This is a genomic window from Chryseobacterium sp. GTID13 (assembly GCF_056172655.1).
Genome location: NZ_JAOCMB010000005.1, coordinates 980415 through 1038085, shown reverse-complemented (window position 1 = coordinate 1038085; position 57671 = coordinate 980415). Strand labels below are relative to the sequence as shown.

At 38.5% G+C, this 57671-nt stretch carries 57 protein-coding genes, 7 pseudogenes and 1 riboswitch (2 of these 65 cut by a window edge); of the genes and pseudogenes, 31 read left to right on the top strand and 33 right to left on the bottom strand.

Features of this window, described 5'->3' with window-relative positions:
* The 11 genes and pseudogenes from recQ to N4G44_RS11090 all read left to right on the top strand — a co-directional run.
* Window positions 1-402, top strand: partial view of a DNA helicase RecQ gene (gene recQ / locus N4G44_RS11140; protein WP_474926803.1) — the final stretch only. It extends 1803 nt beyond the left edge of the window; 402 of the gene's 2205 nt are visible here — the last part of the coding sequence; its start codon lies beyond the left edge, outside the window; its stop codon occupies window positions 400-402.
* Between the two features lie 624 nt (window positions 403-1026).
* Window positions 1027-2106, top strand: a complete 1080-nt coding sequence (locus N4G44_RS11135; protein WP_474926801.1) for a glycosyltransferase — start codon at window positions 1027-1029, stop codon at window positions 2104-2106.
* Window positions 2107-2166: 60 nt separating this feature from the next.
* A complete protein-coding gene (locus N4G44_RS11130; protein WP_073059577.1) occupies window positions 2167-2511 on the top strand; it encodes a hypothetical protein in 345 nt (114 codons plus the stop codon).
* Window positions 2512-2564: 53 nt separating this feature from the next.
* Window positions 2565-2951, top strand: a complete 387-nt coding sequence (locus N4G44_RS11125; protein WP_073059576.1) for a cupin domain-containing protein — start codon at window positions 2565-2567, stop codon at window positions 2949-2951.
* 128 nt (window positions 2952-3079) lie between these two features.
* The gene (lpdA, locus tag N4G44_RS11120) at window positions 3080-4483 is read left to right on the top strand and encodes a dihydrolipoyl dehydrogenase (RefSeq protein ID WP_343608721.1); all 1404 of its coding nucleotides are present in this window, start codon (window positions 3080-3082) and stop codon (window positions 4481-4483) included.
* Between the two features lie 221 nt (window positions 4484-4704).
* Window positions 4705-5528: pseudogene (locus tag N4G44_RS11115) on the top strand (CvfB family protein).
* A 227-nt stretch (window positions 5529-5755) separates the two neighbouring features.
* Window positions 5756-6349: a TetR/AcrR family transcriptional regulator gene (locus tag N4G44_RS11110; protein WP_040994696.1), complete on the top strand. Its 594-nt coding sequence runs from the start codon at window positions 5756-5758 to the stop codon at window positions 6347-6349.
* Window positions 6350-6444: 95 nt separating this feature from the next.
* The gene (locus N4G44_RS11105; RefSeq protein WP_073059570.1) at window positions 6445-7797 is read left to right on the top strand and encodes a TolC family protein; all 1353 of its coding nucleotides are present in this window, start codon (window positions 6445-6447) and stop codon (window positions 7795-7797) included.
* 9 nt (window positions 7798-7806) lie between these two features.
* Window positions 7807-8286: an efflux RND transporter periplasmic adaptor subunit gene (locus tag N4G44_RS11100; RefSeq protein WP_474926797.1), complete on the top strand. Its 480-nt coding sequence runs from the start codon at window positions 7807-7809 to the stop codon at window positions 8284-8286.
* A complete protein-coding gene (locus N4G44_RS11095) occupies window positions 8241-8867 on the top strand; it encodes an efflux RND transporter periplasmic adaptor subunit (RefSeq protein WP_474928328.1) in 627 nt (208 codons plus the stop codon). The genes N4G44_RS11100 and N4G44_RS11095 overlap by 46 nt, the downstream gene beginning before the upstream one ends.
* A 7-nt stretch (window positions 8868-8874) precedes the next feature.
* Window positions 8875-12058: pseudogene (locus N4G44_RS11090) on the top strand (efflux RND transporter permease subunit).
* Window positions 12059-12140: 82 nt separating this feature from the next.
* Here the strand turns inward: N4G44_RS11090 and N4G44_RS11085 are convergent.
* Window positions 12141-12488, bottom strand: a complete 348-nt coding sequence (locus N4G44_RS11085; protein ID WP_040994701.1) for a winged helix-turn-helix transcriptional regulator — start codon at window positions 12486-12488, stop codon at window positions 12141-12143.
* Between the two features lie 131 nt (window positions 12489-12619).
* On the opposite strand from N4G44_RS11085, the gene N4G44_RS11080 reads away from it, so the two are divergent.
* On the top strand, window positions 12620-13567 hold the full coding sequence (locus tag N4G44_RS11080) for an NADP-dependent oxidoreductase (RefSeq protein ID WP_474926795.1): 948 nt from the start codon (window positions 12620-12622) through the stop codon (window positions 13565-13567).
* Between the two features lie 132 nt (window positions 13568-13699).
* Here N4G44_RS11080 and N4G44_RS11075 read toward each other — a convergent pair whose 3' ends face one another.
* Together N4G44_RS11075 and metE are read right to left on the bottom strand one after the other, a co-directional pair.
* Complete coding sequence (locus N4G44_RS11075; protein ID WP_474926792.1) at window positions 13700-14146, bottom strand: KTSC domain-containing protein; 447 nt, start codon at window positions 14144-14146, stop codon at window positions 13700-13702.
* A gap of 168 nt (window positions 14147-14314) precedes the next feature.
* Window positions 14315-16635, bottom strand: a pseudogene (gene metE / locus N4G44_RS11070) (5-methyltetrahydropteroyltriglutamate--homocysteine S-methyltransferase).
* Between metE and N4G44_RS11065 the strand changes: the two are divergent.
* Together N4G44_RS11065 and N4G44_RS11060 are read left to right on the top strand one after the other, a co-directional pair.
* Window positions 16634-16765, top strand: a complete 132-nt coding sequence (locus N4G44_RS11065) for a hypothetical protein (protein ID WP_474926790.1) — start codon at window positions 16634-16636, stop codon at window positions 16763-16765. The pseudogene metE and the gene N4G44_RS11065 sit on opposite strands and share 2 nt — an antisense overlap.
* Before the next feature lie 54 nt (window positions 16766-16819).
* Window positions 16820-17001: riboswitch (cobalamin riboswitch) on the bottom strand.
* A gap of 153 nt (window positions 17002-17154) precedes the next feature.
* On the top strand, window positions 17155-17616 hold the full coding sequence (locus N4G44_RS11060) for an Lrp/AsnC family transcriptional regulator (RefSeq protein WP_474926787.1): 462 nt from the start codon (window positions 17155-17157) through the stop codon (window positions 17614-17616).
* 62 nt (window positions 17617-17678) lie between these two features.
* On the opposite strand, the gene N4G44_RS11055 is transcribed toward N4G44_RS11060, so the two are convergent.
* On the bottom strand, window positions 17679-18131 hold the full coding sequence (locus tag N4G44_RS11055) for a carboxymuconolactone decarboxylase family protein (protein ID WP_474926784.1): 453 nt from the start codon (window positions 18129-18131) through the stop codon (window positions 17679-17681).
* A 105-nt stretch (window positions 18132-18236) separates the two neighbouring features.
* On the opposite strand from N4G44_RS11055, the gene N4G44_RS11050 reads away from it, so the two are divergent.
* Both N4G44_RS11050 and N4G44_RS11045 read left to right on the top strand, forming a co-directional pair.
* Window positions 18237-18683: an Lrp/AsnC family transcriptional regulator gene (locus N4G44_RS11050; RefSeq protein ID WP_474926781.1), complete on the top strand. Its 447-nt coding sequence runs from the start codon at window positions 18237-18239 to the stop codon at window positions 18681-18683.
* Between the two features lie 87 nt (window positions 18684-18770).
* Window positions 18771-18968 carry a hypothetical protein gene (locus N4G44_RS11045; protein WP_474926779.1) on the top strand — a complete coding sequence of 66 codons (198 nt, stop codon included), beginning with the start codon at window positions 18771-18773 and terminating at the stop codon, window positions 18966-18968.
* On the opposite strand, the gene N4G44_RS11040 is transcribed toward N4G44_RS11045, so the two are convergent.
* The 6 genes from N4G44_RS11040 to N4G44_RS11015 all read right to left on the bottom strand — a co-directional run bounded on the left by N4G44_RS11040 (window position 18952) and on the right by N4G44_RS11015 (window position 22837).
* Window positions 18952-19587, bottom strand: coding sequence for a DUF2306 domain-containing protein (locus N4G44_RS11040; protein WP_474926777.1), 636 nt, complete (start codon window positions 19585-19587; stop codon window positions 18952-18954). The two genes, N4G44_RS11045 and N4G44_RS11040, sit on opposite strands and share 17 nt — an antisense overlap.
* Before the next feature lies 1 nt (window position 19588).
* Window positions 19589-20260 carry a hypothetical protein gene (locus N4G44_RS11035; protein WP_474926776.1) on the bottom strand — a complete coding sequence of 224 codons (672 nt, stop codon included), beginning with the start codon at window positions 20258-20260 and terminating at the stop codon, window positions 19589-19591.
* Window positions 20261-20266: 6 nt separating this feature from the next.
* Window positions 20267-20848 carry a GDP-mannose pyrophosphatase NudK gene (nudK, locus tag N4G44_RS11030; RefSeq protein ID WP_474926775.1) on the bottom strand — a complete coding sequence of 194 codons (582 nt, stop codon included), beginning with the start codon at window positions 20846-20848 and terminating at the stop codon, window positions 20267-20269.
* A 134-nt stretch (window positions 20849-20982) separates the two neighbouring features.
* Window positions 20983-21984, bottom strand: a complete 1002-nt coding sequence (locus N4G44_RS11025) for an ATP-binding cassette domain-containing protein (protein ID WP_474926770.1) — start codon at window positions 21982-21984, stop codon at window positions 20983-20985.
* On the bottom strand, window positions 21957-22208 hold the full coding sequence (locus tag N4G44_RS11020; RefSeq protein WP_474926767.1) for a hypothetical protein: 252 nt from the start codon (window positions 22206-22208) through the stop codon (window positions 21957-21959). The genes N4G44_RS11025 and N4G44_RS11020 overlap by 28 nt, the downstream gene beginning before the upstream one ends.
* Window positions 22209-22276: 68 nt before the next feature.
* A complete protein-coding gene (locus N4G44_RS11015) occupies window positions 22277-22837 on the bottom strand; it encodes a hypothetical protein (protein ID WP_474926765.1) in 561 nt (186 codons plus the stop codon).
* A gap of 94 nt (window positions 22838-22931) precedes the next feature.
* Between N4G44_RS11015 and N4G44_RS11010 the strand changes: the two genes are divergently transcribed.
* Both N4G44_RS11010 and N4G44_RS11005 read left to right on the top strand, forming a co-directional pair.
* Window positions 22932-23219: a hypothetical protein gene (locus N4G44_RS11010; protein WP_474926763.1), complete on the top strand. Its 288-nt coding sequence runs from the start codon at window positions 22932-22934 to the stop codon at window positions 23217-23219.
* Between the two features lie 65 nt (window positions 23220-23284).
* Window positions 23285-23707: a MarR family winged helix-turn-helix transcriptional regulator gene (locus N4G44_RS11005; protein WP_474926760.1), complete on the top strand. Its 423-nt coding sequence runs from the start codon at window positions 23285-23287 to the stop codon at window positions 23705-23707.
* Between the two features lie 21 nt (window positions 23708-23728).
* Here the strand turns inward: N4G44_RS11005 and N4G44_RS11000 are convergent, their stop codons facing one another.
* The 7 genes from N4G44_RS11000 to N4G44_RS10970 are packed head-to-tail and all read right to left on the bottom strand — an operon-like array spanning window position 23729 to window position 26858.
* Window positions 23729-24304, bottom strand: coding sequence for an epimerase (locus N4G44_RS11000; RefSeq protein ID WP_474928327.1), 576 nt, complete (start codon window positions 24302-24304; stop codon window positions 23729-23731).
* A 29-nt stretch (window positions 24305-24333) separates the two neighbouring features.
* Window positions 24334-24639: an NAD-dependent epimerase/dehydratase family protein gene (locus N4G44_RS10995; protein ID WP_474926757.1), complete on the bottom strand. Its 306-nt coding sequence runs from the start codon at window positions 24637-24639 to the stop codon at window positions 24334-24336.
* A 28-nt stretch (window positions 24640-24667) separates the two neighbouring features.
* A complete protein-coding gene (locus tag N4G44_RS10990; RefSeq protein WP_048504359.1) occupies window positions 24668-25012 on the bottom strand; it encodes a hypothetical protein in 345 nt (114 codons plus the stop codon).
* 5 nt (window positions 25013-25017) lie between these two features.
* Window positions 25018-25620: an HPP family protein gene (locus N4G44_RS10985; protein WP_474926755.1), complete on the bottom strand. Its 603-nt coding sequence runs from the start codon at window positions 25618-25620 to the stop codon at window positions 25018-25020.
* Between the two features lie 16 nt (window positions 25621-25636).
* A complete protein-coding gene (locus N4G44_RS10980) occupies window positions 25637-25783 on the bottom strand; it encodes a hypothetical protein (protein ID WP_474926753.1) in 147 nt (48 codons plus the stop codon).
* A complete protein-coding gene (locus N4G44_RS10975) occupies window positions 25780-25944 on the bottom strand; it encodes a hypothetical protein (protein WP_474926751.1) in 165 nt (54 codons plus the stop codon). Before N4G44_RS10975 ends, N4G44_RS10980 begins: the two co-directional genes overlap by 4 nt.
* A 2-nt stretch (window positions 25945-25946) precedes the next feature.
* Entirely contained in the window at window positions 25947-26858 is a 912-nt protein-coding gene (locus tag N4G44_RS10970) for an arginase family protein (RefSeq protein WP_474926748.1), read from the bottom strand.
* Between the two features lie 171 nt (window positions 26859-27029).
* On the opposite strand from N4G44_RS10970, the gene N4G44_RS10965 reads away from it, so the two are divergent.
* The 6 genes from N4G44_RS10965 to N4G44_RS10940 all read left to right on the top strand — a co-directional run bounded on the left by N4G44_RS10965 (window position 27030) and on the right by N4G44_RS10940 (window position 31466).
* Window positions 27030-27362, top strand: a complete 333-nt coding sequence (locus tag N4G44_RS10965) for a single-stranded DNA-binding protein (protein WP_306843019.1) — start codon at window positions 27030-27032, stop codon at window positions 27360-27362.
* Between the two features lie 14 nt (window positions 27363-27376).
* Window positions 27377-27832 (top strand): HRDC domain-containing protein, encoded by a 456-nt coding sequence (locus N4G44_RS10960; protein WP_474926745.1) that lies wholly within the window; start codon window positions 27377-27379, stop codon window positions 27830-27832.
* A gap of 124 nt (window positions 27833-27956) precedes the next feature.
* Window positions 27957-29306 (top strand): histidine--tRNA ligase, encoded by a 1350-nt coding sequence (gene hisS, locus N4G44_RS10955; RefSeq protein ID WP_474926743.1) that lies wholly within the window; start codon window positions 27957-27959, stop codon window positions 29304-29306.
* A 99-nt stretch (window positions 29307-29405) separates the two neighbouring features.
* Entirely contained in the window at window positions 29406-29936 is a 531-nt protein-coding gene (locus N4G44_RS10950; protein ID WP_474926741.1) for a PH domain-containing protein, read from the top strand.
* Window positions 29937-29958: 22 nt separating this feature from the next.
* Complete coding sequence (locus tag N4G44_RS10945) at window positions 29959-30603, top strand: GNAT family N-acetyltransferase (protein WP_474926738.1); 645 nt, start codon at window positions 29959-29961, stop codon at window positions 30601-30603.
* A gap of 71 nt (window positions 30604-30674) precedes the next feature.
* Window positions 30675-31466: a class I SAM-dependent methyltransferase gene (locus tag N4G44_RS10940; RefSeq protein ID WP_474926737.1), complete on the top strand. Its 792-nt coding sequence runs from the start codon at window positions 30675-30677 to the stop codon at window positions 31464-31466.
* A 91-nt stretch (window positions 31467-31557) separates the two neighbouring features.
* Here the strand turns inward: N4G44_RS10940 and N4G44_RS10935 are convergent, their stop codons facing one another.
* The 3 genes from N4G44_RS10935 to N4G44_RS10925 all read right to left on the bottom strand — a co-directional run bounded on the left by N4G44_RS10935 (window position 31558) and on the right by N4G44_RS10925 (window position 33726).
* Complete coding sequence (locus N4G44_RS10935; protein ID WP_260544482.1) at window positions 31558-31794, bottom strand: YtxH domain-containing protein; 237 nt, start codon at window positions 31792-31794, stop codon at window positions 31558-31560.
* 99 nt (window positions 31795-31893) lie between these two features.
* Window positions 31894-32733: an isoaspartyl peptidase/L-asparaginase gene (locus N4G44_RS10930; protein WP_474926731.1), complete on the bottom strand. Its 840-nt coding sequence runs from the start codon at window positions 32731-32733 to the stop codon at window positions 31894-31896.
* 105 nt (window positions 32734-32838) lie between these two features.
* Window positions 32839-33726, bottom strand: coding sequence for a cyanophycinase (locus N4G44_RS10925; RefSeq protein WP_474928326.1), 888 nt, complete (start codon window positions 33724-33726; stop codon window positions 32839-32841).
* A gap of 200 nt (window positions 33727-33926) precedes the next feature.
* Between N4G44_RS10925 and cphA the strand changes: the two are divergent.
* Window positions 33927-36556 (top strand): annotated as a pseudogene (gene cphA / locus N4G44_RS10920) (cyanophycin synthetase).
* Window positions 36557-36889: 333 nt separating this feature from the next.
* On the opposite strand, the gene N4G44_RS10915 reads toward cphA, so the two are convergent.
* From N4G44_RS10915 to N4G44_RS10865, 11 genes and pseudogenes are all read right to left on the bottom strand, one after another.
* Complete coding sequence (locus tag N4G44_RS10915) at window positions 36890-37384, bottom strand: MepB family protein (protein WP_474926727.1); 495 nt, start codon at window positions 37382-37384, stop codon at window positions 36890-36892.
* 119 nt (window positions 37385-37503) lie between these two features.
* On the bottom strand, window positions 37504-38688 hold the full coding sequence (locus tag N4G44_RS10910) for a hypothetical protein (protein ID WP_474926724.1): 1185 nt from the start codon (window positions 38686-38688) through the stop codon (window positions 37504-37506).
* Window positions 38689-38911: 223 nt separating this feature from the next.
* Entirely contained in the window at window positions 38912-39730 is an 819-nt protein-coding gene (locus tag N4G44_RS10905; RefSeq protein WP_474926722.1) for a type 1 glutamine amidotransferase, read from the bottom strand.
* Between the two features lie 35 nt (window positions 39731-39765).
* A complete protein-coding gene (locus tag N4G44_RS10900; protein WP_040994761.1) occupies window positions 39766-40884 on the bottom strand; it encodes a carboxylate-amine ligase in 1119 nt (372 codons plus the stop codon).
* Between the two features lie 29 nt (window positions 40885-40913).
* Window positions 40914-41867, bottom strand: a complete 954-nt coding sequence (locus tag N4G44_RS10895; protein WP_474926719.1) for an ATP-grasp domain-containing protein — start codon at window positions 41865-41867, stop codon at window positions 40914-40916.
* Window positions 41868-41927: 60 nt separating this feature from the next.
* A complete protein-coding gene (locus N4G44_RS10890; protein WP_474926718.1) occupies window positions 41928-42641 on the bottom strand; it encodes an alpha/beta hydrolase-fold protein in 714 nt (237 codons plus the stop codon).
* 30 nt (window positions 42642-42671) lie between these two features.
* Entirely contained in the window at window positions 42672-43883 is a 1212-nt protein-coding gene (locus tag N4G44_RS10885; RefSeq protein ID WP_474926717.1) for an ATP-grasp domain-containing protein, read from the bottom strand.
* 140 nt (window positions 43884-44023) lie between these two features.
* Window positions 44024-45439, bottom strand: coding sequence for a M17 family metallopeptidase (locus N4G44_RS10880; protein WP_474926716.1), 1416 nt, complete (start codon window positions 45437-45439; stop codon window positions 44024-44026).
* A gap of 4 nt (window positions 45440-45443) precedes the next feature.
* Entirely contained in the window at window positions 45444-45827 is a 384-nt protein-coding gene (locus N4G44_RS10875; RefSeq protein WP_474926714.1) for an alpha/beta hydrolase, read from the bottom strand.
* Window positions 45828-45832: 5 nt separating this feature from the next.
* Window positions 45833-46084: pseudogene (locus tag N4G44_RS10870) on the bottom strand (alpha/beta hydrolase-fold protein); the annotation flags it as partial.
* Window positions 46069-46563 (bottom strand): CBM20 domain-containing protein, encoded by a 495-nt coding sequence (locus N4G44_RS10865; protein WP_474926713.1) that lies wholly within the window; start codon window positions 46561-46563, stop codon window positions 46069-46071. The gene N4G44_RS10865 and the pseudogene N4G44_RS10870, both read right to left, overlap by 16 nt.
* Window positions 46564-46766: 203 nt before the next feature.
* On the opposite strand from N4G44_RS10865, the pseudogene glgB reads away from it, so the two are divergent.
* The 4 genes and pseudogenes from glgB (at window position 46767) to N4G44_RS10845 (ending at window position 51999) form a co-directional block, all read left to right on the top strand.
* A pseudogene (gene glgB / locus N4G44_RS10860) lies at window positions 46767-48715 on the top strand (1,4-alpha-glucan branching protein GlgB).
* Between the two features lie 55 nt (window positions 48716-48770).
* Window positions 48771-50177, top strand: a complete 1407-nt coding sequence (locus N4G44_RS10855; RefSeq protein WP_474926710.1) for a glycogen synthase — start codon at window positions 48771-48773, stop codon at window positions 50175-50177.
* A 3-nt stretch (window positions 50178-50180) separates the two neighbouring features.
* Window positions 50181-50717: an FEKKY domain-containing protein gene (locus N4G44_RS10850; protein ID WP_474926709.1), complete on the top strand. Its 537-nt coding sequence runs from the start codon at window positions 50181-50183 to the stop codon at window positions 50715-50717.
* 13 nt (window positions 50718-50730) lie between these two features.
* Entirely contained in the window at window positions 50731-51999 is a 1269-nt protein-coding gene (locus N4G44_RS10845) for a glucose-1-phosphate adenylyltransferase (protein WP_073059512.1), read from the top strand.
* Window positions 52000-52089: 90 nt separating this feature from the next.
* Here the strand turns inward: N4G44_RS10845 and N4G44_RS10840 are convergent, their stop codons facing one another.
* Window positions 52090-53316 carry a S41 family peptidase gene (locus N4G44_RS10840; RefSeq protein ID WP_474926706.1) on the bottom strand — a complete coding sequence of 409 codons (1227 nt, stop codon included), beginning with the start codon at window positions 53314-53316 and terminating at the stop codon, window positions 52090-52092.
* Window positions 53316-53549 (bottom strand): hypothetical protein, encoded by a 234-nt coding sequence (locus N4G44_RS10835; protein WP_474926704.1) that lies wholly within the window; start codon window positions 53547-53549, stop codon window positions 53316-53318. The genes N4G44_RS10840 and N4G44_RS10835 overlap by 1 nt, the downstream gene beginning before the upstream one ends.
* A gap of 242 nt (window positions 53550-53791) precedes the next feature.
* Here N4G44_RS10835 and N4G44_RS10830 point away from each other — a divergent pair, with 242 nt between their 5' ends.
* Window positions 53792-54832, top strand: a complete 1041-nt coding sequence (locus tag N4G44_RS10830) for an SRPBCC domain-containing protein (RefSeq protein WP_474926702.1) — start codon at window positions 53792-53794, stop codon at window positions 54830-54832.
* Between the two features lie 124 nt (window positions 54833-54956).
* Window positions 54957-57671, top strand: a pseudogene (locus tag N4G44_RS10825) (2-oxoglutarate dehydrogenase E1 component); it runs 98 nt beyond the window's last position.

Below are 57671 nucleotides of genomic sequence, written 5' to 3'. Positions count from 1 at the left end.
GAATTCGCGGACTTTATTAAAACCTATGTGGAAGACAACAATATCGAGCGTATGCAGGATATGGTGCTTAAACAGGTGGCCAATAAATCCAGCCATAAGGTTTTTATTATCCAGAGTACCGATAAAAAGATTGATCTTGAAGATATTGCAAGAGCCAAGAATCTTTCCATGAACGAACTTCTGAAAGAAATGGAAAGTATTGTTTATCAGGGAACAAAACTCAATATCGATTATTATATTGAAGACAATTTTGATGAAGATATTGTAGACGGCTTCATGGAATTCATGACCGAATCTGAAAGCGACAGCATGAAAGTGCTCCTTGACGAATTTGGAGATGAGCTTTCTGATGAGGAAGTAAGAATGCTAAGGATAAAATTCATCAGCGATGTAGCTAACTAAAGAACAAATTAGAATACAATAAAAGCCCTTATAAATAGGGCTTTTATCGTATTTAAAAGTTTATGATAGAGATAAGTTAATTTATATGGATTTTTTAAAAGACATTATACCATAATTTTATTTTTTTTAATAATAGCAATAATTTGTTATGATATTTCAGTAAGACAGGACTTAAAAAAAGTTACAAGAATGAAGGAGAATATGCAATTGGCAAAATAAATAGCATTAAAGGATACGGAAGAGGTACAGGTTTCTTTTTTTATACACATTTAAAGTAGGGGATAAGGATTATAAAGGACGATCTATGGTAGATTTGTCGTATTCCGAAGCTAAGAAGAATATAGATAAAAGATTTTTAGTACTATACTTAAAACATAATATTTATAACAATGTACTATATGCTTCTATTCCTGTTAATGATAATATAAAAAATAATTTTGAGTTGCGTAGATGGGTTTCTCGTTATCCTGCTATTCAATCTAAGCTAGACTCTATCCCAGGGTCAGGTTTTTTCTTTGAAAATTATTTCTAAGGTAGCAGAGACTTTTATATTTTGCTGACTTTATTCTTTAGTGTAAGGAGGAATATTTGAAAGATAACTAAACTTTTTACTAACTTTAACTGATGAAAAAAATATCTGTCATATTTATTCTGCCGGATCTGGAAACCGGTGGTGCAGAAAGAATTGTTACCACCATAGCCAATCATCTTTCCAGGGACCGGTTTGAACCAAAAATCCTGCTGCTTCGCAAACAGGGCGGATATCTTAATTTTCTTAAAAAAGATGTTGAAATCATAGACATCAACACAGAAAGGATTAGACATTCCTTAAAACCTATTTTGGGGGAAATCTACCGCAGGAAACCGGATATTGTGTTTTCAGGCTTTGGTGAGGTGAATGCTTACCTTTCCCTTTTTATCAAATTATTTCCGAGAACAAAATTCATAGCCCGCGAAACCAATGTGGTAACGCAGCATGTAACCCGGAAAGAAATTAAATTTTTCTACAATTTTTACAATAACTATCAGAAAATCATTGCGCAGAGTGATGATATGATGCACGATCTGGTGGATAATTTTAATATAAAGAAGAAAAAAATTGTCAAAATAAACAATCCCGTAGATTTTGATTTTATCAATGAAAAACTGGCCGTTTCCTTAAAACCGGAAAGCTTTAAATACAACTATAAAAATGTAGTGGCTATAGGAAATCTCTCTGCCAGAAAAGGTTTTGACAACCTGTTGAAAGTATTTTCAAGGCTTAAAAATGAAAATATTATGCTTCATATTTTAGGTGACGGTAAAGACAAAGAAGTATTGCATCAAATGAAGGATTTTCTGGGGCTTAAAAATGTTATCTTCCATGGCAGACAGGATAACCCTTACCAGTTTTTAAAGTATGCAGACCTTTTCGTCCTTTCTTCCAGGTATGAAGGCTTTCCGAACGTTCTTTTGGAAGCAGGCGCCTGCGGGACCTATTCTCTGGCGAACAACTGCCCGGGCGGTATCAATGAAATCATCCAGCATCAGGTGAATGGTGAGATTGCTGACATTGAGAATTATGATCATTTCTCCCAGAAAATAATGAAAGTCTTACAGGGAAATTATAACCGTGACGGGATAAAAAACTCTATCAGATCAAGGTTTTCAAAGGATATTATCCTGGATAAATATGAGAAGGTCCTGCTGGATTTAATGAAGTAGTATTTGTCTTATGGAGCTTTATTTTCTTAGATTTGAACCTGGTAAAATCAATAACAATCAATGAAGAAAATCCCTAAAATAGGATGCGCTTGCGAAAAGCCTGATTTCAATTATACAGAATACAGAAGCTCGGAATTAGGTACGGATCATACGAACGGCAGATATGGAGAAGTAACGATTCAGCAGTGTAAGCTGTGCCAGAGAATATGGATTCATTATTTTGTTGAATTTGAGCATTTTCCTAAATCAGGAAGATGGTACAAAGGAATTGTTTCGAAAAAAGACCGTTCGCAGATCACCCCGGAAAATGCAGTAGAATATCTGGAAAGCCTTGAATGGTATGTTTATGGAGGCTCTTTTTTTGAAAGTACAGGAACTTTCGGACAGGGAAAATTGAATGTGTAATATTTTTCATGCTGACCTAAAAAAGATAAGCATTAACATTAAATACTAAATCAATGAAGCCATTTATAATTGTTATTCTGATGCTGAATTCTGTCACAGTGATCGCTCAGCAAAATCAGATCTCCAGAAAGGAGTTGTTGAAAGCTGCCATTAATCAGAAAGTGAAGACTACCGAAATTCAGGAAGTAACGCTGGCACCGGGATTGGAAGTTCCAAAGCATCTGCACCCGTGTCCGGTAGTGGGTGTCATAAAATCCGGGGAAGCTGTTTTTCAGATAGAGGGGCAGCAAAAAACAATTCTTCATGAAGGAGACGCTTTCTATGAACCCAAAAATGCAAAGATCCTTCACTTTGATAATGCATCAGCGGAAAAGCCGCTTGTTTTTACAGCGATCTACCTGAAAGAAGGAAAGGAAGAAAACATAAAATTATTAAAATAGCAGTTTCACAGATCAGCCATCTGAATTTCCAATCTTAAAATTGATAAAACTCACTTTGGTGCTTGGTAATTTATATGTAAATTTGTGAGAATTAAGAAAGATAATAATAAACAAATTCATACAATAACATGAGTCAATTCGATGTTACCGTAATAGGTTCCGGTCCTGGAGGTTATGTAGCTGCTATCCGTGCGGCACAATTAGGTTTCAAAACAGCAATTATTGAAAAATATCCAACTTTAGGCGGAACTTGTCTTAACGTTGGATGTATTCCGTCAAAAGCGCTTTTAGACAGCTCTGAGCATTTCGAGAACGCGAAGCACAACTTTGCAGGCCACGGAATCATTATCAATGAGCCGCAGGCTGATATTGCAAGAATGATCGAGCGTAAGAACGAAGTGGTAAAACAGAATACAGACGGGATTAACTACCTGATGAGCAAAAACAAGATCACTGTTTTTGAAGGATTGGGAAGCTTCGAATCTGCCACTCAGATCAAAGTGACAAAAAATGATGGTTCTTCAGAAACTATCGAATCCAAATATACCATTATCGCAACCGGTTCCAAGCCGTCTTCTTTACCTTTCATTACCCTGGATAAAGAAAGAGTGATTACTTCTACAGAAGCATTAAACCTTAAAGAAATTCCTAAGCACCTGGTAGTAATCGGTGGAGGAGTAATCGGTCTTGAATTAGGTTCTGTATACTTAAGATTGGGAGCTCAGGTAACTGTTGTTGAATTCATGGATAAGATTATTCCGGGAATGGATGGAGCTTTAAGCAAGGAATTGACTAAAGTTCTTAAGAAGCAGGGAATGAAGTTTATGCTTTCTACAGCTGTTTCAGCAGTGGAAAGAAACGGAGATACTGTAAAAATCACCGCTAAAGATAAAAAAGGAGAAGAAGTAGTTGTAGAAGGAGATTACTGTTTGGTTTCAGTAGGAAGAAGACCTTATACAGAAGGTCTTGCTCTTGAAAAAGCAGGAGTGGAACTTGACGAAAGAGGAAGAGTGAAAGTAAACGACCACCTGCAAACTAACGTAGCTAATATCTATGCAATCGGTGACGTTATCAAAGGGGCAATGCTTGCTCACAAAGCTGAAGAAGAAGGAGTTCTGGTTGCTGAAATACTGGCAGGGCAGAAACCTCACATCAACTATAACCTTATTCCTGGCGTTGTGTACACATGGCCTGAAGTTGCCGGAGTTGGTAAAACGGAAGAGCAGCTAAAAGAAGAAGGAGTAGCTTACAAAGTAGGTTCTTTCCCGATGAGAGCATTAGGCAGAAGCCGTGCGAGTGGTGATATTGACGGTCTTGTGAAGATTATTGCTGACGAAAAAACGGATGAGGTTTTAGGAATGCACATCATTGGAGCAAGAGCAGCAGACCTTATTGCAGAAGGAGTAATCGCTATGGAATTCCGTGCAAGTGCTGAAGACATCGCAAGAAGCTCTCACGCTCACCCAACCTATGCTGAAGCTATTAAAGAAGCAGCATTGGATGCTACAGCAAAAAGACCGATTCATATGTAATTTTTTATTGAAAGATTTAAAAATTCAAATATTTAAAAATGAAAGAGAAGCAAAATGCTTCTCTTTTTTATTTGAGCAAAAAAATAGTTTATCCTTGTATTCTCTTTTGGAGCTATTTTTAAACATTAACAATGCTGATAGGACAGCTGTCGAAACAGTAAAACAGGATATATAGTTTAAAATCTTCAATTTTCCGTACCTTTGTGGCTAATTTATATTCAATGCAACTCGGAAAAACCCAGACTTTAAAAATTTCAGATAAAAACAATTCAGGATGGATCTTGACGGATGAATCAGGCGAAAAAGCTTTTTGCCTAAAGTTTTCACCAATGATGAAAAAGAAATTGATGAAGAAATTGAAGTCTTTGTCTATCAGGATGACGGTAAATTAAAAGCAACCACTGAAATTCCATTGGCAGAAGTAGGCGAATATGCTGTAATGAGCTGTGTACAGAGTCTTCCAAGCGGAGCCTTTATGGACTGGGGAATTATTAAAGACCTTTTTATTCCTTACAAACAACAGAAATCCAAAATTATTGAAGGGAAAAGATACCTGGTTTATCTTTATGTGGATGAAGATCTTGATCTGATTACCGGAACCACAAAATTCAAAAGAAATCCACAATATCAGGACCTTCCTTTCCAAAAAGGAGATAAAGTAGACCTGCTTATGATGAATGAAAGTGAGCTGGGCTGGAATGTAGTGATCAATAAAAAGTATATCGGACTTGTGTATGCATCGGATGTATTCAAGAAACTCTATCCTTTATCAGAAGAAAGCGGTTACATCAAAGCGATCCGTGAAGATGGTAAAATTGATGTTTCTTTACAGCCGGAAGGATTTGAAAATATAGATGAATTCAAACAGAAGATTCTGAACAAGCTGGAAGAGAATTATGGACTGCTTTATCTTTCGGACAAATCTTCTCCTGAGGAAATCAAAGATGAGCTTCAGATGAGTAAAAAGAATTTCAAAAAAGCACTCGGCGGACTTTATAAAGACAAGATCGTCGATATTTCAGAAGATAAAATAAGATTATTGTAAGAAAATACAGGCTGTCGTTAAGATAGCCTTTTTTATGATTTTAGCGTAGTAATAAAGACTTCGGCGGCCCTTTTGGGCCGCCGAAGTTCTTTATAAATTAATTTCTGTTCAAAATTATCATTCAAAAAACATGATGCATATCATAACAATTTCGTTTAATTATTTTGTTTAACAATTTTGTCAAAAATAAAATTTGATTTACATTTGCACAAAATTGTTTAACAATAATGTCAAATCAAGCAAAAAAAGACCAAACACAGGAATTGATCAAAGAGACAGCGAAGAATTTATTCTTTGTGAAAGGGAAGTTTGATGCTACTACCCAGGAGATTGCGGATGAAGCGGGAGTAAACAGAACACTGATTAATTATTATTTCCGCTCAAGAGATAACCTGATTCAGATCATTTTTGATGAAGCTCAGCGGGTGGAACAGGAAAAATCCAAGATTATCCAAAATGCAGATCTGCCTTTCAAAGTGAAGATCAGCAAGTTTATAGAGGGCAGTCTTTCCACCAGTCTTCAGTATCCGTATCTCGAAACTTACATTGTTTCACAGATCAATAAAGGAAATTGTCATCAGAAAGACATAGAAGAAGATGTGCTGGAAACCCTTTATAAAGACATCGAAAAAGAAATGGAATTAGGGAATATAGAAAAAATGGCTCCCGTTCAGTTTATCATGAATATGGTTTCTTTACTGGTTTTTCCGAGTGCTGTAAGACCTTTATTTATGGAAAATCTGATGATCAGTGATGAGGAATATGATAAAATTATTTCCGAAAGAAAAGACATCATTATCAATATGCTTTTCAAAAATTAAAAAAATGTTAAAGTATTTTGGAAAACGATACGTCAATTAGAAGTAAAAGCATTGAAAAGAAAAACTACATTAAAAAATAAACGAAGTATACAATTATGAAAAGAAAACGTATAACTGCTAAAAAGCTAAAAATTGGGATAGCTGCAGCATTTATGATTTTCGGCTTTTCATCGGTCTCTGCCCAGCAGCAGGTTTCTTTACAGGAAGCCATCAAGCAGGCACTGCAGAATAAAGCAGAAGCTAAAAAGGCCGCATTGCAGATCAAAAAAGCTGAATACAAGATTGATGAGGCCAGAGCCGGTGCCTTACCACAGATAAGCGCCACTGCAGGATTAACTTATAACCCTGTTATCCAGGAATCCTTGCTTGAATTTGGAGGTGAAAGAATCAGAGCCCAGCTGGGACAGCCATGGAGCTCAAGTGCTGTAGTTCAGCTTCAGCAGGCTATATTTGACCAAAGAGTTTTCACAGGTCTTAAAGCTGCAAAATCTACAAGAGAATTTTACGTTCTGAATGCCCAGCTGACCAATGAACAGATCATTGAAAATGTAGCAACAGCATATTATCAGGTTTTTGTACAGGAAGAAAACCTTAAAACAGTAGAGGCAAGCTATGCCAATACCGAAAAAGTAAGAAACGTGATCAAAAGCTTGGTAGATAACGGTTTGGCGAAAGCTATTGACTTAGACCGTACCAATGTACAGCTTACCAATATCGGTTCAAACAAACAGCAGCTGATCAATTCCGTTGAGCTTTCAAAAAATGCTTTAAAGTTTTATATGGGAGTTCCTATCAGTACAGATATCGAGCTTGAAGAAAAAACAATAGAACCGAGACCGGAACTTATTGCCAGTAACGTAAACCTTGAAGACCGTACAGAGCTTAAAGTATTAAATAAAAACAGAGAACTTCTGCAGTTTAACAAAAAAGCTACGGAAGCTTATCTTTATCCGACAGTGAATCTTACCGCAAATTATGGCTGGTCCGGTATGGGTAAAAAATTCCCTTTAACCAATGGCCTTAATAATGGTGTTCTTTGGAGTGATTATTCAGCCATCGGTTTAAATATCAACATCCCGATTTTCACGGGAGGGGCTACAAAAGCTAAGATCAACCAGGCTGAGATTGATATCCAGGATTTAGATGTGGATATTCAGAATACACAGTTAAGCTTAAGCTTGGATTATAAAAATGCCATTACCAATATGGAAAATGCATTAATTAATATCCAGAGTATGAAAGATAATGTGGATCTGGCAGAAAGAGTACAGAAAAATACTCAGGCCAACTATCAGTATGGTTTGGCAACCCTTACGGAAGTATTGGATTCTGAAAATGCTTTAACGCAGGCAAAACAGAACTATTCCAACGCATTACTGGATTACAAGCAGGCTGAGATCAAATTAATTAAAGCTAAAGGAGAACTGAACACACTACAAAACTTATAATAAACTAAAATGAAAAAAACTTTAATATATATCATCGTAGCAGCTGTGCTGATAGGTCTGGCAGCCTACAAGATTGCAGGAAATAAAGAAAAACAGACCCAGGAAGTAAAAGAAGTTGCCAAGCAGGTAGATAAGATCAATGTGAACGTTGTAACGGTTACAAGAGAAAATATCGATACCGATTACTCGGCGAACGGAACTTTCATTCCAAAGCAGGAAATGAACCAATCTTCTGAAATTTCAGGACGTATCGTAAATGTTCTTGTAAAAGAAGGATCAAGAGTTTCTGCGGGTCAAACTTTGGCAACGATTAAAAGAGATGCTATCGAGGTTGATATTACACAGGCTCAGAATAATCTGCAAAATGCAATTGTTGATAACCAGCGTTACGAAAATGCCTTTAAAACCGGAGGGGTTACAAAACAGCAGGTAGACAACTCAAGATTGCAGTTGAAAAATGCACAGGCAGCTGTAAGAGCTCAGGGGTAAGAGTAAACGATACCAGCATCCGTGCAGGGATTAGCGGAACCATTAACAAAAAAATGGTAGAACCGGGAACAGTTGTTTCAGTAGGAAGTTCAATGTTTGAAATCGTGAATATCAACAGTTTGAAACTTTCCGTTTTAGTAGACGAAAGCCAGATTGGAAAAATCCAGTTAGGGCAGGAAGTTCCGATTAAAGTAAACGTTTTACCGGAGGATTCTTTCGTAGGTAGAATTACATTCATTGCACCTAAAAGTGATGCTTCTTTAAATTTCCCGGTTGAAATTGAAGTTCAGAACAGAGGAAACCTGAAAGCAGGGATGTATGCTACCGCTACCTTTAAAACAAACAACGGAGCCGAAACCCAGAATATGTTGACTGTTCCTGCAGAAGCGTTCGTAAATGGAGTAAGTTCAGGTCAGTTATTTGTTGTTCAGAACGGTGTTGCCAAACTGATCAAAGTAACGGTTGGAAAAGTTTACGGAGATAAAGTTCAGGTATTAAGCGGTCTGAATGGAGGTGAGCAGGTGGTAACGAGCGGACAGATCAACTTAGACAACGGGTCTAAAGTGAATATTATAAAGTAGAAAGGGTATGAAGTTAGCAGAAATATCGATTAAAAGACCCTCGCTGGTTATCGTATTATTTACGATACTTACTTTGGGCGGGATCTTGAGTTACACCATGATGGGGTACGAATTGATTCCGAAGTTTGAAACCAACATGGTAACCATTTCCACGGTTTATCCCGGAGCTTCACCTGCAGAGGTGGAAACCTCCGTTACCCGGAAAATTGAAGATGCCGTTGGTTCCCTGGAAAACGTAAAAAAGTAGAATCTTCTTCATACGAAAGTTTATCCGTAATCATGGTTCAGCTGAACGACGGTGCGGATGTAGATTATGCTCTGAACGATGCCCAGAGAAAGGTAAATGCAATCCTGGCAGACCTTCCGGATGATGTGGATGCACCATCCCTGAATAAATTCTCGTTGGACGATTTACCGATTATCACGATGAGTATTTCATCTGATAAGCTGAACAGTAAAGACCTTTATGACCTTTTAGATAAAAAGATCGAACCTATTTTCTCCCGTGTAAACGGTGTGGCACAGGTAGATCTTGTAGGGGGCAGGAAAGAGAAATCCAGGTAAATCTTGATGAGAAAAAGCTTCAGGGTTACGGGCTTTCCATTGCAGACGTACAGCAGGCCATTCTTTCCTCAAACCTTGATTTCCCTACAGGTAGTCTGAAAACAAGAACGACAAAATCTACCATCAGATTATCAGGAAAATATAAGTCTATTCAGGAAATGAACAACCTTGTAGTTTCCAATAAAAATGGAGCTCAGGTACGTTTGTCAGATATTGCAACGGTTTTCGACTCTCAGAAAGATGCTGAAAAAGTAGCAAGATTCAACCAGTTTCCTACGATTTTGATGCAGGTTAAGAAGCAGTCGGATGCCAACGCGGTTGCTGTATCCGAAAGTGTTCAGAAGACCATTGCAACAGTAGAAGCAGCCTATAAAGTTCAGGGAGTAAAAGTAAAAGTGGTGAACGATACTACAGACTTTACCCTTGAATCTGCCAACCACGTTATTTTCGACTTATTCTTAGCGATTATCCTGGTGGCAATTGTGATGTTATTATTCCTTCACAGTATCAGAAATGCATTCATCGTAATGGTTTCTATCCCGGCTTCATTGGTGGCAACGTTCATCGGAATGAATTTAATGGGGTATACCTTAAACCTGATGAGTTTACTTGGTCTGTCACTCGTGGTGGGTATCCTTGTGGATGACGCGATTGTAGTACTGGAAAACATCTACCGTCACATGGAGATGGGTAAAAGTAAGATCAGAGCGGCCTATGACGGAGCTTCAGAGATCGGGTTTACCGTTGCAGCGATTACATTGGTAATTGTGGTGGTATTCTTACCGATTGCGATGAGTTCAGGTCTTGTGGCCAATATCCTTGCCCAGTTCTGCGTCACGGTGGTTATTGCAACGATGTTATCATTGTTGGCCTCATTTACCATTATTCCGTGGTTATCATCAAGATTTGGTAAGCTTGAGCATTTGACAGGTAAAAACTGGTTCCAGAAATTTATCCTTTGGTTTGAAGGTTTAATTGATAAATTCACACACTGGATTACAGGAATCCTTGAATGGTGTCTGAAAACCACTTTAAGAAGAATATCAACGGTGGTGATTACATTCATTGTTTTGATCGCTTCATTTATGCTGGTGGCATTCGGTTTCATCGGTGGTGAATTCTTCCCTCCGATTGACCGTGGACAGTTCCTGGTTCAGATGGAATTATCAAAAGATGCGACTGTTGAAAAAACTAACCAGCTGACATTAGATGTTGAGAAGTTTTTAAGAAACGATAAAGATGTGGTGGATCTGATCACAACGGTTGGTCAGCAGTCTACCGGTTTTGGTGGAGCTCAGGCTACAACTTACCAATCTGAGGTTCAGGTAAATTTAACGGATAAATCTGAACGTTCTGAAAGTACCAACATTAAAGCGGCAAAAGTAAAAAGAGCATTAGAAGAGAAATTCACAGGAGTTGAATTCAAAACAGCTCCGATCGGTATCATGGGTGCGGAAAATGCTCCGATCGAAATGGTAGTGACAGCTCCGGATAACGCGACAGCAGTAAAAGAAGCAACAAGAATCTTAGAATTGCTGAAAAAAGTTCCAGGTGCAGTAGATGCTGAATTATCAACAGATACCGGTAATCCTGAAGTTCAGGTAAATATCGACAGAGATAAAATGGCTTCTTTAGGATTGAATCTTTCAAGTGTAGGACAAACGATGCAGACTGCATTTAACGGAAATACAGACGGAAAATTCAGAGCAGGAGAGTATGAATATGATATTAACATCCGTTTTGGTGATGCAAACAGACAGTCTATTGATGACGTTAAAAACCTGATGTTTACCAATCCTCAGGGGCAGCAGGTTCGTTTGAGTCAGTTTGCTGAAGTGAAAATGGGTTCAGGACCGAGTTTGCTTGAACGTAGAGATAAATCTCCTTCTGTAAAAGTAAGAGCTAAAGCAGTAGGTAGACCTGTGGGTGATGTTGCCAATGAGTGGGCTAACCAGTTCATGGACAGCAAAAACAAACCTGTGGGAGTAGATTATATCTGGAGTGGTGATATGGAAAACCAGCAGGAAGGTTTCGGTACTTTAGGTATTGCTTTATTAGCGGCTATTGTATTGGTTTACCTGGTAATGGTTTCACTGTATGACAGTTTTGTATATCCGTTCGTGGTATTGTTCTCAATTCCTCTGGCAATGATCGGGGTAATGGTAATCCTTGCCTTAACAGCCAACTCACTGAACATCTTTACGATGCTGGGGATGATCATGTTGATTGGTCTTGTGGCGAAGAACGCGATTTTGATCGTAGACTTTACGAATGCCAGAAAAGCGGCAGGTGCCAATACGCATGATGCATTGGTTCAGGCCAACCACGCACGTCTTCGTCCGATCCTGATGACCACTATTGCGATGATCTTTGGTATGTTACCGATCGCGTTGGCAACCGGAGCAGGAGCAGAGATGAACAAAGGTCTTGCATGGGTAGTTATCGGTGGTTTGACATCGTCTCTATTCCTTACCTTGATCATCGTGCCGGTAGTGTATTCATTATTTGATTCAATTCTGAGAAGAATGGGTAAACATGAGAAAGTAGACTACGAAGCTGAAATGAAGGCAGATTATGTACATAAAGAACTAAGTGACGACGGATATACTCCTAAGCACGTAGATTAATATAACAACCTTAATTAACCTAAAAGCGCCTCAGATTTCTGAGGCGCTTTTTAATTTTTAGAATAATTACCTTTTAATACTTTTAAACTGTTTGTTTAGCTTTCTGTTTTTCTATTTGCTCATTACCCCATATCCGTAAATAGTCAATGAAGGGAATAAGCTGCTGGCCTACTTCTGTTAAAGAATATTCTACTTTTGGCGGAACTTCATGATACACTTTTCTGATGACAAGATTATCGTCTTCCAGTTCGCGTAAGGTCTGGGTAAGCATTTTCGGGGTAATATCGGAGAGTGTTTTCCGTAACTCACCGTAACGCATGATTGTCTTTACGTGCAGATACCATAAGATTCTTCCTTTATATTTACCTCCAATTCTCCGGAATGCATAGTCAACCGGGCAGGATGGTTCGTCAGTTAAATATTTTTTCATAATTACCTTAAAATTAATGGTTTGATAATCAGTAATAGTATACTTTTAGTCTGTAGAGTACAAAAAAGTGCATACTTGACTGTAATATACCATTAATTTTACTTTTGTTTCAACCTTAAAGTAAAAATATAATGAAAACGATTATTTTAAATGAATCCGGAGGTGTTGACAAGCTTCAGTTGACTGATACAGAAAAGCCCCAAATAAAAAGTAATGAAGTATTAGTGAAAGTAAACGCAATAGGGATCAACCCGGTTGATGTAAATGCCAGAGCGTATGACGGTGTCCTCAGTTGGATATATGGTGATGTAAGGCCTGTGATCTTAGGATGGGATATTGCAGGAGAGGTAAGTGAAACCGGAGACGGAGTAAGTGATTTTAAAACCGGGGACAGGGTTTTCGGAATGATCAACTTTTTCGGAAATGGAAAAGCCTATTCAGAATATGTGGCAGCTCCTGAAAGTCATCTGGCTCTGATTCCTGAAAATCAGACATTCCAGCAGGCTGCAGCGGCTACTCTGGCAGCGGTGACAGCGTATCAGGCCTTGGTGGATGTTGCTAAAATCAAAAAAAATGACAGGGTTCTGATTCATGCTGCGTCAGGAGGAGTTGGTCATTTTGCTGTACAAATCGCTAAATATTTCGGAGCTTATGTCATAGGGACTTCTTCTCTCACTAATAAGGATTTTGTCCTTTCAATAGGTGCGGATGAACATATTGATTATACCCAAAAAGACAGCTTGGATAACGTTAGAGACATCGATATTGTATTAGATACCATCCAGGGAGAAACATTGCTGAAATCAATTGATGCAGTGCGGCCTGGCGGAATCATTGTAACATTGCCTTCGCCTGAAATTCCTCAGGATGTACAGGATAAAGCAGCCAAACAGAATATACATCTTGAGTTCATGATGGTAGCTTCCAAAAAGGAAACGATCAGGGCAATTGCAGACTTATTGGAGAATAAATCTTTAATTCCCCATATCCATAAGGTTTTCTCGTTTGAGGAAATGGGCAAAGCTCATCTGGAAATGGAAACAAAAAGAGTAGTGGGTAAAATAGTGGTCACCTTATAAAAAAATATCTTTTCAGGTTTCGGATAAGTACGTCAGATTTCTGATGTACTTTTTAGTTTGTTTGGAGGCTTGTTTCAAATCAAAAAAGGCTTTCAGATATTCTGAAAGCCTTTACTTATTTTAATTGGAAAATTAATCTGCCATAGCTTCACCAGCCTTCCTGTAGACAAAACTTCCATAGATATGTCTTCTTGCAAAACGGCTTGGAGAATCGGAATTGACCATTTTAATATATGTATTTCTTGGAACTCCAAGGTATTCATACATGTTTCCGTTCAGATGCTGAACTTTTAAAACTGCCTTCTCAAGGTAAAAATCCTGGATGTTGGATTTTGTAATTGTTTCCGTATATTCTTCCTTATATTTTTCCTGTGTTTCAGGATTGATGCTCACCAGAAAATGATAGGCTTCAATAATAGACTTGCTTTTTTCCTCTGCATCCAGCTTTCCGGCTTCGTCATTGGCAAATTTATCAGGATGCGTATCTTTCATTGCATTCCTGTAAATGGTCTTTAATTCCTTTAAAGTAACGGTTTTATCAACTTCAAGAAGCTTTCTGTATTCGCCTAATTTTTTCATAACTGTAGAATCCTTATTTCGGGGTGCAAAATTAAGGTTTTTAATTGAGAAAATCGTAAGTTATTCAGTATTAATTTATTTAGTAATTATAACAGAGAAGATAAACCTTTGAAATTTATTATGTATTAAGTAAAGAAAAAAACAGGAGCTCTAAAGCTCCCGTAAAATTTATAATGTTTGCAAATCAAATTCTTTACTAGCCTCCCTCGAAGCCTCCACCATTGCAATCAGCGCCTTCTCCATTTCATCCCAATGCCTGGTTTTCAATCCGCAGTCAGGATTCACCCAAAGCTGCTGTGCAGGAATTACAGCTTGTGCTTTCTTCAGCAGTTCAAGCATTTCTTCTTTTGAAGGAACTCGCGGAGAGTGAATATCGTAAACTCCCGGCCCGATATCGTTCGGATATTTGAAGTCGGCAAAGGCCTGCAGCAGTTCCATCTGGCTTCTGGAGCATTCTATGGTGATGACATCGGCATCCATGTCTGCTATATTCTGGATAATATCATTGAATTCGGAATAGCACATATGCGTATGAATCTGTGTGGCATCTTCCACGCCGCTTGCCGAAATTCTGAAAGCTTCCACTGCCCATTTCAGGTATTCCTGCCATCCGGATCTTCTGAGCGGAAGTCCTTCCCTGATGGCCGGCTCATCTATCTGGATAATTCTGATTCCTGCCTTTTCCAGATCATTTACCTCATCGCGAATCGCCAGTGCAATCTGTTTACAGGTTAAAGAACGTGGCTGGTCGTCACGGACAAAAGACCATTGCAGAATGGTGACCGGTCCTGTAAGCATTCCTTTAACCCATTTTTGAGTCAGAGACTGGGCATACTGCGACCAGTAAACCGTCATTGGATGCGGACGGTGAACGTCACCATAGATTACCGGAGGTTTTACGCAGCGGCTACCGTAACTCTGGACCCATCCGTTTTGCGTGAAGGCAAAGCCTGAAAGCTGTTCTCCAAAATATTCCACCATATCGTTGCGCTCAAATTCTCCGTGAACCAGGACATCAATTCCGGTTTCTTCCTGCCAGCGGATGGTTCTTTCGGTTTCTTTTTTCAACAAGATGTCATATTGTTCTGCCGTCAGGTCTCCTTTTTTGAATTTTGATCTCCAGGTTCTTACTTCTTTGGTCTGGGGAAAAGAACCAATTGTTGTGGTGGGAAACAAGGGAAGCTGTAAAACTTTCTGCTGCTCTGCTTTTCTGACACTGAACGGGCTGTTCCTCCGTGTATCATCTTCAGTAGTAACCTCCACACGATCCTTTACTTCCTGATGATGGATCAGTGCTGAAGTTTTTCGGGTATCAACCGCTTTTTTATTTTCTGCATATTGCTGTAATGCCTGGTAATCTGCATTTCCTGATGCCAGCTTTTTTAAGGCAACAATCTCGTATACTTTCTGTTTGGCAAAAGCCAACCATTGCTTGATTCCAGGGGACAGCGTTTTTTCGTCAGTTTCAAGATCAAGATCGAAAGGAGCGTGAAGAAGAGAACATGAAGGGGCAATAAAAACCCTGTCTGAACCGATGGCACTGACAGCTGTTTGAATAAACGCCAAAGATTTTTCAAAATCATTTTTCCAGATGTTTCTTCCGTCCACAATACCTAAAGAAAGGCTCAATGTTTGAGGAATGATTTCCAATACTTCTTCCAGCTGTTCAGGGCAGCGTACCAGATCAATATGAAGGACGTCTGCAGGAAGTGACACTGCCAGCGAAAGGTTGTCTTTCAAACCTTCAAAATAAGTTGCGAGAATAAATTTAAGATCCGGAAACTGTTTTCTGATTTCAGCATAAACGGACTGGTAAATTTCTTTTGCTTTTTCAGTAAGGTCAAGGCCCAAGAAAGGTTCATCAAACTGAATCCAACTTGCTCCATGGTTTTGCAGTTCTTTTAAAATCTCAATATATACGGGAAGAAGATTTTCTATAAGGTCAAGTTTATCAAAGCCGTCTTCTTTCTCTTTTCCCAGGAGAAGATAGGTGAGAGGTCCTATGATTACGGGTTTGGCATTTATTCCGGCCTTTTTTGCATGGATGAATTCACTGATGATCTTTTTGAAAACAATCCGAACTGCTGGTTCTTTTGAAATTCAGGGACAATATAATGGTAATTGGTATCGAACCATTTCGTCATTTCCATCGCGGTAATATCCAGGCCTTCCTGCTGGTAACCTCTGGCCATTGCAAAATAAAGGTCAAGTTCAGAATTGGAGTTTCTTGTTGTGATTTCTCTGTAGCGTTCCGGAATGGCTCCAACGGTTAAGGTCATATCCAAAACCTGGTCGTAATAAGAAAAATCGTTGCAGGGAATGAGGTCAATTCCGGCTTCCTGCTGCATTTTCCAGTTCTGCCTGCAGATGGTTTTCCCGGTTTGCAGGAGTTCATTTAATGATGCTTTGCCTGACCAATATTGCTCGCAGGCTTTTTTGAGTTCTCTGTGGCGGCCAATACGCGGGCTTCCAAGAATGTGCGTTTGCATGTTCTATACTTTTAGATTAAACAATAATGATTTTAAAAGCTCTTTTAAAATGCTTCGCAATGCTGCCGGGAAAGAATTTTTCAGGGAATGGAACGGATACAAAAAGGACGTAATCTTCCTGTTAACGTGAAGAACATTCAAAAAAGTATCATCTGTATGACCTGAAGCTTCAGACCGCGAAAGCATTGTCCATTCAGAATAGGCAGGTCTCCTGGCTTGTAACGGTTTTATCATCCTTCCCGCTTTGGCAGTGGATATTTTCAGGATAAAACTTTGGGTATTACTTACAGTTGCGCGACAGCTCGTGATTCTCACACGATTCCCTATTAATCTACGTTAGGTAAAACCTATTCTGTTTGATGAAGGATGTTAAAGAACAAATCTGAGGTAAATTTAGCTATTAAAGTGAATTCATTGGCTAGATGTAAGGAATTAAGAAAATAATTCTTTCCAATATATATTATTAAGTGAATTATTCTGTATTTTTGAAAATATAATCCTAAAAAAGAATATTATCCTGTGGAAAGACTTGATGAAAAGGATCTCCAATTGCTCAGAATCCTTCAAAAAAATGCCAAATTAACGGTAAAAGAGCTTGCAAAAGAGGTCAACCTTTCGCCTTCACCTGTTTTTGAACGGATGAAAAGACTCGAGCAGGATGGATTTATCAAACATTATGCAGCAGTTCTGGAAGCCGAAAAGCTGAACCGGGGCTTTACTGTTTTTTGCCAGATCAAGCTTAAAATGCATGACCGTGCAGTAGGAAATCAGTTTGTTGAAGATATTTTACAGATTGATGAAGTAGCGGAATGCTACAATATTTCCGGGGATTTCGATTTTCTCCTTAAAGTTCAGGTAAGGGATATGAAGCACTATCAGGATTTTGTATTCAATAAGCTGGGATCATTGGATTCCATTGGAGGTGCACACAGTACCTTCGTGATGGCTGAGGTAAAGAATATTCATGGGGTGAGTATATAGAAGTAAAATAGCACCTGTTTTTTCAGATGCTGGTTCAGATTAAAAATCAGGTTTTTGAGTTTTTAAGGAAGCTGTTCCATTTTTATAACTGCATTGGGCTGATAGTCCTCCGTCAGGTTAAATATCTTTCCTAATTTCTGGGAAGCACTGATAAAGCTGACAAACGTACAGAGCTCTGAAATTTCTTTGTCAGAAAAGAATTCCCTCAGCATGCTGAAATGAGCCCTGAGTATGGAACGGTGGTCTTTACAGAAAAGCTCGGCAAAGCTCACAGCTACGGATATTTTAAGCTCTGACTGGCTGAAATCGGCTTTCCCGCCTTTTACCATACAGTATTCACAGCCGTTTCCAAAGGCGAGGATTCTTCGTACCTGTTCCAGCAGATTAGGATCTAACGTTGTATTTTTAAAGAAGACTTCTTCAAGGTTGTTCCATTTCGCCAGGATCTCAGGGTTGTGCCCGATCAGTTTTTCAAATGGGGTGTTTCCATGGTTTGAAAATTCAATTGTTGTCATATTTTTTTATGTCAAATTTCTGTTTAATTCATAATATTTTAAAATGGATTTAATGGTTAAATTTTATAATTTTGGAGAATTCCACTGATTTAATTTAAAAATGCAATGAAAATAGTTTTAGATGAATTTGATCGTAAAATATTAAGCTTACTGATCGAAAATTCCAGGTTAAGTTATGCCGAAATAGGGCGGAAAATCTCCCTGTCTCAGTCTGCCACAAAAGAAAGAGTACAGAATCTTACCGATACCGGTGTGATTAAAAGCTTTACAGCAGATGTTGATTACAGCCTTCTGGGATACAGCCTGAAAGTTATTATTCATCTGAAATTTAAAAATGATGAGTTCAGAGTATTTATCGATCATCTGAAACAGTTTCCTGAGATCATCAGCTGTAAAAGGGTCACAGGCGAATATTGCCTCATTGCTGAATGTGTGCTGAAGGACAGTGCACATCTTGAAGAAGTCATCGACAGGCTGATCAAGTTCGGAATTCCTTCTACATCCGTTCAGCTGTCTGAAATAAAAACCAATCGTTTTTTTCAAACTCAATAAGCGAAATTTTCATAGAAAGAAAAACAGTATTCCAGCGGGTATTGTTTTTTAATTTTAAAATATTAGTTTTGATGTAAATTAATTTCTATGGAATTCATGTTTATGATCTTTATTCTGGCCATATTCGGCGGTTTAGCTTACCTTATCATGCGCTTTTTTAACCGATGGACGGCTAAATCCCAATATAAAACAGTATGGAACGGGTTGATCTTCATTGCCTCTTTTGCCCTGTTACTATTTATTGCATTTTTTATTTTCATTACCAATGTCAGCTTTGAGCGCTAATCCTTTTTGATTTCCTGATGATCAGGTATGCGGCAGACAGATTGATAATGAGGGAAGCCCATACATTTAATCCGTAGAACAGTTCATAATCGTGCCGGTTTTCCTGATAGATCAGGTTCTTAATCATTCTGAAGGTAATGGCTGTAGTAGTCACTGCATAGCTTAAGGCCATGTATTTTTTATGGGTGGAAATATTCTCTTTTTTAATGAAAGAAACAGCGGCAACCGTAAAATAAGCCCAGAGAACATCCTGTAGCAGGAATCCCGTAATCCCGATTATCCCGCCGTTTGAAAATAATCCGAGTACAAAACATGCCGGAACATTAATAATTAAAATATTGTAAACATATATTTTTCCTATCATGCGGTGAAGAGCTCTGTTTTCTGCCAAAAAACGGTTTGAGAACTGGGTGAGTCCTGCTAAGAGACAAAGCGTAACTGAAAAGATATGGATATAAAAAAATGCCATCCAGTAAGGGTTGCCGACTACTTTTTGCTTAAACTGCAGGAAGCCGACGTTTTTATCAAAACCGGTATATTGGGATATGGTTTTCAGCATCAGCATGCTGAAGATTAAAATAGCTGCAACAGCCCCAATTCTGAAGATTTTAACGGCCATTCTATTGATGGAGTGTTAGGGAATGCTGATTATAGATATATTTTGCATTATTGTTTCTGATCACAATATCTTCACTTCCGGGTTTTAAGACCAATGAATCTGCATCAAAAGTAAAGGTAATCTCTTCGTTTGATTCCTTGATTCTTAAGATATCAGTTAACTTTTTTCTCTCATCATTCGGTTCAATATCTAAATTTCCAAGATATTTTATTTTCCCTTTTTCCAATAAGAAAGCCTCACCACCAAAGAAATATTCAAATGCCAGCTGACAGACGATGATAATATTGCCGTTCTGACTGTTCTTATAAAAGTGCGGTTCATAAAGATAGGTTTCCCCGGATCCTTTGGAGGTGTAAATGATTTCGTTTTTGTTATTGAGCATTAAAAGCCTGTTTCCCCAATCTTTTTCGGTATCCGGTAAAGCAGCTTTCCCATCAATAAATGGATAGCTGCCTGTTACAATCGTATTTCCTCCGACAGAAAAAGCTTTTTCAACATCAAACCCTTTAATTTTTAAGCCGGTAATGCTTTCGGGCTTAAGTTCAGAATATACGGCATCTCTTACGATCTCAGGTTTGGGAGCTTCAGCAATTTTATGACTGACAGGTGTATGCTTCTCTTCTTTACAGCTGGCCAGAGTAAGAATAACCAAAGCCGGGACTAATTTTCTCATTTTTTTCTACATCATGTTTTTAATACGTAGGTACTGCAGCAGCATAATGGTCTTGGCATCCATGATCTCTCCGCTGTCTATCATAGCAAGAGCATCTTCAAAAGGCAGCTCTAAGACTTCAATATTTTCACCTTCTTCTTCCAGTCCGCCTCCATCTGTGATCTTCATTTCATGAGAGTATTCAGCTGTGAAAAAATGCAGAATTTCCGTTACTGAGCCGGGTGACATATAGGCTTCAAACACTTTTTCCACTTTTGAGATTTTATAGCCGGTTTCTTCTTCTGTTTCTCTTTTGATACATTCTTCCGGGTTATCATTATCCAGAAGGCCTGCACAGGCTTCAATAAGCATACCGGTAGTGTTTCCGTTGATGAAGGTTGGGAGCCTGAACTGCCGGGTTAAAATGACGGTGCCGGAAATTTTATTATAAAGAAGGATAACCGCACCGTTTCCTCTGTCGTAGGCTTCCCTGCTTTGGGTTTCTTTATTTCCGTCCTTTTTTTCAATGGTGTAGGTCACTTTTTTTAAAGTATACCAGTTATCGGATAAAATTTCTGTCTTAAGAATGTTGATGGTAGGATTCTGCATTGGATATTTCTTTGTTATATAGGGTGTCTTTGATGGAAATGCTAAATTAATATTTCTTTTTCAACGGGCCTTTATAATCCTTTAAAATAAGGAGATCTTAACACCATAAACAGGCAGTTTTTAAAGAAAATAATTTATTTGCCTTTCAGGTGTTTCTTTAAATAGACGGACGTTGCAGAATCGTTAGCAGAAAGCAGTTTTTCTACGGTTCCTTCAAATATAATCTTGCCGCCAAGTTTGCCTGCTCCGGGGCCAATATCAATAATCCAATCGGCCTGGGCAATGATATCCAGGTTATGTTCAATAACAATCAGGGTATTGCCTTTATTAACCAATTCCTGGAAGAAAGAAAGAAGCTTCTCATTATCGATGGGGTGGAGCCCTGTACTGGGTTCGTCCAGGATGATAATTTTATTGGTATGATTCAATTCTCGGGTCAGTTTTAAGCGCTGTCTTTCACCACCTGAGAAGCTGTCCAGTCTTTGTCCGAGTGTCAGATAATCCAGCCCCAATTTGATCAGCAGGCTGAATTCGTGTTCAAAACCGGTTTTCGGGAAAAAGTGAAGAGCTTCCAGAACGGTCATATTCATAATATCAGCAATGTTTTTTTCCTGATATTCATATTTTAGAACCTGCGGCTTGAATCCTGATCCATTGCATACTTCGCAAGGCTGTTCAATATCATCCATAAACGCAAGATCTATCTTTTCAATGCCTAATCCTTTGCAATTGGGGCACGCACCTTGTCCGTTTCTGCTAAAAAGTTTTTCAGAGACATTATTGGTCGTAGAAAAAAGCTTTCTAACCGTGTTTGACAGGTTAAGGTAAGTTAATAAATTTGAACGGCTGCTCGCTGTGAAAACGGACTGATCCACTACGGTGACCTGAGGGTAAAATACAGGTAAAACTTTATTGATCAGCGTGCTTTTTCCAGAGCCGGCTACACCGGTTACCACAGTCATGATTCCTGTGGGTATTCTGACATTGACGTTCTTTAAATTGTGAAGATTAGCGTTTGTTATTTCAAGAAAGCCTTTGGCAGGTCTCGGATTTGCATTATAACTTCTTTCTTTTTTGAAGTAGGTGCCTGTTTTGCTTTTAGCATCTTTTAAATTCTTAAAGCTTCCCTGATACATGATTTCGCCTCCGTTTTTCCCGAACCCGGGCCCATATCGATGATGAGGTCTGCTATTTTGATCAGGTCCGGATCATGTTCCACAATCAGAACTGTATTTCCTTTATCTCTTATTTTTCTGATGATGTCCACGATATGGTCAATATCCTTAGGATGGAGGCCGATACTAGGCTCGTCAAAGATATACAACAGGTCTACAAGGCTGTTCCCTAACTGCTTTACCATTTTTATCCTTTGGGATTCCCCTCCTGAAAGCGTGTCTGTTTGTCTGTCCAGGCTCAGATACTGTAAGCCTACATCAAGAAGGTTCTGAAGTTTTTTTCAAGTTCCAGTATAACGGAAGCATAGGTTTCAGAGGGTATTTCCCGGATGAAATTTAACAGGTCATCGATGGATAAAGCGGTGCAGTCTGCAATGTTTTTGCCGTTTATTTTACACGACAGTACTTTTGAATTGAGACGCTGCCCTTTGCAGACAGGGCATTCTTTGGTAATAATGACTTTCTTTAAAGTATCTTTTCTGGTTATATTCTCTTTCGAATCTTTTTTCAGAAATGAGTTTTCAATTCTTGGGATAACGCCTTTATATTTTACTGTTTTCCCCCATTGTTTATCGGGATTTTTCGGAGTATGTTCTTCTGCATGCAGTAATAGTTCCCATTCTTGCTGAGTAAAATCTTTAAGCTTTTTGTCATTATCGAAATAACCCGAATGAATGTACCGGGTGAGCCGCCAGCCGCCGGGCTGAAATGTCGGGAACTGTATAGCGCCTTCATTCAGCGATTTATTTTTATCAAAAAGAGTTTCTATGTTTACGGTTTGCACGTAGCCAAGCCCTTCACATTCACGACACATGCCCTGTGGATTGTTAAATGAAAATACATTGGAGTAACCGACAAACGGTTTTCCAATCCTTGAAAAGAGCAATCGGAGGGAAGCATAAATGTCTGTGGCTGTTCCTACTGTGGAGCGCGCATTTCCTCCTAATCTTTTCTGGTTGATGATGAAAGGGACGTTCAGATTCTCTATTTTATCAACATTGGGAACTCCGAAGTGCTGCAGGCGGTTTCTTATAAAACTATTCTGGGTCTCGTTGATCTGTCGCTGGGCTTCGGCTCCAATGGTTTCAAAGACCAGAGATGATTTTCCGGATCCGGAAACTCCTGTGAATACCGTTACTTTATTCTTTGGAATGCGTAATGAAATATTTTTAAATTATTCTGCCGGGCGTGGGTGATGATAATCTCTTTCATAATAATTTTCATTAACTTTGTTAATAGTTAACTAAGTTAAGTATTTTTCATGAAACAACAGAATGATGATTTTTTTAATGTCTTTACAGATTTGCAGTGTTTTATACTGGCCCATATGAATAAAGGCAATATCAGCGGGGTTACTGCGACCCATTACAATATCATAGAATATATATACAGGAAAGAGGAAGTTACCGGAAAGCAGATTTCCAGGGCATTTAATGTCAGTCAGGCAGCGGTGTCGAGGCAGATTAGTTTTTTAATTAAGAATGATCTTATAGTGCAGAAGCAAAGTACTTCCGACAGGAGAATTTTTAATCTTTCTGCCACAGAAAAAGGACAGTTTTTGATTAACAACTCAGAGAACTTCCGGAAAACGGTTGCAGATCAGGTTTCAGAAACTTTAGATCCTGCTGAATTACAAACGCTCACATTTCTCCTTAATAAAGCTTTGGAAAGCATCAAAATATAAACTGAAAGGAATTTCCCGGTATTAATTCTTTTCTTTCAAGAGATCTTCCAAAGCTGTTTTCAAATCCGGAAACTTAAACTGAAACCCTGTTTCCTGAATTTTTTGTGAAGATGCCCTTGAACCTTCCAGTAATGCATCTGCCAGCTCACCGAATATCAGCTTCAGAACAAAAGCGGGAACATGAGGCATGAAAAGAGGTTTATGAAGAACTTCAGCGATCTTTTTGGTTAAATTTTCATTTGTTGTATGCTGAGGAGAAACGGCATTATAAGCTCCGTCAATTGCAGTGTTTTTCAAAGAAGCTTCATAAATTGAACAAATATCTTCAATATGGATCCACGGCATATATTGTTTTCCGCTTCCCAAAGCAGATCCTATACCGTATTGTATGGTAAGAACCATCTTTTTTAATGCACCGTCTTCCCTGGAAAGAACAACGGCGGTCCGTACTTTAACCACCCTTTCAGCTAGGTTCTGTTCCTTGAAATCATCTGCTGCTCTTTCCCATAAAACTACCACTTCGCTCAGGAAATCATTGCCTGGAGGATCATTTTCAGAATAAATTTTTTCTGTAGTTACCGTTCCGTAATAATTGATTCCTGAAGCGGAAATAAAAGATTTAAGCTTTATTTTTTCTTTTTTACAGTTTTTAAAAGAAGTCCTGCAGAGTCTACACGGCTGGATATCAGTTCCTGCTTTCTTTCTTTAGTCCAGCGTTTTTCCGAAATATTGGCTCCTGCAAGGTGTATGATGTGGGAAACATTGTCCAGGGCAGATTCATCCATTGTTCCGTTTTTAATATCCCATTCAAAATCCCTGTCATTCTTTTTCTGACGGGTCAGAAATCTTAGGGTGTAATCTTTCTCCAGCTTTTTCGAGAGTTTCTTTGCGATCATTCCGCCGGCACCGGTGATAAGGACAATTTCTTTCATAATGCAATATTTGGGAGTTGTGTATAGATTATGTCTGGTTCTTTACAATCAGTACAAAATCATCTTCTAAAAATTTATAACCATAGTCATAAATAAAACGGTATTCAGAGCCATTTTTATAAACTTTCAGATTGGTAAAATAATCGAAATCAAAACCTAAGCCATCCATCCTTGATTTGGGAATTTTTGCTTTACCATCCGTATTAAGTTCTAAAAGGATACGGTAATTTTTACGGAGTTTATTGTTGACATTCCGCATTAAATTGGTAGAATCCTTATTCTGCTTATTATTATATGCATTCCGGCAGGCATCATTGCAGAATTTTTTGTCTGCCCTCCCGATAATTTTTTCGCCGCATTCAAGACAGTTCATATTTTTTATTTTTTCAGTTTGTGTAGGTGCTGATGTTTTTTCTTCAATAATCTTTTAAACCTTGTGTGGGAAGGATAGCTTCTGTTCGGGGTGATATTGTTGAATAAAAGAGCAGCCAGTAAAAGAATAATACATCCGGACAAAACGGGAGAGAGAACATACCAGTATCCCAATTCCGGAATTTTTCCCGTTGAACTCACGGCAATCAATGCTGTTGCACCGCCGGGAGGGTGAAGGGTCTTGGTATACTGCATCAGCACAATGGAAAAAGCCACGGCCAACGGTGCAGAAAGCCAAATGATATCAGGAACAATCTTATAAACAGTAACGCCAACCAATGCTGAGAGAACATGACCACCTATCAGGTTTCTGGGCTGGGCGAGGGGACTTTGAATGGCGCCGTAAATCAGAACACTTGAGGCTCCAAAAGAACCGATCAGGAATATATTTTCAGTGGCAGCTAAAGTATGGGACTGAATGAATGCAATGATCCCGATTCCGACAAATGCTCCCAGAAAAGACCAGAAATGTTCTTTATAATCCACCAGGGTTTCTCTGTAAATTACATATTTCGAAACTCTAAGTGTTCTTTTAATTGTTTTCTTCAAAATTTATTTTATTTAATCAATATTCAAAAGTTTCATAATGGCTGACATTTTCCTCAAATTCCAGTAAAAAGTTTTTGTCTTCAGGATAATATTTTGCCTTTTCGTAATCATCTCCTGCAAATTTCTTAATACTTTCATAGGAGTCCCACTCGGTAACAGTCAAGAAATGACAGATTTCCTTATCTTTTTTCTCAGTATTTTTGTCGAAAGATTTCCCGGGATATTTTTATATTGTAAGATACCTGTTTCTTCAACATATCTGAGATATTCATCGGCTTTTTCAGCAGGGACAATCCCGTGCCATATTCTGGTAATTTTTTTCATATTTAGATTTTTTTGGTTGGTTGATTTATAATCTGAATTAAATTTTCAATGAAAGGTCGGGTATAAAGTCCTTCTGTATCATAATCAGGATCAAGGATAGTGATTTCTAATCCGAAGCATCTTTTATCTGCTATCAATGGTTTCAGGATCTCTTTTAAATTTTCATAATCTATTCCGTCTTCCATTCTGCTGTCTACGGCGGGCATAATTTCATCTTTCAGCACATCTACATCAAAATGGACGAAAAATCCGTCAAGATTCTTTTCATCAACCATTCTTAGAAAATCTTCTGCAGTTTTTCTGAAGCCATTCTTCCTTAGATTCTCCAGGTCAAAATAATGAATTTTGGAATTTAGGATTTCTCCTACATATTCATCATCATCCGTTTCCGCATTTCCCACACAGAAAATATGTTCTTCCCGGAAATAGGGTTTGAGATCATCAATATTAGTCAGCTTTTGATGGCCCAATCCTGAAACAATTGCCAAATCCATTCCTGCAGCTGCAGCGGTGGAAGAAAGATTGGCGGGAATAAAATCAGTATGACCATCCAGATAAAAAAGGCCGAAATTTCCAAGCTTCTTTAAGGCCAGGGCAGTTCCGATCAGAATACTGCAATCACCTCCAAGCATGATGTTGAAGCTATTTTCGTGATAATTCCTCAGGATAAAATCAGCTTGTTTCCGAGCATAATCAATAATTGCTTCTGCATTTAAAACACCTGATTCCTGATCTGGTTTCATGGAATATTCGGGAGCTTCAAGTCTGAAAATATTTTTGGGATCTGTTTCTTTATGAAAACCAAATTTTCTGAACCAATCCGGGAGTTTCCTGACACCAGGTTCGGCTTCATGATCTTTTTTCTTCAATCCCAGATTGAGAGGAAACTCGAAAATGCTGATATCCTTTTTCATAGGTTGATTTTATCAAAGATAAGGAAATATTCGTTTGCAAACGACTACAAACGAATTTAAATAGTTTATAACCGACTAAGGTGATTTGGGGTAAGCATCTTTGCAACAGAGATTTGAGAAAAACAGTGAACGTCTCTTATCTGAATTATTAATCTTAAAAAAATAAAAGTTATGTCACTAAGAAACAAAGTAACATTAATTGGTTACACAGGTAAAGAAGTTGAAACAGTAAACTTCGAAAGCGGAAATATTAAAGCAAGTGTATCTTTAGCTACCAGCGATCATTACACCAATGCAAAAGGTGAAAAGGTAGAAGAAACACAATGGCATAATCTGATTGCTTTTGGAAAAACAGCCGAAATCCTGCAGAAGTATGTACCCAAAGGAAAAGAAATTGCTATTGAAGGCAAACTTACCTACAGATCGTATGACGATAAGGATGGTGTTAAACGGTATATTACAGAAATCAGAATCGATGAGATCCTGCTTTTAGGAGGTAAATAATTCTAAAAACACAAATGATGAAAGTAAAAGTCCTTAAAATCAGACTTTCGAAAGAATTCCTCCATAGAGATCAAAAAATGCTTGATGATTTCCTTGAAGTGAACGAAATTATAAAAGTGGAAACCGCTTTTGTAAATGATGAATGTTATTGGTCCGTAATCCTGTATTTTGAAGAGCTGAAAGCAGCTAAAAGTATAGTGAAAGAACCAAAGGCAGTAAAGTACTCTGCAGATAATGATGTTTTAAACTCCGATGAAGAGAAAATTTTAAATGCCCTGAAATACTGGAGATCTGAGAAGGCTAAAGAACAGAATCTTCCTACCTATTTTATCGCGAGCAATAAAGAACTGATGTCTGTAGCCAAGTATAAACCTGCTAAAAAAGAAGAGCTCCTGGAGATCAAAGGTTTCGGAAAACATAAGATTGAAAATTATGGTGAAGAAATTCTTGAGATCCTCGAAAGCGTCTGAGTTTTTCCGGATTTAATAATGATGATGCATCAAGGCTGGAGAATATCATTTCTCCGGCTTTTTTATATTTCGGAAAAGTCCTTTCAATTCCTTATTTTTGCATCATCAAAATGACATACAGTACATGAAGCCAAGCTTAGCAAAAGGAACGAGAGATTTTACCGCACAGGAAGTTTCAAGAAGAAAATATATCATTAATGTTTTACAGAATAATTTTGAATTGTTCGGTTTTCAGCCATTAGAAACACCGAGTTTCGAAAATCTTTCAACACTAACGGGAAAATACGGTGAGGAAGGTGACCGGTTGATCTTTAAGATTTTAAACTCAGGAGAGTATGCCTCTAAAGTAAATCAGGAAGACTGGGATCATAAGAATCATCAGAAACTGATCCCTCAAATTTCAGATAAAGCACTCCGTTATGACCTTACTGTGCCTTTTGCCAGATTTGTAGCTATGAATCATGGGAAGCTTACATTTCCTTACAAACGTTACCAGATTCAGCCTGTATGGAGGGCAGATCGTCCGCAGAAAGGAAGATTCAGAGAATTTTATCAGTGTGATGCAGATGTGGTGGGAAGCGAAAGCTTATTGCAGGAGGTTGATCTGGTTCAGCTGTATCTGAAATCATTTTCAGATCTTAAAATTCCTGTTACGATTCATATGAACAACAGAAAGATTCTTTCCGGCCTGGCAGAATATGCAGGGATCACGGATAAGTTGATTGATTTTACTGTGGCTCTGGATAAGCTTGATAAAATAGGAAAAGAAGGAGTTGTAAAGGAATTACTGGAAAGAGAAATCTCCCAGGAATCTATTGATAAACTGGAATTTTTATTTAATCAGTCGGATGATGCTCTGGAAAACCTTCTTCAATTGAAAGAGAAATTTGCAGGAAGTGAGATTGGTCTGAAAGGAGTAGAGGAACTTGAATTTGTTCTTACCCAATCTATGAATCTGGGAGTAGATATGCAGAATCTTGTGTTCAATATTACCCTGGCCAGAGGTCTGGATTATTATACAGGAGCTATTTTTGAAGTAAAAGCGGATGAGGTGGCCATGGGCTCTATTGGCGGTGGCGGAAGGTACGACAACCTTACAGAGGTTTTCGGAGTGAAAAATATCCCGGGAATTGGAGTTTCATTTGGTTTGGACCGGGTTTATCTGGTTATGGAAGAGCTTAATCTTTTCCCTGAAGAAGCTACAACCCAGGTAGAATATCTGTTTGCCAATTTCGGAGGCGAAGGAACCACAGAAGCTTTAAAGATGATCATGCAGTTGAGAGAAAAAGGAATTTCTGCTGAATTGTATCCGGAAAATGCAAAACTGAACAAGCAGTTCACATACGCTGAAAAGAAAGGAATTAAAAACCTTGTTTTCTTGGGAGAAGAAGAGATCAAAAGCGGAACAGTTACCTATAAAAATCTTGAAGCCGGAGAACAAAAAACGGTTTCTCTGGAAGAGTTTTTAGGATAACATCCATACAATATAAAATGAAAAGCATTATCACCAGATAATGCTTTTTGTATTTTAGAAAAAATTAAATTTGTAATCTGCCATTTATAAAACTAAATAATGAGTGAAAAATCGAGACTTGACGAAATAAAAGATGAGTTGGAAATATTAGATATTAATCCCACCATTTTTGCCAGAAAAGAAATTCATGCCTTGCCGGATGTACTTTCAGAGGATGAAAAAATTGTTTACCTGATTGAGGGAAGAAATAAGCTGAACAATAATCATATTATTTTGGTGGCCACCGAAAGAAGATTGATTTTTATAGATAAAGAATTCATGTACGGGTTGAAGGTAGAAGATTTTTCTTACGATAAAGTAAGCTCCATACAGTACGAAAAATCGTTGATGCTGGCTTCCGTAGATATTCATATTGCAGATAATGTTTTGGAGATAGATAATGTTGGAAAATATTATGCAGAATTATTTTGTGAAAAAGTAAGGGATTTTATGAGCCGCCCGAAAGAATATTTTCAAAATAAACCAGAACCTACAGCTTTAGATCATCTGGAACAGTTAGGAAGGCTCAGAGAAAGCGGGATTTTGACTGAAGAAGAGTTTACCGAACAGAAAAAGAGATTGCTTGACTGATTTTCAAACTACAAATAGCAATATGATGAGCGGGATAAAGAATGATATCACAGAAAAATGGCTAAGGGGATGGTCTTTATCAAGAAAACTTCCTCAACCGGTAAAATATGAATCCGGTTTCAAAGTAGAAGTAGGAGAGGAAAAGCAAAAAATAAGATATGTTTTTTCTGAACTGAACGACGATTTTCTTAATCTTTCAAAAATCATTAATGAGCCCTGGATCCATATCAAAGTCTGTGCTCCTCCTGATGAGGTAAAAAAGGCGGTCCCTGAACGATGGATAATACAACCGCCAGGTTATATGATGTCATGTTTCCTACCAATGAAAAAACCTGATTCCGTACTGTATGAAGGTTACGGTTTGGAGTATGAAAGATATAATTCGACTGTATTGGTGAAGATTATTGCTGAAAACGGTGATCTGGCCTGTTCCGGACATGTTGCTCTTGTGGATGAACTTGCGGTGTACGACAGAATAGTGACAGAGGAAAAACACCGCAGAAAAGGTCTTGCTACTTTTCTGATGCATGAACTTGAGAGATCTGCCTTATCAAATGGGATCCGAAACAATTTTTTAGTGGCGACGAAAGAAGGAAAAGCACTTTACGAATCAATCGGATGGGAGCTTTACAGTCCTTATACATCAATCGTTATTCCCGGAATTTAATTAATCAAAAAGACAAATGGCTTATTTAAAAAGTTTTAGAGACATTTGTAAAAATAACTTAAATAATAACCATGGAAAATTATCTTGAAATCAATAAAACCTCCTGGAATGCCAAAGTAGATCCGCACCTGAAATCGGATTTCTATTTTGTGGAGGACTTCCTGAAAGGGAGAAGCTCACTCAACACTATAGAACTTGACCTTTTAGGCGACATCAAAAACAAAAGTATTCTCCATCTGCAGTGTCATTTCGGACAGGATTCCATTTCCTTATCAAGAATAGGAGCTGAAGTTACCGGTATCGATCTGTCGGATAAAGCTATTGAAGCCGCAAAGGAACTTGCACAAAAGTGCGGAACAGATACAAAATTCATCTGTTCGGATGTATACAGTCTTCCGGATATTCTGGATGAAAAATTTGATATGGTGTACACAAGCTATGGAGTCATAGGCTGGCTTCCGGACCTTGATAAATGGGCTGGGATTATCAGCCATTTTCTGAAATCTGGCGGCCGGTTGGTGATGGCAGAATTTCATCCCGCTGTGTGGATGTTTGATGATGATTTTACAAAAGTTGCCTACAATTATTTTAATGAAAAGCCTATCGTAGAAACCTACGAAGGAACTTATGCGGATAAGTCTGCAGATATTGTTCAGGAATATATTATGTGGAACCACTCTTTGGCCGAAGTATTGCAGAACCTGATCAAACATGGAATAGAGTTGGAGACTTTCCAGGAATTTGACTGGTCACCGTATCCATGTTTCAGCCATGTGGAAGAATTTGAGAAAGGAAAATGGAGAATTTCAAAATTCGGGAATAAATTACCTTTGGTATACGCCTTAAAAGGACTCAAAAAATAGTTTACCATTGAACTTGGCAAAAATAAAAAGTCATCATAATCCTGGGATTACGATGACTTTCCATATATGAATGTTAAAAAAACTAATTTAATTAGTTTAAAGAATCTTCAGCTTTTGTTTTAGCTTCATCTACTTTGTTCTGAACCTGGGATGCAACATCATTAGCTTTGCTTTTAATATCATTTCCCCATTTGTTCAAATTGTCCTTAGCATTATTAATTTTATCCTTTACAGCTTGCTGCTCTTCAGGAGTAGAATTTTTATATTTCCAAAATGCTAAAGCTCCGATACCTAGTAAGGCTAATAACCCTTTTGTCTTATTTCCCATGATTTTTATTTTTAATGATTTATATTAAACTTGTTATAGTTAAACATGTAAAATACGTGCCAAAAAATTAAATAGGATAATAAAAAAATGTTAAAATTATTAAAAGACCTGAAAATTTTCACCATCAAAACTGGCAAAGACCATAGTAGGGTAAGAATCCTGATGATAGATATTTCCGTCTTTATCAATGGCAATCGCCCCTGCGAAGCCGTCTATGGCTTTTAGCTCTTCAAATGTTTTGTTAAAAGCCTGTTCAAGACTCATTCCATCGGTAGTTCTTGTCACGATTTTAGCAGCAGTGGCATTGCTCACAATATCTTCTCCTACGCCCGTACAGCTTACTGCACATACTGAGTTGGCATAATTTCCGGCCACTGTGGCAGAATCTGAAATTCTTCCCGGGATCTCAAAACCTTTTCCTCCTGTAGATGTAGCCACAGCAAGTTTTCCTTCTTTATCAAGAGCTACACAGCCTACAGTTCCTTTACCTCCGTTATGAAGTTTAGCCTCATATTCACTTCTTCTCTGAGGAATTTCAGTGGAGAAATTTTCAAAGCCGTGTTCGGATGCATACATTTTGGCACCATTTCCACCCAAAACCCTGTCATCTTCTTTTATCAGCTCCTTCGCTACGAAAATAGGGTTTTTTACATTCTGAATATTGATCACACCGCTTAATTTCTGTGTCTGTCCATCCATAATGGCTGCACTCATACGGATCACGCCGTCACTCTGGATCTGGGAGCCGATACCGGCATTGTACAGAGGATCGTCTTCCAGAAGAGAAACAGCATAAGCTGCCGTATCAAAAGCAGAATGGGTTTGAAGATATTCAAAAGCCTTTTGAGCGATCTGTTTTAGAGAATTTTGTTTGGCAGTCTTCACTTCATGGCTCTGATCACTTTCAGAGAAAAACCCGCCGTGGATGATGATTTTCATAATGTATATTGGTCAATTGTGAAAAGTTAATGGTCAATTTTAAAGATAATGAAAAAATTTCAGCCTGTGAAATTCACTTTTCACTATTGACCATTCACTTTTACTTTACTTATCTTGCGGAATCGGATTGAATTGTGAATTTTCGATCGTAAGTGTCTTTGTGGTAAGATCATAATGATCATTCATCGACATTACATGCACGGTAAGGTTATCAATTGAAATAGGTTCACCAAGGTTGATATTCGTAAGATTGGTATCTTTAATGAATCTTCCGTCCACCAGAATGACAAGGCCGGAACCTACGGCTGTCATTATATCATTGTGAATAAAAAGTCCCGTATCTTCACCCAAGCCTATTCCCAGTGTTCTAGGATTGTTGACTACAGCCTGGAAAAGACGTCCGATTCTGCCACGCTGTACAAAGTGCGTGTCAATGATAACGTTGTCTATTAAGCCCAGTCCCTGGGTTGTTTTAATTTCACCTTTTAAAAGGGATTCGGAACTGCTTCCCTGATAGATCATATTTTCAGAAGCGGCAGCCGCACCGGCAGAAGTTCCCGAATAGATGAAATCCTGTTCCTGATATTTCAGTAAAATCGTGTCATGGAATCTTGTACCGCCAAGAATGGAAGTCAGCCTGAGCTGATCCCCGCCTGTGAACATCACGACATCTGCAGCGTTGGCTCTGGCAGCCATGGCATCAGAATTGGCTTCTTCACGGTTATGGATATCTATGATATTGACATTTCTGGCGCCAAGAAATTCAAAAGCTTTTTTGTATTCCGTGCCTACAATTTGAGGGATTTGGGAGGCTGTGGTTACAATTTCGATGACAGAATCTTCCTTAAGCTTCGATTCGTTGATGATCTTTCTCAGAATTCCTCTTTCAAAAAAGTTAAGGTTTTTCTCAATGTTCTGGTCGAAATCGGTTTCTGCAAAACTTCCTTTGTTTACAGCTCCTCCGATTATAATTAATTTTCCAACGGGTTTCATCATAGTGTGCAAATTTAAAAAATAATTAACATTTAGCGAAATTCATACCACATTTTAATGATTTTTAATGTTTTAGAATTGTTGATTTATTTTAATTTTTTTTGAGAAATCTTTAAACGTGGTATAGTTTGGTTTAGGGTTTTACATTATCTTTGATTTTTGAAGGAGTTATTGTTAACTGATAAAAATGCAAATAGATTATGAAAATTGAGAAGATACAGGCATTACGCGGCCCAAATATCTGGAGTATCAGACGGAAGAAGCTGATACAGATGAGATTGGATCTGGAAGAAATGGAAAACTATCCTACCAATAAAATAGACGGTTTCCGGGAAAGGATTGAAAAACTGCTCCCGTCTCTGTATACTCACAGATGCTCGGAAGGAGTGGAAGGCGGTTTTTTCACAGAATAGAAACAGGTACGTGGATGGGCCATGTCATCGAGCACATCGCATTGGAAATACAGACTTTGGCAGGTATGGACGTTGGTTTCGGAAGAACCCGCGAAACAAAGTCACCGGGAGTATACAACGTTGTATTTAATTATATTGAAGAAAATGCAGGAATCTATGCTGCTGAAGAAGCTGTTAATATAGCTAGATCTTTGGTTGACAATACGGAATATGATATTAATGCCTGCATACAGAAACTGAAGGAGATCAGGGAACGTGTCCGTCTGGGACCTTCCACGGGAAGTATTGTAGAAGAAGCGGTTTCCAGAAAAATCCCATGGATCAGATTAGGGACAAACTCTTTGGTACAGCTTGGTTATGGAGTAAACCAGCAGCGATTTCAAGCTACTATTACAGGAAATACAAGCTCGATTGCAGTAGATATTGCATGTAATAAGGAACTGACGAAAAAAATGCTTCATGATGCTGCTATCCCGGTTCCTGTAGGAGATCTGGTAACAGATGAAGAGGGATTAACTGCCGTTATCAGAAAGATAGGTTACCCGATTGTACTGAAACCTCTTGATGGAAACCACGGTAAAGGTTCATCCATCAATGTAAACAATTGGGAGGCTGCTAAAATAGGACTGGAGCATGCCCAAAAATACTCCAGGAAAGTAATTGTAGAAAAATACATTACCGGATATGATTTCAGGGTTTTGGTCATTAATAATAAAATGGTGGCTGCTGCAAGAAGAGTTCCTGCACACGTTGTGGGCGATGGTGAACTGACTCTTCAGCAACTGATAGATAAAGAAAACAAAGATCCGAGGAGAGGCTATGGCCACGAAAATGTCCTTACTGAAATAGAAGTAGACAAGGATACAATGGAACTTCTTGAAAAACTTCAATATACCCTGGAAACTGTTCCTCAGAAAGGAGAAGTGGTTTATTTGAAATCCACAGCAAACCTGTCTACAGGAGGTACTTCCATAGACGTTACTGATATGGTGCATCCCGAAAATATCACCATGGCAGAAAGGGTTTCTAAAATTATAGGCCTGGATGTTTGCGGAATTGATATCATGGCGGAAAACCTTACACAACCTCTTAAAGAAAGTGGGGCTGCCATCATAGAAGTGAATGCTGCACCGGGATTCAGAATGCACCTGGCTCCAAGCGAAGGCCTTCCAAGAAACGTTGCTGCTCCGGTAGTAGATATGCTTTATCCTCCCGGAAAACCATTTACTATTCCCATTATCGCAGTAACAGGAACGAATGGAAAAACTACGACAACAAGACTGATTTCCCATATTGTAAAAAGCAACGGTTACCGGGTAGGCTTTACTACTTCCGACGGTATTTATATTCAGAATACAATGCTTTCAAAAGGGGATACTACAGGACCTCTTTCTGCTGAATTTGTTTTAAAAGATCCTACTGTAGAATTTGCTGTTCTGGAAACTGCCAGGGGCGGAATCTTACGTTCAGGTTTAGGGTTTTCGCAGTGTGATATCGGTGTTTTAACGAATATCGCGGAAGATCATTTAGGAATGAATGATATTCATAACCTGAAAGACCTTACCAGGGTAAAAAGAGTCGTTCTGGACAGTGTAAAGAAAAGCGGATGGAGCGTTCTGAATGCCGATAATGAATATTCTATGAAGATTATTAATGATCTTGACAGCAATGTTGCCATTTTCAGTATGGATGAAAATAATCCTCATATTGTAAAATTTGCCAAAGAAGGAAAAATCACCTGTATTTACGAAGAAGGCTTTGTAACCATTAAGAAAGGCGACTGGAAGATCAGAATAGGAAAAGCCAAGGATTTCCCGATTACCATGGAAGGAAAGGCAAGATTTATGATTGAAAATGTGCTGGCAGCGAGTTTGGCCTGCTATCTTTATGGTTTCGGAATCGAAGATATTTCCAACTCTTTAAGAACTTTCATCCCAAGTGCCCAGCTTACACCGGGAAGACTGAACGTTTTTAAATTTAAAAATTTTAAAGTACTGATTGATTTTGCTCACAACCCTGCAGGATATCAGGCTATTGAAGATTATCTTAAAAATGTAGAATCCACTAAGAAAATCGGCATTATTTCAGGAGTAGGTGACAGGCGTGACAATGATATCAAGGAATGCGGAAAAATTGCAGGAAGAATGTTTGATTATATCATCATCAGAAATGAAAAGCATTTGAGGGGCAGAACGGAAGACGAAATCAATGGACTCATCATTGACGGTATCAACGAAGCCGGAAGAGATGTGAGCTATGAGATCATTCCTAAAGAAATTGAAGCATTAAAACATGCCATAGGAATGGCTGAGGAAGGTACTTTCATCACGGCTTTAAGCGATGTTATTTCCAATGCCATTGACCTGGTGCAGGAATATCAGGCCCGAGAGCTTTTGGAAGACGATAAGAATTCTTAATATAAATGATCAAAAATAAAAACGGCTGAATTTCAGCCGTTTTTATTATATATTTTTTACAATTAATACAATTACTCAAAAGTAATAAAAAACATCTGCCTGATCTGCTCAATCTGCGAGAAATTAAAAACATATTGTATTTAGAGAAATTTCTTTTAACGCAAAGTTTTGTGAAAAATACTTTAGAGATGAACAAAGAAAGCGGCGGAGCCGCTGATTAAGGCATATGTTTATACATTCGCTTATTCGAATCAATGATAATTGATTCAATTCTTAGCTCACTTAAAATAAGCAGTGAAAATAGATTCTTTGCGTTAAAAAATAAGGATAAAGCTATTTCAGATCAAATAATGCTCTGGCTATTTGAAGATATGATTCTTCATTCCGGGAAAGATCAATAAAATAAACAGTCTGCCATTTTTGGGTCGCTATTGCCTGCCTGCTTTCAGTAAGATCCCAGTCCGGATACACCCTGATCCCTCTTTTACCTATTCTTTTGCCATGGGACAAAATTCCTTTTTCTATCAGAATATCTTCAGGAAATATAAAAATCCCTTTGTTATGGTTTGTAGAAACGGAAATCAAATAAAAATCAAACGGATCATTGGAATCAAACGGAGCGGTTTCTCCTTTTTCATTACGTTTCCAGATGGTAACGAACTGACCTGTTTTAGTGGGTGTTATTTTAGATGTCCGGAATTTAATTCTGAGTTGATTCAAGGTAAAGCTGCAACCGGAATAATCTTTAGCTTCTAAATCTTCTTCAATATCTGAAAGTTTCAGCCTAAGCGGTTGAAAAATCAGTTCATCAGCATTTTTAAGAGTCATTATTTTTGTTATAATTTTTAAATTCAGATTAATAAAAACCTGATCTCACAAAAATAACAAATCCCTCTGAACTCAGAAGGATAGTTATGTGAATGTTTATCTGCTATTTGAATTCCAGATTATTCATCTGCAAAAAAAGCATTGGAACTTCCAATCCAGATCGCATCTTTTTTGTTGAAATCTACGTTTACCATTGCCGCTTTTGTCATTCTTCCGAGATTTTCCAGTAGAATAGGGCGGTCATCGTTCTCATGCCAGATGTATAGCAACCGGATTTCTGCTTTTGAAAACTCTCCGTTGATATCTTCAAAAATAGGTTCGTAAGTTACTTTTCTCTGCAGAATATAATTTTCTTTATCCTCAATAGCTTCTGTGGTTTCTTTTGTCGGATTTAAATTCACTCCGCTTCCTGCAAATGAAAATAAAGGTTTCAGTACAAAATTTTCAAGATTTTCATGCTCCGGAAATTCATGCAGAAAATAACTTTTAGGAACAAACTTGTGCTTCAGAATAGGAAGAAGAAATTTAGATATTTTAAAGAACCAGTTCGGATGGGTGATCCATTTTACATCAATATCATCACGGAAATCAAATCCGGCTTTTAAATCAGGAATTCTGTCTAATTCATCAAAGATAACACGGTTGTAGATTCTTTTGATTTCAATAAGTTTTCCGTCATTTTCGTAGAACAGTTTTCGGCCTTCTTTTTTAACTTTCGTCAGGCAGACTGTTTTTATTCCTAATAATTGTTCTGTTAATGCAAAATCAATTGCTGTTTTCTGTTTTTCAGGGAATATTTCAAGCAGAATAACGTTTTCAGGATTTTCATCGCCTATAATCAGCTTCTTTAAATGATTTTGAAATTCCGAATGAGGCATTGTATTTCTGATTCCGGAAAGGAAAGGATAGACTTCACAAAATGTATCCTCAAATATTTTTTGAAAAGCATATAATGAAGGAAAAGCCTGTAGTTCAATAAGCTGTGGTTCTATTTCCCCGTTTTCGCTTCGGCAGATCCCGAAATCAATGGTGAAAAAGTGGGGTTGAAGCGTGTCATTGGGAACCCTGCAATTGTCCGGAACAGCTTTATAGAGGATTTCAGCGGGAAGTTCTTTAATCTGGTCAATAATACTTTCACTGGCATCAAGAAGTTTGCTCTTAAATTCATTGGAAAGAAATAACGGACTTTCTGAAATTCTGAAAGCAGGAGCAACGCCTCCTTTTTGAGTAAGCTTTTCCTTAAGCTGATCGTATTTTTCCTGTGAAAACTCCTGGTTGAACTGTTTTCTGTATTTTGGGATCATATTTTTTCTTTGTGGTTTTGATTTAAAAAATCGAGCTGTGTGCCCGATTTTTAGTTGTCATGTAGTTGATACAATATCTTTTTTATGATGCTTCTATTTCAGTCAGCATGACATTTCTAATACTAGTTGTTTTTCAACACCGTCATGCTTAGTTGAGTCGAAGCATTGTTATTCTGTAAATTTCTATCTGAAAGCAACTTCCATCCTAAGTTATGCTAAAACTTTACATCCCTTCAAAATGTTTTTTTGCTGACTGAAGGAATCTTGGCAGGATCTGGCTTCTGGTCAGAATGATCTTGTCCTCATCATCTATTCTGTCTACCGTTTCAAGATATTTTTCCATTCCGAAGTTCTCGATCATTGCTTCTTTATTTTTTTCATCTTTCAGGTTTTCGATCATGCCTTTCGGATCTGCTTCCGGATGGAACTGTGTCCCGAAAATTTCATCTGAGAAACGTACAGCCATCACAGCTCTTTCGAGGTTGATATGCGGTCTGAATTTCTCAATAGCCATAATTTTCATTCCCAATTCATCAAAACGTTCCATATCGGGTTCAATGAACTGATAAGCTCTGGAATCAACAGCATAGAAAGGATCCTGAAGGTTTTTAAATAAAAATTCCTGCTCACCTTCCTCTGTTTTGTGAACCGGCATTACCCCGAAAGAATAAGATTTTCTTTTGCAGATATTACCCAGTTTCCAGTGGATGCTTGCCAGTTGGAATGAATGGCAGATCAGGAACAGATATTTTTTATCTTCGTTGTATTGATTATGATCTAAAACGGCATCCAGAAAGGCTGCATACTTATCTTCCCACTCAAAACCTTCTCTGTGCGGGTTTCCGGGACCTCCTGAAGAAATAAAGATATCAAAATCATTAATGTCCGGCATTTCATTTTTAAACCTTACATCAAATGTCTGGATGGTCACATTTTCTTCAGAACTCTGCTGGAATGCTTCTGAAATTTCTTTAATATTTCTAAAGCCTTGATTTACATGATTGTTGTTCATGTCTATCAATGCAATTCGAATATCTCCCATACTACTTCATATTTTTTTGCAAAGTTACCAAAAAATTACGAAGCCGTTTCTCCATGTGTTATGCCATACTCTGTTTCCGAGATCATATAATCTACTACTTTGGTAAGATCGCCTGTTTCATTAAACACCTTAAGCTGTCTGTCGGCTCCTGTTCCGTTTTCTAAAATAGTCCAGGCATACTCAACTTCTTTTCTGCAGTCGAGTTCATCTACAACATCATCAATAAATTCAAGAAGTTCTTTTAAAAGATGCGGATAAGGAACGGATTCTTCTTTTCCAAAATCGATCAGATGGGCTTCAATACCACTTTTAGAGGCTCTCCATTTGTTTTCATTCAGAAGCAGTCTTCTATAGCTTCTGAAACTTAAGTTTTGCTGATGAAGCTTATAAATTTTGGCTACCAGACTTTGCATAATGGCTGCCAGACAAACTGTTTCTTCCAGTCTTAAAGGCATATCACAAATTCTGAATTCAATAGTAGGGTAGAATGGATGTACCCTCAGGTCCCACCAGATCTTTTTGGCATTGTCGATGGTTCCTGTTTTTACCAGAAGGTCAACATAGCTGTCGAATTCAGCAAGGGAATTGAAGTAACTAGGAATACCTGTTCTCGGGAATTTTACGAAAATTTCCTGTCTGTAAGACTTAAACCCGGTACTTCTTCCGATCCAGAAAGGAGAGTTTGTCGAAAGCGCATACACGTGCGGAAGAAAATAACGCATCACATTCTGGATTCTTACGCCTTCTTCGCGATTGGGAATTCCGATATGAACATGAAGCCCGAAAATTAAATTTCCGCGGGCAACATCACCCATATCATCTACAATTTTGTTGTAACGCTCACCGTTGGTAATGGTATTGTGTTCCCAGTTTGAAAACGGATGGGTTCCTCCTCCGGATACCCGAAGTCCCTGTTCATGAGCTGTATTGATTAAATGCCTTCTCAGGTTCGTTAATTCCGTTCTTGCTTCTTTAATATTCTGACAGATGCCGGTTTCCATTTCGATCATGGATTCGTGCATTTCGTGTTTTAAATTCTCACTTAAAACAGCTTTTCCTCCTTCAATAATCTTCGAAACATGAGATATTAAGTCTCTGCTCTCAACATCAATGATCTGATATTCTTCCTCGATTCCTATAGTAAATTGATGCATTTTTTTTCGTGTTTTTTTATTCTTAATGTTTATTTTACGGAGTCTTTTACAAAAGTTCCCCAGGAAATATTAGGTTTTCCGGGAACATATTCTTTTGCTTTTTCAATGGCAAGTTTGGCTGCATGTTCCACGATCCACGCAAAGTTTTCTTCACCTACAGAATTTCGGTCGGCATCAGGAGCCGGGTTACAGAAATCAATAGCATATGGAATTCCGTCTCTGATGGCAAATTCCACTGTATTGAAATCGTAGCCGAGAGCTTCATTCATTTTAATGGTATAATCGTGGATTGTTTTTAATAGTTTTTCAAGATCTTCACCCTGGGTCTGGTGGGTAGTGGCATACCTCAGATGATGCGGATTACGCGGTCCGTAAGGCATGATGTGAACATATTTTTTACCGAGACAATAAACCCTGTAGTAATCGTCGAAGACAATTTCTTCCTGTACCATCATCACCAGCTGCTCGGTTTCACTTAATTTGTCCCATAAATCCTCAGGATTTTCTACTCTGTATACACTTTTCCATCCACCTCCGTCGTGAGGTTTCATATAAGCCGGAAATCCTACATAATTGAAAATATATTCCCAGTCGTGAGGAAATTTAAGGTTTCTGAATGATGTTTCGGAAGTGTCTGTAGGTCTTTCGTGTGAAGGAAGCAGAACTGTTTTAGGAAGCGGAATTCCCAGCTTCGTCATCAGTGCATTGTTGAAGAACTTTTCATCAGCGCTCCACCAGAACGGGTTATTGATTACATAAGTGCCGTTAAGTGCCGCATTTTTCAAATAAGCTCTGTAGAAAGGAACATCCTGCGAAATTCTGTCGATAATGACTGCATAGCCGTAATCAGCACCTTGTTCCAGTTTGTCGATATTCACGGCCTCGGCAATAATTTCCCCGCCTCCCAGCTCATTTACTTTGTCGATAAACGCCCAAGGAAAGGTATCCTCCATACCGAATAGAATTCCCACTTTTTTTGCCATAATTTCTGTTTTTAAATTGATGTATGTGTTATTATTTTATCTTCTTAAATATACTGTTTTTCAGGAGAAAAATGCACCGATAAATGTTGGAAAGACCATTCTCCATAACGGCCAGTCGTGATTGATCCATTTTCTTTCGTCGTACCAGAAGTCAATTCCTTTTGAACTTAAAATATCTGCCATTTCAAGGTTTTTATCCCTGCAGATGTCCTGGTCTGAAGTGCTCAGTACAATGTGCATATGTTTGTATTTCCAAGCTTCGTCATTCTTTACGAACTCCCTAGGACAGTTAAAGTAAACAAGCTCGTCCGAATATCCGTCCATGAAATTCCTGATGCTGAATGCTCCCGAAAGACAGAATAGGTGCGAAACTACATCCGGAAACCTGAAAGCAAAGTTGGCAGCATGATACCCCCCGAAACTTGCTCCCGCCACTGCGACACGATGTGTCTGATGGATCTTCTGGATATACGGGATAAATTCCTGGATCAGAAACTGTACATAAAGCTCATAATTTTTAATTCTTTGCTGGGGCGAAATTTTTTCATCATAAAAGCTCCAGCTGTCAATCGTCTGTATATTGTAGAGTTTTACTTTTCCCTGTTCTATAAACCAGTTGATGCTTCCGTTGAGATGAAAGTCATGATTTTGGGTGTAATGTCCCTGGGAAGTAGGGAACATAACGATGGGATACCCGTAATGTCCTGTAACTTCTACTTTGAGACTTGTTCCTAATATGTTTGAATAATAATCTGTATGTTCTATTTGCGGCATTGATCAATTTCTTTTATTATATTTTGTGTTTTAGCTTGTCAGTTTACTTTTGGGCGGCAGAATATTCAGCATTTCCGTCTGGATCTTTTCGGCAGCAGTGTCTAATCTTTGCTGGATAATATCCGGATCGCTGGATTTGTACACAATTCCTACATGATGGTCAATAGGAAGAAACTTTACGGCTTCCTCGCTTGTGAAAGCACTGTAATCGGGCTCTTTATCTTTGATCAGGGCAATGATGAGCCCTGAGTAGTAGCCTGTAGGCTTTGAAGCCTGATAGTTTTTTCCACGCAGAAGGGCGTCTTCAATCTTGCCCCATTCCCGCCAGATATTAATATTGCTTGAAGCTTCAACAAGATCCGGAATATGGGCACCGCCAACTCTGGAGGATGTTTCAAGGAAATACCATTTTCCGTCAGCTTTTCCGCGGATAAATTCAGTGTGGGTTGCTCCGTTCATTAATCCGAAGCTGGAGAGGACTTTGGTATTGGCTTCTTCAAGCGCTTTAAATTCATCCGAATATCTTCCTAAGGTTTTAGATCTGAATACACCACCTTCATGAGAAACCTGCATGGGCGGGGCAAGATATTTTGAGGCAGAAGTAAACACAATCTCTTTATTAAAAGTCAAACTGTCCACATGATAGACATCGCCGGGTTTAAAACTTTCCAACAGAAACAGATGTCGCTCTTCACCAAGGGCATTCAGTTCGTTCCAGAGCTCATCTTTGGAAGAAAACTTTTTAATTCCTGATGCCGATGCTTCTGAGCGGGGTTTTAATACCCAGGGTGCAGGAACTTTTTCTACAAAGCTGTTCACTTCATCATTATTAAAAACAGCTGTAAATTCCGGAACACCAATTCCCGAATCCTTTGCTTTCTGACGCATAGCCAGCTTATCCCTGAAATAGCGGTGTGTGGTTTGTCCCATCCCGGGAATACGGAATGTTTCCCTGATCAGGGCTGCCTTTTCTACATCATAGTCGTCTAATGCGACCACAGCATCTACCTTTCTGGTTTGCATCAGATGCGAAAATCCCTGAACAAGATGATCGAGGTTCCATACAGACGGCTTTAATTCAGCCATATAAAATACCTCATCAATAGCATGCCATGGCCAGTTTTTTTCTTTCAGACCTTCTGATGTTACCAGGATGATTTTATTACCGAGCTTTTTCATTTCATCCATGAAATCATAGCCCTTATAATAGCACGAAATACATACTATAGTTTTCTCCTCCATATAATGTTTTTTAGTTTTTGGTAAATTATCAAAAATAAAAGCAAATTTTTATTGATTAATTAATGTTAAAAATCGCAATAATCTACGTTTTTGAAAATACCTAATCAATTATACAGAGAAATTTTGAAAAAAACTAATTTTTAATGATAATTTTCAATTAAATCGGCCAATAATTGCACTCCAAAGCCGGTTGCTGCTTTTTCTTTTGAATATCCCGTGCTTCCGAAGACTACTCCTGCAATGTCGAGATGGGCCCATTTAGGATGGTTTTCTATAAACTGTTCCAGAAATTTAGCTGCCACGATACAGTCTCCAATAGGCTTCATAGAGATATTTTTTAGGTCTGCCACATCAGATTGGATATCGTCTTTCCATATGTCCCATAAAGGAAGATTCCACAGCCTCTGATTGGTTTGGTCTCCTGTTTTTATCAGAAGGTTTTTGAGCTCATCATTATTGGAAAACAGAGCTCCGCAGGTATCACCAAACATTCTGACAGCACTTCCTGTAAGGGTGGCAAGGTCAATGAGGAAGTCCGTTTTATAATTTTTAGCCAGATAGGAAAGTCCATCGGCAAGAATCATTCTGCCTTCGGCATCTGTATTGAGAACTTCAATGGTTTTACCGTTGTATGCCGTAATGACATCGCTTGGCAGGAAAGCTTTTTCGGAAATAGCATTGTCGGTGATGGGAAGGATGGCTACAATATTAACGGGAATCTGCATTTCCGCTGCGTAAATCAGAGTTCCTATAACAGCCGTAGCGCCACCCATATCAGACTTCATATAGTGCATATTGTTATGATCTTTCAGGGAAATACCTCCCGTATCAAAAAGAACACATTTTCCTACCAGACCAAATGTCTTGGCATTTTTAACCGTGGTTTTATATTCTATAATAGTAAAAGCGGCGTCATAAGCACTTCCCTGGTTAACGGAAAGGTAAGCGCCAAGTCCGAGCTCTTCACATTTTTTTCTGTTAAATACGGTATACTTTAAGTCATATTTTTTGGCCAGGTTTTTTAAATATAAGCTTAGAATATCAGGCTTCTTGAGATTGGCAGGTTTATTCAGCCATTCCTGGCAGGCAGTTTGACCGTTTGCCAGTGCTTCAGATTTTGTACCGATTGAATCCAGTTTTTTCTGGCTTAAGTTTTCAAAATGAATCTCAAATTTAGTGTTCCAAAATGCATGCTTCTTATCAAAAGGATATTTGTATGTGCCGAAAAGCAGTCCTTTTACAAATTCTTCAAACTGTTTTTCTTTCAGGAAATCTGCCAGAACAAGAGTAGGGACTGCCTGGATTTTTTCTTTCTGTGTTTGAGAAAACTTAACGGCAACCTGCTGAATTTCGAAATTCTGCATCGCCGATTTCCCCAGGCCAATCAGATATGTGATGCTTTCTTCAGTGGTATGAATGAAAACCTCATATTTCTTTCCTGAGAAAAAGGAAGAAACATTTTTATTGTAATTTTTACCGGATTTTGTCCATTCTTCCTCTGTGAAAAGTTGAAAGATCTGGGTATATTTTTTATTTTTTTTATTGATTAATTTCATAAGCTTAATTTTTAATGCTCTGCTGCTGCGGGGTTACTTCTACAGGGTTTTCTGTGTTGTCATAGAACAGCCATTCAATGGCTCTTGGAAACTCCTGCGACCAATAAAATTCACTGTGGGTTCCTTCCGGGTTGATGCTGGTTTTGAATTCAAAGTCGAAAAGGTTTTTCTTTTCCCAACGTCTTAAGTATTCTTCAAATACATAGATCCTTTTTACCATTTTAGAACCTTCCTGGCCTCCGCCATACAGATATATTTTTGTCTTAAAAGGAATCCGGAAGTTCATCATCGGGAAATTATTGTTAGGTTCTACCCAAAGCGAGGGAGAGAAGATCAGCAGCTTGGAATAAACCTCCGGATAAAGGAATCCGCTGTAAATACTGATCAAAGCCCCTAAAGAGCTTCCCCGATTCCTGTATTGTCTCGGTCTTTCTTGGTTCTGTAGTGTTCATCCACAAAAGGTTTTAAAGTATCTGTAATAAAGCGGATGTATTTCTTGCCCTCTGAGCCGTTCGCTACGTTATCATTGTCAAAAATATATTCTTTGATGCGTTCTTCACTGCCGTGTTCTATGGCTATAATAATGATGTCTCCACGGCCGTATTCAGCAAGGATGGACAGTTTTTTATCTATTTCCCAGTTTCCGTATCCGCTTCCTTCGTTAAAGAGATTCTGGGCATCCTGAAGGTAAAGTACAGGATAGTTTTTTCAGAAACATAATAATCATAAGGAAGTACGGCCCATACTTTCCGGTAACGGTCGAGCTGGGGAATGTAGAATTCATCCGAAATAACTTCTGCAATCGGGAAAAATTCCTTTTTGAACGGACCCCAGTTGAGCCTCCATTTTTCTATGATGTCCGATGTTTTACCGGCTGTTTTTTCAGCTTTCCGGTTTGGAGTGATATTCCCGTATTTATCGAGCTCCACATTTTCCCAACCTCCTTTGGTGAATTTGTATTCTATAATGTCGGGAAGAATCTGATCGTCGATCTCTATGAAATAATTGTTCGGATCCAGCTGTTTAAGCTGATAATTGGAGTCTCTGGGATTCCAGTTGTTGAAATTTCCGGTGATATATACCGGTCTGTCGTCGCTTTCTTCAGTATAAAGTTCAAACTTCATCGTATGTGTTTAAAAATAATTTGAAGCTAAATTTATAAAAAAGATTGTTTTAAAATCATAAAAAAGTGAATGTAAAAAATAATATATTTGATAAACGGGCCCAAAAGAGCCGAATTAACATAATAATTATTTGTTCAATAATTAATCGTTATTGCAGGGAATTTTCGTAGTTTCAAAGAAAAATAAAGTACAACGATATCTTGATGAATTCTGTTAAAACCTATACGCTGTTTACTGATCATGATGTCTACCTTTTCAAAGAAGGCAGGCACTATAAGCTGTATGGGAAATTTGGAGCGCATTCTGCTGAAAAAGATGGAGTAAAAGGTGTCTATTTTTCAGTGTGGGCTCCTAATGCCAGAAAAGTGTCCGTTATAGGAAATTTCAATAACTGGAATCATAAAGACCATATTCTTTTTCCACGATGGGACGGCTCCGGGATCTGGGAAGGTTTTATTGACGGCCTTACATGGGGTACACTGTATAAATATGCCATAGAAACTGCCAGAGGTGAAATCCTGGAGAAAAGTGATCCTTATGCCCTTAGCTGGGAGCAAAACCTGCAGGCGGCCTCGCTGGTTTCCACTACCTGGTACGAATGGAACGACAAGGAATGGATGGGGAACCGCTGGAAAAACAATTCCCTGAATGCTCCGTTGTCCGTTTACGAGCTTCATTTAGGTTCCTGGGTAAGGGATGTCAATGCTCCGGATAGATATCTGAATTACCGTGATATTGCTGAAAAACTGGTTCCATACGTGAAGGAAATGGGTTTTACTCATGTAGAATTCATGCCTGTGATGGAATATCCTTATGATCCTAGTTGGGGATACCAGATTACCGGATTTTATGCAGCTACTTCACGTTTCGGCTCACCGCAGGATCTGATGTTCCTGATCAATGAGCTTCACAGAAACAATATCGGTGTTATTCTGGATTGGGTGCCGTCCCATTTTCCGGGCGACGCCAACGGACTTCACCGCTTTGACGGTTCTTACCTTTACGAACATGAAGATCCCAGAAAAGGATTTCATCCCGACTGGAAATCCTATATTTTCAATTACGGCAGAAATGAAGTGAAATCTTTCCTGATTTCCAATGCCATGTTCTGGCTGGAACGTTACCATGCGGACGGACTTCGTGTAGATGCAGTGACATCAATGCTTCATTTGGATTATTCAAGGAATGAAGGAGAGTGGGAGCCTAATATCGAAGGGGAAATGTGAACCTTGAAGCCAAAGCTTTCCTCCAGGAATTCAATACGGCGGTTTATAAGGAATTCGGAGACAGTATTATGACGATAGCAGAAGAAAGTTCAGATTTCCCGATGCTTACAAAACCCGTTCATGACGGTGGAGTGGGTTTCGGAATGAAATGGATGATGGGATGGATGCACGATACGCTGGACTATTTTAAAGAAGATCCGATCAACAGGAAATATCATCATCATAAAATTACTTTTGCCTCCGTGTATATGTATAATGAAAATTATATGATGCCGCTGTCCCACGATGAAGTAGTGCATGGAAAAGCAAGCCTGATCTATAAAATGCCCGGTGACGAATGGCAGAAGTTTGCCAATCTCCGAACCCTCTATGTATATATGTATACCCATCCTGGAGCCAAGCTTCTCTTTATGGGTGATGAATTTGCACAGACCGGCGAATGGAATTTTACCCGAAGCCTCGACTGGCACCTGCTGCAGTATCCGGTCCATAAAGGAATGCAGGCTCTTGTAAAAGACCTGAACCACTTATATCGGAATGAGACTGCTTTTTATGAAAATCAGTTTGATAAGCATGGTTTTGAATGGATAGAGGCTGATGATCTTGAAAATTCCGTCTATGTATACCTCAGAAAAGGTAAAAGAAGGGATGATGTTTTAATGGTGGTCCTCAATTTGATTCCGCAGGTTCTGGAATATACTATAGGAGTGAGCGCAGGAACCCATTGTGAGGTTATTTTCAATTCTGATGATTCCGGATATAGTGGAAGTGGTGTAGAAGCTGATATTCTGAATGAAAAGAATCAGGAATGGATGAGACACCCCAGATCCGTTACTTTAAAATTGCCACCGCTTGCAGGAATTATTTTAAGACAGAAAAAAGATAGAAAATATAAATTACAGAGAATAAAACAGCATAAGAAATAATCATTATCATGAAGAAGATTAAAAATGAATATGAAATACAAATGACACTGAAATTATGGTAATATATCATTTAAGTACAGAATGTTATCCGGTAGCTAAAGTAGGCGGTCTTGCAGATGTTGTGGGAGCGCTGCCGAAATATCAGAATAAAATAAAAGGAATAGAGGCAAAGGTAGTGATGCCCTGGTACAATAAATCTTTTGTTCATGATCACGAGTTTGACATAGTTTTTGATGGGTTTATTCATCAGGGAGAGAATATGCTTCAGGTTCAGGTGATGAAGGAGAAAACGAATGCTTTGGGATTTGAACTTTATATGGTTAAAGTTCCCGGGCTTTTAGACAGGGACAATCCTTATGGGTACCAGGATGAAAGCTTCCAGTTTCTGGCATTCCAGCACGGTGTACTTCACTGGCTGAGTGCGATGGAGATTCGTCCCGATGTACTGCACTGCCACGATTATCATACAGGACTGGTTCCTTTTATGACCAGGCATTGTCCTGAATTTGAATTTTTAAAAGGGGTAAAAACAATAGGTACGATCCACAATGGGGAATATCAGGGCTTGATGAGTTGGGATATGGCGAACTATATGCCTTCTTTTGATTCCTACAAATGGGGCCTGATGGACTGGAACGGGTATATAAATCCACTGGCCAGTATGATTAAATGCTCTGATGCTTTTACAACCGTTTCGGAAGGATATCTGGAGGAACTTTTCATCAGCTTCCGCGGGTTGGAAAGCCTGGTGCGCCAGGAGTTTGGAAAAGCATATGGAATTATCAACGGAATTGATACGGAAGTCTGGAATCCCGAAACCGATCCGATGCTGGATTTTAATTTTAACAGTAAAAATGCCGTCGCTCATAAAAAGAAGAACAAAGAAAAGCTTTGCAAAGAATATGGTCTGAAGCCTGAATTGCCGCTGTTTGCCTTTATCGGAAGATTTGCTACCGAGAAAGGCGCGGATCTCCTTCCGGATGTTGTATGGAAAAGCATTAAACAGAGTTATGGAGCGTTGAATATCATGATTTTGGGTTCAGGGAATTCCTATATAGAAAATAAGCTGAAAGAATATGAATATACCTATACCAATTTCGCATTGGATCTTGGATATAAAGAGTATCTTTCCCATAAGATTTATGCTTCGGCAGATTTTCTGCTGATGCCGTCCAGAGTAGAACCTTGCGGACTGAACCAGATGTATTCAATGAGATATGGAACAGTTCCTGTCGTACGATATACCGGAGGGCTGAGAGATACGGTAGAGGATATTTCAACAGGAGGAGCAGGACTGAATTTTACCTATCCGGGAGTAGATGATGTAGTGCATGCCATGAACAGAGCGCTTGCCATCTACAATCAGAAAGGGGTAATGGAAGATCTTATCCATGCCAACATGAATTTTGATTTTGCATGGGAAAAATCTGCTGAGAAATACATAGCTTTATACAATAACTGATGGATGAAAGTTTTCTGTTCCCTTTTCGCGATAACAGCAATTCTTTTTTCATGTAAAAAAGAGGAAGGAAGCTATCATGGGGGATATTACTGGATTTACGGATACGGGCTTCCGGTAATGGGTGCACAGGAGGCAATGGATGGTATTTCGGAGAAATGGAAAATTAAACATTATCCTGTAGCCGGTTGTATAATTGATCCTGAACAGGAAAAAATGGTTAATGCTGCCAATAAAAGAACCTATGCAGCGCTGGAACGGAAATATGGGAAAGGCTGGCAGACTTTGTACAACAAAGATATGGATGATTTTGCCATGAAGACCGTTGATGTGATGGATGTTCTGATCACTAATGCATTATTCAGGAGCGAATTGAAGAAGCATTACATAGAAATCTACAATGTAGACAAAGAAGTACTGGAACTGAATAATAATGGAGACTTCAGGGTTATTGTCTATAATCAGGATCTCCCATATGAAAATAAAGAATGCTTCAGGCTGGTAGTAAACACTAAAAACAGAACAGTAAACATAATTCAATAAACGCACGATATATATGAAACGAAATGTAATCTCCATTGTATTGGGAGGCGGCAGGGGAACAAGATTATTCCCGTTAACGTATTCAAGGTCAAAACCGGCAGTTCCTATTGCAGGAAAATACAGGCTGGTAGATATTCCTATTTCCAACTGTCTGAATTCGGGACTGAATAAGATCCTGGTTTTAACACAGTTCAATTCAGCTTCGTTAAATTCACATATCAAGAATTCCTATCACTTTGATATTTTCAGCAAGGGCTTTGTAGATATCCTTGCAGCAGAGCAGAATGTGGAAAATGACAGCTGGTACCAGGGAACGGCAGATGCCGTCCGCCAGTCGATGAAGCATCTTGAAAAATATGATTACGATTATATTCTGATCCTTTCCGGCGACCAGCTTTACCAGATGGATTTCAGGGAAATGCTCGATTTTCATATCGAAAACGGAGGCGATGTCACCATTGCGACTATTCCCGTAGTGGCAAAGGATGCTACAGGATTCGGAATTTTAAAGTCTGATGATGACGGAAATATTACCTCTTTCTATGAAAAACCGGAGTATGATATTCTGGAAGGCCTGAAATCTGAAGTTTCGGAAGAAAACAAGCATAAAGGAAAGGAATATCTGGCTTCGATGGGAATTTATATTTTCACGAGAACCATTCTTAAAAAGATGTTTGAAGAAGGAGCCGGCGATGATTTCGGGAAAGATATTATTCCGAATTCAATCGGGAAATACAAAACATTAAGCTACCAGTATGAAGGGTACTGGACAGATATCGGAACGATAGAGTCATTTTATGAGGCCAATCTGGATTTATGCCAGGATTTTCCACAGTTTAATCTTTTCTCCTCTTCACCGATCTATACGAGAGCCAGAATGCTTCCACCTTCAAAAATCAACGGTTCATATGTAAGTAAAGCTGTTTTCGGAGACGGATGCATCATTATGGCCGATAAGATCGAAAATTCTGTGATTGGAAACAGAACAAGAATAGATAAAGGAAGTACCATCGTGAATTCTTACGTCATGGGTGCGGATTTTTATCAGAATACCACAGAAATTGTCCTCAACGACAGAAGCGGACGACCGAATATGGGCATTGGGAAATACTGTTACATTGAAAAAGCAATCCTTGATAAAAACTGCTACATCGGCGATAACGTGAAAATTATAGGAGGAAAACATATTCCGGATGGCGACTACGGAACCCATTCCGTTCAGGATGGAATTGTAGTGGTGAAAAAAGGAGCCGTACTTCCTTCAGGAACCCATATCGGGTAATAAAAATAAAATATTGGACTGGTGACAGTTCTAAACAAAAAAGAGGAGACACACAGGTTTCCTCTTTTTGTATATATAAGCTCCGTTCTTTTATTGAGAAAGCAGTTTCAGGGAATATTCTAGCTCCGGGTCTTTCTGTTCCAGTAACGATTTTAGAAAATAGTCACTTTTAATAGTATGATCAGGGATTACGCCTGTACAATTGGCAACATTGTCTTGATCCTTATTATTAAAGAAAATTTCTGTGCGTGGAATGGAAAGGGTAGACTTAGTATGGGGGAGCTTATACGTGATAAACCATGCTGCAGTGGTGAAATTACTGCATGAACCGGTTTCTTTTCCTACGATTTCTCCTCTTTTTTCAGTTTTGAATAAAGAAGCAAAATAGGTGGCAGCCGAGAAAGTACGGTTATTGGTCAGCAATATGGTCTTGCCGTCAAAAAACAGTCCATCTCTTGGATAGCTTTTTATATAAGTGTTATCAAGCCTTGAATTTCCGAAATAATAGTCTCCTTTTTCTGCTTTATCAAAGCGCTGCCTCATAAAATTATTCAGATCTGTGATGTCTTTATCGGAATAATACTGGTTGGTCTGAGGATCTATCAGATAGTTGGTGTAGTTTATATCAACGACCTGGGTTCCGTATTGGTATTCATTATTAAAGTTTTTATCCGCTGCTATGAAAGAATACAATAAAGCTACATTACTGATAGCACCGCCTGAATTATTACGAATATCTATAATAAGCTTTTTGGATTTCAGATTCCTCATTTCCTGGAAATATTTTTTTAATCTTTCATAAAAAAAGCTTTCATCGTAAGAGAAGGATTTTACCGATAGATAATAGGTTTCCGGATCTATTTTGTAACCGTAAATTCCGTAGTTTTCCGAAACCAGGTCAATAGGCAGTACAGCATGTTTGGCTTCGTAGTAATACTGAGGATACTTTACACCGTTTACTTTCACTGTTTTTTGCGTTCCGTTTAAAGCTTTATATTTTACAGTAAAATCATTGGTCGGATTCTTTAAAATAAAAGGAATATTAAATGATACATCTACATCTTCCACTTTAATATTTCCGTCTGCGGCTTTAGGAACTCTTTTCAGAATGTTGTCTGCACTTAATCCATTAATCTCAAGGATCTCACTGCCTGTTTCGATAGCATATTTATTGGCTCCGTTCACATATATAATCCCGTTATTTACGTAAGTGGGAAGAGGGAAGTAGTAGATGGAATTCATAACATCCTCAAAATAATTAGAATCGGTACCAAAAGAACTGTGGCCGTCACCAATTACTCTTGTAGGGTTGTTCATCAGTAAATTAATATAACCGGGATTTTTTTAATTTCATTGCGAAGCGAATCCAGCTTTCTGGTAATGGTTTCTTTGCTGTGAAACCTGTAAGGATTAGGGTGTTGTTTCCGGATAATGTCCACTGCAATATCGAAGTCTTTGAGATAACCGTCTTCGGGGATTTCTGAAATTGAATACTGGGAAAAGCCCATTGAAAAAAGTAAAATCAAAGGAAATACAAATAACTTCTTCATAGAAAAATATTTAATTTTAGGGTTTTTCACGCATCAAAAAATATACCGTTATTTTGTTATTTAAAAGTGGAGTTATTTTTATAAAATAGCATATTAATAATTAAAATCACCAGTTAAAATGCACTTTTTTCAAAAAATAAGATGATATAATTCACTTTTTTTAATGTGGTTTATTTTGCCGTTGCTTCGGTCAAAATAATTAAGATATTGGTTACTTTTTTTATTTGTATTACTTTTGTGCGATGCGTTTTTTTAAAATAATAGCCGTAATTCTTGTTCTTGTGGTAGGAGCTTATGCTGCTTCCATGTATTTTTTCGTGGACGAAAACAAGGATTTTAAGATTGAAAAAGAGATCGACTATCCTTTAGACAAGGTCTTTTCCCAGTTCAATAATCTGCAGCATTTCACCAGATGGAACAACTTTTTTACAAGTTCGCCATCCGTTGATATCGATTATTATACGCCTTACGAAGGCCAGGGAAGCGCTATCAGTTATGTAGATCCGAAAAATGATACGGATGGGGAAATGTTTATCCGCTATGAAAATCCGGCAAAAAGTCTGAGATACCAGCTTTTCGAAGACCGGAATGAAAATCCGACAGTGGTGGATGTTCAGTTCAAGGCAGTTTCTCCGGATAAGACAAAAATTACGTGGTATGTGCATACTCCTAAGCTTTCCGTACTGAGAAGAGTGGAAAATTTCTGGACAGAAGACCGGTTTGCTGAAAACATCAACAAAAGCATGGTGAATCTCAAAAATGTACTGGGGAATAAAGTAGAAAAAGATAACCAGATGGCTTCCATTAAATACGACAGTCTGATGGTAGAAAATGAAGAAAATAAGCTGCTCCTGGGAATTAATGTAAGCGCATCCAACAAAAAAGAGGCACTCTATAAAAACATCGTTATGAATTACAGCAAAGTTTATAACTATGTGACGATGGATCTTGGGAAGAAAGACGATGAATTCGGCTTCCCAGTACTGATTACCGATGCCGATAACTATAAAGACAAAGAAGTTTCCTATTTCCTGGGAATTCCTCTTTCCAAGAAGATCGGGGTGCCGGATAATAATTTCAGTTTCCGGACCGTAAATCCTTCCCAAAATTATGTAATGTACTACAAAGGAAATTATGAAGGCAGAATACGGGCTGTTCAGCAGCTGATTCAGAAGGCCAAAAAAGATGAGATGCGCTTCGGAGACATCCGTCAGACCTTTATTGAGCGTCCGGTTGAAGGGCAGGATGTAAATATTAAGCTCTCATTATCAGTGTATAAGTAATTTTTTTCCGATTATTTTTTTCTTAATTTTTTTTAACGGTTTCAGGCTGTCTTAACTCGGTTTTTTTTATTAAATTTGAAGATTAATTCTACAAATAAATTTTAATAATAGATAAACTGTAATAATGGACAGATTTTCATTCCTAAACGCAGCTCATTCTCAGTTAATTGAGGATTTATACCAACAGTACTTAAAATTCCCGGATTCTTTAGAGCCATCATGGAAAGCCTTTTTTCAAGGGTTTGACTTCGCTTTGGAGAACTACGGAGATGACGATAACATCCAATACATCCAGGCTCCGGCCAGCGCTGCTCCGGCAGTACAGCAGATTTCCCAGGCAGTAGCCGGTGGGGAAATTCCTGAGCACATCAAAAAGGAATTCAAGGTAGTCAACCTTATCGAGGCTTACAGAACCAGAGGGCACCTGTTCACAAAAACAAACCCTGTAAGAGAAAGAAGACACTATACGCCTACTTTAGACATAGAAAACTTCGGCCTTTCCAAAGAAGATTTAAATACAAAATTCAACTGCGCTGTTGAAACAGGAATGAAAGAGCCTGCAACACTGGCAGATCTGATCAAGCATCTTGAAAATATCTACTGCGATTCTATCGGGGTGGAATATATGCACATCAACAATGTTGAAGAGAAAGATTTCATCAAAAAATGGCTTCAGGTGAATGAAAACCACCCGAACCTTTCTGCGAATGAAAAAACTGAGATTTTATTAAAATTAAATCAGGCGGTAGCTTTTGAAAACTACCTTCATACAAAATTTGTAGGACAGAAAAGATTCTCACTGGAAGGAGGTGAAACTTTGATTCCAGCTTTGGATCAGCTGATCACAAGATCTTCCCAGCTGGGAGTGGATGAAGTGGTATTGGGAATGGCCCACAGAGGTAGATTGAATGTACTGACCAATATTTTTGGGAAATCTTACAAACAGATCTTCTCGGAATTTGAAGGAAAGGAATTTGAAGAAGATGTATTCTCCGGTGACGTTAAATATCACTTAGGATCCTCTAAAAAGATCAAAACAGCTTCAGGAGAAGAGGTTTCTATTAACCTGACTCCTAACCCGTCTCACCTTGAAACAGTGGCTGCCCTTGTAGAGGGAATCTGCCGTGCGAAAGTAGACGATAAGTATAAAGACTACTCTAAAGTATTACCGATCATCATCCATGGTGATGGAGCAATTGCCGGACAAGGTATTGCTTACGAAGTTGCCCAGATGATGACTCTGGAAGGGTACAGAACAGGAGGTACGGTTCATATTGTTGTAAATAACCAGGTTTCATTTACAACCAATTATATGGATGCAAGATCTTCAACATATTGTACAGACATTGCAAAAGTTACGGAATCTCCTGTAATGCACGTTAATGCTGATGATGCAGAAGCTGTTGTTCATGCCATCCACTTTGCGGCTGATTTCAGAGCTAAATTCGGTAAAGATGTTTACATCGACCTTTTAGGATATAGAAAATATGGGCACAATGAAGGTGATGAACCAAGATTCACGCAGCCTAATTTATATAAAACCATTTCAAAACACCCGAATCCAAGAGAAATTTATAAAGATAAATTGCTTAAAGACAGCATTACCTCCAATGATGTAATTGCTAAAATGGAAACGGAATTCAAAGCTCTTCTGGATAAGGATTTTGATGCTTCCAAAGAGATCGAGAAAAATGTTATGGATCTGTTCATGGCTGAAGACTGGACCAACTATCCGATCGGAAAAAGAGGAGCTGTTCAGATTCCTGTAGATACAAAATATAACTTAGAGAAGCTTAAGGAGCTGGCCATTCAAATGTCAACCCTTCCTGCTGATAAAAAGTTCATCAATAAAATTACAAGACTATTCGAAAACCGTATCAAGGCTATCGAAGGAAATTCTTTAGACTGGGCGCTTGGAGAGTGGTTAGCTTATGCTACACTTCTTGTGGAAGGTCACAACGTAAGAATTTCAGGGAAGATGTGGAAAGAGGAACATTCTCTCACAGACATGCTGTTGTAAAAACTGAAGATACAGAAGAAGAATATATCCCGTTAAGACATGTATCGGAAAGCAGATTTGATGTATTCAACTCTCACCTTTCTGAATACGGAGTTCTAGGTTTCGATTACGGATACGCTATGGCTTCTCCTAATACATTAACCATCTGGGAAGCTCAGTTCGGAGACTTCGTGAATGGTGCTCAGATCATTGTTGACCAGTATCTGGCTGCGGCTGAGGAAAAATGGAAGATCCAGGACGGATTGGTGATGCTGTTGCCTCACGGTTCCGAAGGTCAGGGAGCAGAACACTCTTCAGCAAGACTGGAAAGATTCTTAACGCTTTGTGCGAACGAAAATATGGTGGTAGCGAATATCACTTCACCTGCCAACTATTTCCACTTACTAAGAAGACAGCTTAAATGGTCATTCAGAAAACCATTGGTCGTAATGAGCCCTAAATCTTTATTGAGACACCCTAAAGTGGTTTCTCCGCTTGAAGATTTTGCAAACGGTTCATTCCAGCCAATTCTGGACGATCCTTCAGCAGATCCTAAAAAAGTAGAAAAATTAGTATTGTGTTCAGGTAAATTGTACTTCGAATTATTAGCGAAGAAAGAAGAGCTGAACTGTGAAAATATTGCATTAGTAAGATTCGAGCAGCTATATCCGCTTCAGACAGATGCTATTGAAGCGATCTTCAGCAAATATGACAACAGAACACAACTGGTGTGGGCTCAGGAAGAACCTGAAAACATGGGCGCATGGTCTTACATCCTGAGAAACTTCAGAGATACGGGAATCCAGGTAATTGCTCCTGTACCAAGCGGTGCTCCGGCTC

Coding starts and splice junctions, on each gene's coding strand:
- N4G44_RS11110 (WP_040994696.1), top strand. CDS start 5,756: ATGTCAAATCAAGCAAAAAAAGACCAAACACAGGAATTGATCAAAGAG.
- N4G44_RS11055 (WP_474926784.1), bottom strand. CDS start 18,131: ATGACAACAATTGAATTTTCAAACCATGGAAACACCCCATTTGAAAAA.
- N4G44_RS10995 (WP_474926757.1), bottom strand. CDS start 24,639: ATGAAAGAAATTGTCCTTATCACCGGTGCCGGCGGAATGATCGCAAAG.
- N4G44_RS10900 (WP_040994761.1), bottom strand. CDS start 40,884: ATGCATCAATTTACTATAGGAATCGAGGAAGAATATCAGATCATTGAT.
- N4G44_RS10890 (WP_474926718.1), bottom strand. CDS start 42,641: ATGCCGCAAATAGAACATACAGATTATTATTCAAACATATTAGGAACA.
- N4G44_RS11135 (WP_474926801.1), top strand. CDS start 1,027: ATGAAAAAAATATCTGTCATATTTATTCTGCCGGATCTGGAAACCGGT.
- N4G44_RS11040 (WP_474926777.1), bottom strand. CDS start 19,587: ATGGCCGTTAAAATCTTCAGAATTGGGGCTGTTGCAGCTATTTTAATC.
- N4G44_RS11050 (WP_474926781.1), top strand. CDS start 18,237: ATGAAAATAGTTTTAGATGAATTTGATCGTAAAATATTAAGCTTACTG.
- N4G44_RS10885 (WP_474926717.1), bottom strand. CDS start 43,883: ATGGAGGAGAAAACTATAGTATGTATTTCGTGCTATTATAAGGGCTAT.
- N4G44_RS10850 (WP_474926709.1), top strand. CDS start 50,181: ATGAAAGTTTTCTGTTCCCTTTTCGCGATAACAGCAATTCTTTTTTCA.
- N4G44_RS10865 (WP_474926713.1), bottom strand. CDS start 46,563: ATGAAGTTTGAACTTTATACTGAAGAAAGCGACGACAGACCGGTATAT.
- N4G44_RS11005 (WP_474926760.1), top strand. CDS start 23,285: ATGAAACAACAGAATGATGATTTTTTTAATGTCTTTACAGATTTGCAG.
- N4G44_RS10835 (WP_474926704.1), bottom strand. CDS start 53,549: ATGAAGAAGTTATTTGTATTTCCTTTGATTTTACTTTTTTCAATGGGC.
- N4G44_RS11075 (WP_474926792.1), bottom strand. CDS start 14,146: ATGAAAAAATTAGGCGAATACAGAAAGCTTCTTGAAGTTGATAAAACC.
- nudK (WP_474926775.1), bottom strand. CDS start 20,848: ATGCAGAATCCTACCATCAACATTCTTAAGACAGAAATTTTATCCGAT.
- N4G44_RS11080 (WP_474926795.1), top strand. CDS start 12,620: ATGAAAACGATTATTTTAAATGAATCCGGAGGTGTTGACAAGCTTCAG.
- N4G44_RS10895 (WP_474926719.1), bottom strand. CDS start 41,867: ATGGCAAAAAAAGTGGGAATTCTATTCGGTATGGAGGATACCTTTCCT.
- N4G44_RS10880 (WP_474926716.1), bottom strand. CDS start 45,439: ATGAAATTAATCAATAAAAAAAATAAAAAATATACCCAGATCTTTCAA.
- N4G44_RS11015 (WP_474926765.1), bottom strand. CDS start 22,837: ATGTGTCGTGAATGTGAAGGGCTTGGCTACGTGCAAACCGTAAACATA.
- N4G44_RS10915 (WP_474926727.1), bottom strand. CDS start 37,384: ATGACTCTTAAAAATGCTGATGAACTGATTTTTCAACCGCTTAGGCTG.
- N4G44_RS11045 (WP_474926779.1), top strand. CDS start 18,771: ATGGAATTCATGTTTATGATCTTTATTCTGGCCATATTCGGCGGTTTA.
- N4G44_RS10990 (WP_048504359.1), bottom strand. CDS start 25,012: ATGAACTGTCTTGAATGCGGCGAAAAAATTATCGGGAGGGCAGACAAA.
- N4G44_RS11025 (WP_474926770.1), bottom strand. CDS start 21,984: ATGTATCAGGGAAGCTTTAAGAATTTAAAAGATGCTAAAAGCAAAACA.
- N4G44_RS10905 (WP_474926722.1), bottom strand. CDS start 39,730: ATGGGAGATATTCGAATTGCATTGATAGACATGAACAACAATCATGTA.
- N4G44_RS11125 (WP_073059576.1), top strand. CDS start 2,565: ATGAAGCCATTTATAATTGTTATTCTGATGCTGAATTCTGTCACAGTG.
- N4G44_RS10940 (WP_474926737.1), top strand. CDS start 30,675: ATGGAAAATTATCTTGAAATCAATAAAACCTCCTGGAATGCCAAAGTA.
- N4G44_RS10925 (WP_474928326.1), bottom strand. CDS start 33,726: ATGAAACCCGTTGGAAAATTAATTATAATCGGAGGAGCTGTAAACAAA.
- N4G44_RS10970 (WP_474926748.1), bottom strand. CDS start 26,858: ATGAAAAAGGATATCAGCATTTTCGAGTTTCCTCTCAATCTGGGATTG.
- hisS (WP_474926743.1), top strand. CDS start 27,957: ATGAAGCCAAGCTTAGCAAAAGGAACGAGAGATTTTACCGCACAGGAA.
- N4G44_RS10945 (WP_474926738.1), top strand. CDS start 29,959: ATGATGAGCGGGATAAAGAATGATATCACAGAAAAATGGCTAAGGGGA.
- N4G44_RS10845 (WP_073059512.1), top strand. CDS start 50,731: ATGAAACGAAATGTAATCTCCATTGTATTGGGAGGCGGCAGGGGAACA.
- N4G44_RS10975 (WP_474926751.1), bottom strand. CDS start 25,944: ATGAAAAAAATTACCAGAATATGGCACGGGATTGTCCCTGCTGAAAAA.
- N4G44_RS11105 (WP_073059570.1), top strand. CDS start 6,445: ATGAAAAGAAAACGTATAACTGCTAAAAAGCTAAAAATTGGGATAGCT.
- N4G44_RS11100 (WP_474926797.1), top strand. CDS start 7,807: ATGAAAAAAACTTTAATATATATCATCGTAGCAGCTGTGCTGATAGGT.
- N4G44_RS10855 (WP_474926710.1), top strand. CDS start 48,771: ATGGTAATATATCATTTAAGTACAGAATGTTATCCGGTAGCTAAAGTA.
- N4G44_RS10935 (WP_260544482.1), bottom strand. CDS start 31,794: ATGGGAAATAAGACAAAAGGGTTATTAGCCTTACTAGGTATCGGAGCT.
- N4G44_RS11085 (WP_040994701.1), bottom strand. CDS start 12,488: ATGAAAAAATATTTAACTGACGAACCATCCTGCCCGGTTGACTATGCA.
- N4G44_RS10830 (WP_474926702.1), top strand. CDS start 53,792: ATGCGTTTTTTTAAAATAATAGCCGTAATTCTTGTTCTTGTGGTAGGA.
- N4G44_RS10930 (WP_474926731.1), bottom strand. CDS start 32,733: ATGAAAATCATCATCCACGGCGGGTTTTTCTCTGAAAGTGATCAGAGC.
- N4G44_RS10950 (WP_474926741.1), top strand. CDS start 29,406: ATGAGTGAAAAATCGAGACTTGACGAAATAAAAGATGAGTTGGAAATA.
- N4G44_RS11035 (WP_474926776.1), bottom strand. CDS start 20,260: ATGAGAAAATTAGTCCCGGCTTTGGTTATTCTTACTCTGGCCAGCTGT.
- N4G44_RS10965 (WP_306843019.1), top strand. CDS start 27,030: ATGTCACTAAGAAACAAAGTAACATTAATTGGTTACACAGGTAAAGAA.
- N4G44_RS11065 (WP_474926790.1), top strand. CDS start 16,634: ATGTTCTATACTTTTAGATTAAACAATAATGATTTTAAAAGCTCTTTT.
- N4G44_RS10840 (WP_474926706.1), bottom strand. CDS start 53,316: ATGAACAACCCTACAAGAGTAATTGGTGACGGCCACAGTTCTTTTGGT.
- N4G44_RS10960 (WP_474926745.1), top strand. CDS start 27,377: ATGATGAAAGTAAAAGTCCTTAAAATCAGACTTTCGAAAGAATTCCTC.
- N4G44_RS10910 (WP_474926724.1), bottom strand. CDS start 38,688: ATGATCCCAAAATACAGAAAACAGTTCAACCAGGAGTTTTCACAGGAA.
- lpdA (WP_343608721.1), top strand. CDS start 3,080: ATGAGTCAATTCGATGTTACCGTAATAGGTTCCGGTCCTGGAGGTTAT.
- N4G44_RS11130 (WP_073059577.1), top strand. CDS start 2,167: ATGAAGAAAATCCCTAAAATAGGATGCGCTTGCGAAAAGCCTGATTTC.
- N4G44_RS11020 (WP_474926767.1), bottom strand. CDS start 22,208: ATGGTAAAGCAGTTAGGGAACAGCCTTGTAGACCTGTTGTATATCTTT.